This window comes from Halococcus saccharolyticus DSM 5350, assembly GCF_000336915.1.
Lineage (GTDB): Archaea > Halobacteriota > Halobacteria > Halobacteriales > Halococcaceae > Halococcus > Halococcus saccharolyticus.
The window spans coordinates 1-51278 of record NZ_AOMD01000010.1 but is presented as its reverse complement, the minus strand read 5'-3'; the positions used below and the strand labels follow the sequence as shown (position 1 = coordinate 51278).

The window sequence follows — 51278 nt, the reverse complement described above, 5'->3', positions numbered from 1 at the left end:
AGGAATCTGTGAGGCCTGTGGCGCGCTCGCGAACGATCTCGTGAACGCGAACGGACAACTCGTCTGCACGAACTGCCGCGAGGCGTGACGAACCCGCCGACCACCCGAGTATCGACGGCCGAAACAGGGCAAGATTTATCCCTTGTTCAACCAACAGCATCGGTAGTATGGGACACAGACCCAAACGGCGCGAGTTCCTGGCTGCTGTCGGAACGGCTGGTATCGTCGGCGTAGCCGGATGTTCGGGCGGCGGTAACGGCGGCGGTGGCAACGAAACCGGCGGCGAGGGCGGTGGTGACACGACCGAAGCCGGTGGTGGCGGCGGAGCCGAGGAGACCGAAACTGAGGCCAGTGGCGAGACTGAGGGCGGCGAAACCACTGGTGAGGAAACCGAGGGTGGTGAAACCACCGGCGAAGAGACGGAGGGCGGAAACGAAACTGGCGGGAACGAGACTGGCGGCGGTGGCAGCGCCGAGGGCCGAGAGATCATGGTCGGCGTCCTCCAGCCGACAACGGGCGACCTCGCGTCGGTCGGTGAGCCGATCCAGCAGGCCGCGCTGTTGCCGGCGGTCCAGCTCGAAGGTTCGGACATGGCCTTTACGATCAACACCCAGGCCGAGGACACCCAGACCGACCCGCAGGCCGGCATCAGCGCCGCCCAGGCGCTGGTCGACGCGGGCTATCCCGCCATCACGGGGGCGGCGTCGTCCGAAACCACGATCCAGGTGGCCCAAAACGTCACCATCCCGAACGAGATCGTGCTGACCTCACCCGCGAGCACCTCGCCGGCCATCACGGATCTGCAGGACAACGGCTACGTCTACCGGACGCCGCCGAGCGACGCGCTCCAGAGCGAGGTGCTCGCCCAGGTCGCGAGCGAGCGCGTCGGGGCCTCGTCTGTGTCGGTGATGTTCGTCAACAACTCCTACGGCCAGGCGCTCGCCGAAGCGTTTGCCTCGGCGTTCGGTGGCGAGGTGCCCGCACAGGTGTCCTTCGAGAAGGCCCAGTCCTCCTACACCTCGAAGCTCCAGGAGGCGATGGCTTCCAGTCCGGGCGCACTGCTGGTGATCGGCTATCCCGAGAGCGGCAACCAGCTGTTCCGGGACTACTACTCGAACTACAGTCGTGACACCCAGATCCTCGTGACCGACGGACTGCGCGACTCCGCGCTGCCGGGTAACGTCGGCCAGCCGCTGACGAACGTCCTCGGCACGGCCCCGCTCGCGGCGGGTCCGGCTCGGGAGTTCTTCACCCAATCATTCCAGGACGAGTACGGCGGCGAACCCGGCGTGTTCACCTCGCAGGCGTACGACGCCACCGCGATCCAGATCCTCGCTAACGCCGCCGGCGGCGAGAACAGCGGCCCGGCGGTCCAGGAGAACATGGACGCCGTCGCCAACCCCCCCGGAACGGAGGTCGGCCCGGAGAACCTCGCCGAGGCGATCGGGATGGCCGCGAGCGGCGAGGAGATCAACTACCAAGGTGCGTCGAGCAACATCACGTTCGACGACAACGGCGACATCGCCGCTGCGACCTACGAGGTGTTCACGTACACCGAGGACGGCAGCATCGAACAGGCGGACACGGTCCAGTTCGGTGGCAGCGGTGGCGGCGGTGGTACTGGCAACAACAGCAGCGCCAGCGGGAACAACAGCAGCGGATAACAGCCTTCGCTCGACTCGAAAACGATCCGATTCCGTTTTTTCAGCCGCCGAGGAACTCCCGGCGGACCTGCTCGTCGCCGAGCAGCGCGTCACCGGTGTCGGTGTAGCGATTGCCGCCCTGCACGAGGACGTAGCCACGATCGCAGCGTCTGAGTGCTTCCTTCGCGTTCTGTTCGACCACGAGCACCGCGGTGCCGGCCTCGTTGATCGCGTCGACCCGGTCGAACATCTCGTCGACGAGGTCGGGTGCGAGTCCCGCCGACGGCTCGTCGAGCAGCAGGAGATCGGGATCGAGCATCAGCGCCCGTCCCATCGCCAGCATCTGCTGTTGACCGCCGCTAAGGGTGCCCGCGCGCTGGGACTGGCGCTCTTCGAGGATCGGGAACCGCTCGAACACGTCGTCGAGAGCCTCGTCGGGCACCGAATCGAGGATGTACGCACCCATCTCGAGGTTCTCGCGGACCGAGAGCCCCGCGAACACGTTGTCGTTCTGGGGGACGTAGCTCAGCCCGCGCCGGATGATCATCTCGGGTGCGTTACCGCTGATGTCCTCGCCGTCGAAGGCGATCTGGCCGTCCATGTACGTCGCCAGCCCGAAGACCGCCTTCATCACCGTCGACTTCCCCGCACCGTTCGGCCCGACGATGGTGACGTACTCGCCGTCGCCGACGTCGAGGTCGATCCCGTCGAGGATCTGGAGCTCACCGTAGCCCGCGTCGAGGTTCGATACCGCGAGCAGACCGTCGGGATGGCTGTCGGCCGCGTGCGCCTCGGCTGTGGTCGTCCCCGTCGCTTCGTTGTCGGTAGTCGTGTCCTCACTCACGCTCTCGTCGGCTCCCGTTCCGTTCGTCGTGGTGTCGTCGGCTGGCTGTTCGTTGGCCGTCGTCTCGTGGGTCGTGGTGTCGTCGGCTGCGGTCTCGTCGGTGTCGTTACTCATACGTTCGCTCCGAGGTAGGCGTCGATGACCTGTTCGTTCTCCCTGATCGCCGCGGGCGCGTCGTCGGCGAGCACCCGTCCGCGGTGCATCACGATGACGCGCTCGCAGTTCTCCATGATGACGTCCATGTCGTGTTCGACCAGCAGGAAGGTGTACCCCTCCTCGCGGAGGTCGTGGATGCGATCGAGGAGCTTCTCCTCCAAGGTGGGGTTCACCCCCGCGAGTGGCTCGTCGAGCAGGACGACTTCGGGATCGGTCAACAGTGCCCGTGCCATTTCGAGGAGTTTTCGCTGGCCGCCCGAGAGGTTGCCCGCGTACTCCTCGGCGAGGTGGTCGATCTCGAAGAACTCCAGGGTCTCCCACGCTCGCTCGCGAAGTTCGCGCTCCTGGTCGCGAACTCCCCCGCGCGCGCCGGGCAGCACCGACCGCCAGAGCGACTCGCCGCGCTGGGCTCGTGGCGCGAGCATCATGTTCTCGAGGACGGTCATCTCCTCCAGCTCACGGGCGATCTGGAAGGTCCGGACCAGCCCGCGGTCGGCGATCTGGTACGGACGGAGGCCGGTGATCTCCTCGTCGTGGAGGTGAACCGAGCCGCTCGTCGGCTGATGGACGCCCGTGATACAGTTGAAGGTGGTCGATTTCCCCGCGCCGTTCGGTCCGATCAGCCCGGTGAGTGACCCCGCCTCGACGTCGAAGCTCGCGTCGTCGACCGCGGTCAGCCCGCCGAACTCCTTCCGGAGGTTCTTGACCCGGAGTGGGCGGCCGGGTGGCGTCTCGCGCGCTGCGCGCTCGACGTCGGACTCGTCGTCGGGATCGATCTCGTCGACGTTTTCGGGACCACCCTCGCCTTCGATCACGTTTCTCGTGTCGGTCGTGGAATCGGCTGTGTCGCTCATTCGTCGTCACCTCCTTCGTTACCGGAGTCTGCGGTCGCGTCCGAGACACCGCCGTCGGCTCGGGTGGCTCGGGGAGCGTCGTCATCAGCGACGCTCCGCCGGGAGAGATCGACGGCGGCTGCCGGCTCCTTCCGATGACCGAGCAGCCCCTCCGGACGGCGCTGCATCAGGACGACCAGCACGACGCCGAGGAGTACGAACCGGAGCACGCTGATGTTGTCGAGCGCGTACGCGACCAGCGGCGTGATGTCGAGCGATCCGAGCGCCCCGACCGCGGTGGTGAACGTGTTCGGAGCACCACCGAGGTTGAACGAGCTGTCGACGATCCGTCCCACGAACGTCGGGCCGAGAAAGAGTAATCCTGCAAAGAGCGCGCCGCCGATGACGCTCCCCGTGTTCGATCCCGACCCCCCGACCATCAGCGCGATGAACACGTAGAAGGTGACGATCGGGAGGAACAGTGCGGGCGTGATCAGCGCCTGACTGCCCTGCCAGAGGATGCCGGCGAGCCCCATCAGCGCACAGCCGAGCATGAACACCTTGATCTTGAACCATCGGGTGTTCTTCCCGAGCGAACTCGCCACGATTTCGTCCTCGCGGATCGCCTTCAGCACCCGGCCGAACGGGGAGTTGCCGACCCGGGTCAGGAGGAAATAGAAGAGCCCGACGAACACCACGAGCACGAGAGTGTACGTCCAGTCGACCACGGTCGGGCCGTCGAGCCCGAACCCGCCGAAGAAATCGAACATCGACTGGCCGAACGGGGTCGGTGGCGACGCCGAACTCGCCGGGTCGGTGTAGTAGAGATCGCGCACGGGGTTGATCGGACCGGGGATGCCGCTCGCACCGCCGGTCCCCAACTCCCTCCCACCGATCGAGAAGGACTGGAACGTCGTCGAGTTGTAGATCAGCCGGATGATCTCCGAGAGTGCGAGCGTGACGATCGCGAGGTAGTCCGCCCGGAGCCGGAGCGCTGGCAGTGCCGTGATCCCGCCGACCAGCGCGGCGGCGATCATCCCACCGACGATCCCGGCCCACAGCGGGAGGCCGAGTCCCGGAATCCCGCCCACCTGGGGATCGACCGGTGCGGTCAACATCGCCATCGTGTACGCGCCGACCGCCATGAACCCCGCGACGCCGATGTTGAACAGGCCCGCATACCCCCACTGGAGATTCAGCGCGAGCGCGAGCAGTGCGTACACCGCCGCGAGAAAGGTCAGCCGCTGGAGGGTGCTCGCGATCCCCCCGACGTCGAGGCCGAGTATCAGGCCGAAGACGATGAACAGCACGTAGAGCCCGGCCATGACCCCGAGGATCAACCCGGCGTCGGAGCCACCGAGTCGGTCGGCCAGTCGGTCGGCGGTACTCATCGGTCACACTCCCGTCGCGTTCGGTGCGATGGCCGCTCCGTTCGGATACAGGGACGAATCATGCGGTCGTCACCCCGCCGAACAGCCCGGATGGTTTCAATACTAGGATCAGGATCATCACCGCGAAGGCGGCCGCAGTGGTGAACTCCGAGGGGAGCCAGACCAGCGAGACGGTGCTCGCGATCCCGATCGTAAGGCCGCCGAACATCGCGCCGTAGACCGACCCGATCCCGCCGAGGATGACCGCGGCGAAGATCAGCAGGAGGAGGATCCAACCGAAGTCGAACGCGATCGTGCCCGTTTCGAGCGTGACGAGGTAGCCCGCCGCACCGGTCAGTCCGCCGCCGATAACCCACGTCGCGCGCACGACCCGTTCGGTCGGGATTCCGGTGACGCGTGCGAGGTCGCGGTTGTCCGCCATCGCGCGCATCGCGGTTCCGAGTTTGGTGTACTGGAGCAACACATGGACGCCGACCATCAGTGCGACCGCCCCGATCGCGAGCGCGATCTCGTGGGCGTTCAGCCGGATCCCGATGACCGGCACCTCGAATCCGGGGATGTCGCCGCCGGTGACGCCCGGTCGACTGGTCCCGAAGACGAACGCGAGCAGGTATCTGAGCGCGAGCGCGACTCCGATGCTCGCGATGAGCAGCGTGATTCCCTCCTCGTTGCGCATCGGCTTGTAGACGAGCCGATCGATGAGGAGAGCGAGTCCGGCAGTGAACGCGATCGCGACGACGAGGCCGACGAGCACCGCGATTGGCGTCGAGACGATGCTCACACCGACGGTGCCCGCGTTGGCTTCCCCGCTAACACCGACCAAGAAGAGATCAGCGATGGGGAGCGCGCCGAGCCCCCCGATCACGTACGTCGTCGCCCAGCCCGCGAAGGCTCCCGCCGTGATGTAATCGCCGTGGGCGAAGTTTGCAAAGCCAAGCAGGGAGTACGTCATCGAGAGCCCGACACCCGCGAGCGCGATCACGAGGCCCTGTATCAGCCCGTCTTTCAGGAAGAGCGCGAGACTGAGCACCGACAGCGACCCGTTCATCAGCTTGGTCGCGAGATCCACGATCAACAGTACACCGACGACGCCAGCGACGACTCCGAACGGTTGCTCGACGACGAAGCTCCGGCCACGGTCGTAGGTCTCAGAAATGCCCATGATAGTGTTCCACATGAGGTGGGCGGTTGGGGGAGGGTAATAACCTTTGCTCCGAATCGCCACTCCTGCGGCAGGTCGTGGCGACGATCCGGGGAAAGGGGGTCTCTACCGAGCCCCATGTGAGCATCCACCAACCACCACCGGGACAGAAAGGGATTTGCCGGGGCGCAGAAATAGAACGAACGATGATACGAACCCTCGACGACCTCGATGCTGAGGGCGTCGCCGTCGGGGTCCGCATCGATATCAACAGCCCGGTCTCGGGGGGCGAACTCGCCGACGACGCCCGACTCCGCGCGCACGTCGACACGCTCGCGGAGCTGCTCGACCGCGGCGCACGGGTGGCGATCCTCGCCCATCAGGGCCGGCCCGGTGGCGACGATTTCGCGCGGCTCGCCGCCCACGCCGACCGGCTCGACGAGCTGCTCGACCACCCCGTTGACTACTGCGACGCCACCTTTTCGTCGGCGGCACGCGATCGGGTCGCGGCGCTCGATGTCGGGGAAGCCGTCGTCCTCGAAAACACTCGCTTTTACGCCGAGGAGTACATGGAGTTCGACCCCGAACGCGCCGCCAACACCCATCTCGTCGAGGGGCTCGCACCCGCGCTCGACGTCTACCTCAACGACGCGTTCGCTGCCGCTCACCGCTCACAGCCCTCGCTCGTCGGCTTTCCCACACGCCTGCCGAGCTACGCCGGCCGGGTGATGGAGCGCGAACTCGATGTCCTCGGGGCGATCGAGGAGACCCCCACCCCCCGAGTGTACGTTCTCGGTGGCGCGAAAGTCGGCGATTCGATCGGGGTGGCTCGGAGCGTGCTCGAACGCGATCTCGCCGACACCGTCCTCACGGCGGGCGTGGTCGGCAACGTCTGCCTGCTCGCTGGCGGAGCCGAACTCGGGAACGCGACCGCGGAGTTCGTCTACGACGCCGGCTACTGGGACGAGATCGACCGTGCGGGCGATCTGCTCGACGCACACGACGAGATCACGGTCCCCGAAGACGTCGCGGTCGAACGCGACGGCGCTCGCCACGAGGTCTCAGTTGCCGACCTTCCAGCCGAAATCGACGCGCCCGCAAAGGATGTCGGGAGCCGAACGATCGCAGCCTACGGTGAGGTGATCGAGAACGCAGGCACGGTGATTCTGAACGGGCCGGCGGGCGTCTTCGAGGAGGAGGCGTTCGCCGAAGGGACGCGGGGCCTCTACGAGGCCGCGACGCGGGCCGAGCAGAGCATCGTCGGCGGCGGCGACACTGCGGCGGCGGTCCGGCGGTTGGGGATCGAGGGGTTCGATCACATCAGCACCGGTGGCGGCGCGGCGCTCACGCTGTTGACCGGCGACGCGCTCCCTGCCGTCGAGGCACTCCGGTAGTGCGGATCGAATCGCCCGACACCGACGACGCCGACGCGATCGCCGATCAGTGGGTCGCGCTGGCACGCGAGCAGCGTGCGTTCGGCTCGCACCTCCTCGCGGAGGCCAACTGGGCGACCATCCGCGACGCGATCGTCCGTCACATCGTCGCCGACGAACTCCGGATCGCCCGTGCCGACGCGGACGAGGCGAACGCGAATGGAGCGACCACGGACACGACAGACACGGACGAGATCGTCGGGTTCGTGATGTTCGGTCCCGAGGGCGACCGCTATCGACAGGACGTCTCGCGCGGGATCGTCCGGAACGTCGTCGTGGCCCCTGACCGGCGGAACGAAGGAATCGGGGCGGCGTTGCTCGCGGCGGCCGAGTCGGCGCTCCGCGAATCCGGGTTCGAGGCCGTCGGGCTCTCGGTGCTCGCGGACAACGAGGCGGCCCGCCGATTCTATCGCCGCGCCGGATACACGCCCCACCGGATCGACCTCGAAAAGCAACTCGAAAGCGACACCGACAAACCCGAGGGGGGATAAGGGACGAGCGCGCCAGGGGAGCTTGGGCGGTGCAAGCACTCGATTTGTAATCGAGAATTCGTGGGTTCAAATCCCACCCCTGGCTCTCGGCTGATCTCCAAGAACCCACCCCTATAGCAGCCCGTACGGTCCGTTTTGACTTAGTAGTGGTGGCCTGATGGTCCGGCGCTGTAACCGTCGTCTCGAGCGCGTTCCGAACGGCGACGTATGCTCGTCGACGGTCGGCGGCATCTTTCTTGCTTTCGGACCGACATACACACTCGTAGTTCCGCTGGAACTGCAACATGACCATCGGCTACGCGCAAAGAACCCATGAGCAAGTACGACGATCTCTTCGACGACACGGCCCCCGACGACCAGCGTTAGGGCCCTGCTCCGCAGTGAGTGCGACCGCGTTTGCATCGGCCAGAGCGAACTCTCTGTCTGCCTTGACCTCTCCAACGAGGCACGATGGTCCTCGAATCCACAGTCCCTGCCGCTAGAGTGCCCGGCGATCACGATCGCCGTGTCGAAGCGACGCTGCCGTTGGCGTGTCGTCGCCTGTCCCCTCGAAGCTGGCAACGAAATAGAACACCTCACTGGCGTTGGCCTCGCTGAGGCTGCCCGCAGCCTTGCCGTCAAACACACCCTCTCAGGTCGTGGCAACCGACTCATGGCCCGGTTCGGCGTCAAGATAGAGATTCAAACGCGGCGTGGAACTTTCTTTCTCGCGGTATCGCAAAGCGGATTCAGGCAGGGGCCGTGCCGAATCAACGCCTGTGGGGACTGCGCTTCCTGAGTCCTCGGTTGTGGATGCAAAGCGCGTAGTGGAAACAGGAAAGCCACACCCTCAAGCGCGAGCCGTTAGGCGAGCGGTAGGGTGGGGTCGTTCACTTCTCCCCCGGCTCAATGAATTGCACTGAGAGGCGCGGCACCCGACCGAAATGATCGTCTGCCGTGACGAGTGTCGCACCTGCCTCGCGAGCGGTCCCGGCGATCACCGTGTCGGCCACTCCAACCTCGCTGCCTTCGTCAAGCAGCGATGCTTTGATCGCCGCCGCTTCGCGCGCGACGTCGTCGGTGAAACCGAGCGTCTCAGTCCATTCGATCGCCGCCGCGACCGAGGTCGGTGTCTTGGGAGTCCATGCTGAATGCCACGGCCTTCAGGCCGTGGTAGCTTACTCACAGTAGCCTCTCTTGGGACAGTATCTGACCGCTTTGCTAGTCTTCGCTTTCGGTCTCGGTGTCGGTATTACTGTCATCATCGCCGTCCGCATCCGTCCCGTCGTATGTCGTCAGTCGTCACCGGATCCTACCATCGACAGCTAATCACATAGTGGCCGTCCTCGGCCCGGGGGGGCGGGTCAAGTGCAACCTCGGTTTTGAGACCGTTGGCCAGTCCTGCAGCGAGGAACGCCGTCACCGGATGGTCGAACGTGGTCGGTGGGCCATAACAACTCCCCTCGACGGCGATAGTGGCCTGACCCGTTTCCATGGACACGCTGCTGCTCGCCTGTTCGACCAGTTCGAACTCCTCGACCAACACGTCGAGCAACTCCACGACGAGCTCTTCGGCGTCAGTCGCCAGCGTGGTATCGGTTCGATCACGGAACTCCGCGAGGAGCCCGTTGCCGGTCGTCGGTAGTACGATCCCCTCGAACGTATCATCGGCATGAACACCGACCGATGCCACCTCGTCGATGTCTACGGATACAGTATCACCGGCAGGGATAACCAGTCGAACCTCATCATCACCTGTCGGGACGTACACCTGCCGATCCGGGAGGCCGACGGCCTCGACGAACAGCGGACCGACTTCGGCGAGTGGGGCATAGGTACGCCGTGCGAGCGTCGCCGTCACGAACCGTTCAGGAACGAGTAAATAGAGGAGGACGGCACCGAATAGACCGGTCCCTGACAGCGCGAACAGGAGTGTTCGAGCGTCCGCGAATACGATACCAGTCGCCCCCATCACGACCCCGAGACCGGCAAGTACGATGATCCCGAATCGGTACCGACGGCGACCCTCTGCGTCGAGACCACGTTCGCTCATGACGACCCGTTCGATTCGACGATCGTCACCGTGTCGTACCGAACTATTGAGGTCAATTTCGTCGGGTTCGGCGTCGTGGTCGGTCATTTCCGTTCCGTTGGTGGTTCCCGGTCAGCCGCTGGTGACGACACCGTCATCAATGGTTATCCGGCTTTCCCGCACAAGCATATTAAAGATGGTTCACGCTCCCTGGCCGGCAGATTGTCGATCGCGTTTTTCCTCCGTGTCACTCTGTTTCTACCAACCCGAGCTTCGAAAGCCAAGGTCAAACGTCGCTACATTTATGTAGTTATTACTCACAAGAATGGCACGTGAGAGCGCGTTTCCGGCAATGGATTGCCAGGGTTCGGGCTGGATATAACATCGACCTCGTGGTCACTGCTGTGTCGGTCGTCGGAACGATTGTGGTGTTGTCGGTCCCCGGTATTCGAGAGACGCCGCTTCGGGTCCTGTTCGCTTTCGCTATCGTACTGTTTCTCCCTGGATATGCGCTCGTCACCGTGGCGTTTCCCGAACGGTCGGACGCCCGAACCGACTTTCCACGACCGATCACAGGAGGAATCGGGCCGATCGAACGCTTCGTCCTATCGGTTGCAGTGAGCATTGCGATCGTCATTGTCGCGGGATTCGCACTCGTGGTCTCCCCGGTCGGCTTCGGGCTTTGGGCTGTGGTGTTCGTGCTCTCAGGGGTGACCCTTGGGGCGACAGTCCTCGCGGCGAGTCGGCGTGGTCGGCTTCGACCCGAACACCGCTACCCCGGTGCGCTTGCTCCCCTCTTCGGTGAGGTTCGTGGCCTCCAAAGGGAATCAACTATCGATACGGCAGTGTCCATCCTCCTGGTCGTCAGTATCGTCTCGGTCGGTGGGATCGTCGCGGCCAGTACCGTCACACCGACGCAGTCGTCTTCAACGGACCTGTTCTTGCTTGCGCCGAACGGCACGGGTCAATCGTCGGCGACAGACTACCCGACCAATCTCACCCGTGGAGAGTCCCAACCGATCGTAGTGGGAGTCACGAACAACGGCAACGCGCCCGCCAATTACACAATTGTCACCTCTCTTCAGCGAATCGACATTACAAATAGCTCTGTTTCTGTCATGAACCGGATGCAACTCGACGAGTTCGGTCTCCGAGTGAGGGCCAACGATACCGTTCGGGAGCGTCGAGCGATCGTCCCACCAACGGAGGGTTCGAACCTCCGGCTGGCATTCCTGCTCTATCGCGGGCAACCCCCATCACAACCGACCATCAAGAACGCCGACCGGGAGGTCCATCTGCTCGTAAACGTTTCTGCATCGAACGACGGACGACGAACCGTATCCACGGTGTCGAACCAGATCGGGACCGACCTGATGGGCTCGATCACCCACACAGAACCCGATCACCGATGAACTCCGAGACTGAGATACTCCAGCTCGACAAAACCCAGTCGTATCCACCGACGACCGGCGCCGAAACCCGATCGTGGAAAACAGCGGAGAAACTCGACCAACATGGAACCCTGTGGCGAGTGTCACCGTGGGACGGCCACACACAGCTTCCGGAGACAATCCGACTAATCGACCTCAGGTCACCAGTGGTGACGTCCAAAGCGATTCGGAATCATGCGTGGTACGGTGGATTCACCATCCAGACTCGCCACCCCGTACAGCGGCTCATCACGAGATACGTTGTCTCACGGGTATCGAACGCGGATGCCGACTTCGATATCGTGGTTTCGGAAGCCCCCGAGCTGGTCGATGCAGCACGACGGCTCGCGTCGATTCACGACGCACAGTTGGTTCTCAACAAGCACAACTGCTATTACGACTTTCTCGACCAGTACCTCCGAGACAAGCATCTGCCATTGCCGGTCCGCGAGCGGGCCGTCAACAATCTCTACGAACACGAACAACAGGGGATTTCGGATGCGGATGTGATCGTGTTTCAGTCCGAAGACGATCGCGACCGGTTCGACATTCCGTCCGCGACGCCGGTACGAGTAATTCCAAACGGCACTAATTACGAAGAACTCCAGCAGGAGGGCAACCCCGACCAGCTGGCACGCGATCTCGGTATTCCCGATGACCAACAAGTATGTCTGTTCGTCGGATCGTTCGACTACGAGCCGAACCACGCGGCAGCGAGGTTTGTGATCGAGGAACTCTCGCCCGTGTTTCCCGAAATGGCGTTTCTCCTCGTCGGTCGAAACCCTCCACGATCCACCGCTCCGAACGTGTACGCACCGGGGTACGTCACCGATCTCATAGATGCGCTTCGGCTTGCCGATATCGCGTTATGTCCGCTCCCACGCGGCTCAGGAACGAAGCTCAAGATGCTTGATTACTTCGCCGCCGGTCTCCCGGTCGTCACGACTTCGGTCGGGACGCAAGGTCTCCCGATACGTGACGGCGAACACGCCCTGGTACGGGACGAGCCGACGGCGATGAAAGGGGCCATCCGCGAACTTGCCAGAGACGAAGGGTGGCGGAAACGCCTTGCTCAAGGTGGCCATTCCCTCGGCGAGCAGTTCGCGTGGAGTCGGCTCCTTCGGGGGTACGACGAACTTCTAACTGACCTCTCGACGAACAACAACGAATGACGCTTCCGATCTCTATCACTGCTCGAAAATGTTATCTCTCGAGATATGGGGAATCTGAAGTTTCCGGAATGGATGATTTCAGACTAAAACGAGGGGCACGTAAGCGCACGACTTACACGACGAAGCAATCGACGCTTCCTCGCGGAGGATATCGCCAGCCGAGCGGCGGAGACCAACGAAGCGAAAAATGGCGGTCATGAGACGAGCCTTCCGCCGTCGTGGAGGACTCCTCCTTCTCCTCTTGTTCGTTGGAGCGGGACTTTCAGTTGTGGCGGCAGCGGCAGTTCTCGGGTTGTACACCGGAGTGAAGGGTGCCTACATCGCCATCGCCGTCGCGATCGCACTCTGGTTTTACGGTCGGACGCTTCTCAAACCGTCGTCCGACTCTCGGTCAAGCATTTCTCGCTATCGAGAGCTCATCAATCAATATGGACCGCGCCTAGTCGGCTTTGCCGTCGTCTATGCGGTTGGGATCTCGGTTGTTACCGGTGACCGTGGGCTCGGTCTACTCGTTTGCTTGCCGGTCGGTTTCGGGTTGGTAACGCTTCAGGCGATCAGCGGCGTTGGCGCGCACACCCTTGTTGCCGAGGCGGCCGCGCTCTATGGGGCGTCGACGATCAGCAAGTACCTCACGAACGATGTTTATTACGGCGGTGGCGACACGCTGTATCACGTCCGAAACGTCGAGACGCTCGTCCAAACCGGTTCTGTCGCCGGGATTTCGCGATACGAATTCTTTCCTGGCTTCGCCATCCTCAACGGAGCAATCCGTGTGATCGGTGAAATTTCTGCCTACGACACCATCCTCCTCACCGGAATCTTCACCTACGGCGTAGTAGTGCTCTCTGCGTTCGTGCTCGTTCGCGCGGCGACCGGAAACGAACGCCTCGGTGCGTTCGTCGCGGTTGGGCTCGTGATGTCCGAGCCGTTTCTCTACTACGCCACCTACTTCTTCCCGCAGTCGCTGGCAGTTGCCCTCGTGATATTCGGCTTGTACGTCGCCTACCGAGCCAATCAGGACCGCGAGACCCGTTTTCGCTTCAGCCTCATCGGTCTGATACTGGGGGCCGCACTCGTCGTCACCCACCAGTTGACTATCGTCCTTTTCATCCCCATCGTGGGTATTCTGGCAGCAGCTACATCTCTGTTGAATCGGATCGACTCCATGACGACCGGTGGACAGGCACGCCTCAGGCTGCCACGGGGGTACCTCGCTGCCATCGTCGCCTTCCTCTCGATCTCCTACTGGGCGTACCGGTCGACGTTCCTTGCCGAACTCGCCAGCTCGGTCCGAACGATCCTCGGGTTCGGTCTGTTCACGGCCGATTCTGGAGCCCCAACGCCGACATACGCACTCGGAACGACCCTGCCATCTTTGTCGATCGAAACCGCCCTCCGTAGCTTGTACAGCACCGACGGAGTCTACCAAATCGCGTTGTTGATCGTGTTCTTACTGGGCGTGGCTACCGTCATCGACCGGACGCGAACCTACTGGCCAGTTCTGCCGTTGTTCTCGGTCGGTATAGTGGGTTCAGTCATGATGTTCCGAACACCGCTTACCGTGCCCGGCTTGAATCGGCTCCAGCTCCCGCTTACGGTTTTCTTCGCCGTCGTCATTGGCGTCGGGTTGTACCGATTGTCCCGCTCGGGAGATCGAAACCACACCACGCTCCTCGCCATCGTCGTTCTCGTCGCTGCTGTCGGTACCACAGCACCCCTAAACTACGGTGCCGGCGACGACCTTTACGCGATCAACTCCGGGCCGAACCTCTATGAGCTCTACCCCACACCGGAGCCACAGAAAGCGTACTCGAACGCTGAATACCGCGATCTCGAATCGACTGCCGGGTTTCTCAGGCGACATGACGTCACTCTCTACTCCTTTGCGGTGGATAGTCAGGCAATGGACGGGTTCGGCGTCGAAAGCGAGAGCGCGGGTGTGAACGAGTCCGGGATCGTAACGGGTGAGGGAGTTTTACTCTACCGACAACAGTTTGTCGACCACCGATTGTCGTACGTGGTTAGTAGCGGCGATGGAATTGCTATCGGGTCCGTCCTTATCGATCCTCACTGGTTCGATCAGACTCTCGCTACACAGCACAAGGTGTACGCAAGCGATCAGACTGGACTGCTCTGGAATCCCAATGGCTCGGTCATCGCTCCTGCGCAACAATCGACTGAACGAGAGGAGAACAACGACCGCATTCGTAGTCGTCGGTTGGGGAGTGAGAAACCGACACCGTGGAGAGCACGGCCGTGAAAATCTGCTTCGTCACGGGGGTGTTTCCACCTCATGCTGCAGGCGGTGCGCAACAGTACGTGATCGAGGTCGCAAATCGACTCGAAGCCGAAGGGCATCGTGCGTTCGTTGTCACGACCGAACCCTACGATGGGGTAGCCAGTTTGCGTCCTCACAAGGTCACCTACGAGGGAATCGATGTTTGGCGATTCTTCCCGTTTAACGTCGCCCACAAGAGTACATACCAGCAGTACTCGCTCGCACGACAGGCGGTCTGGCGGGGCGTCGATATGGTTAATCCCCATGCTATGGCGATGGTAAAGCGTGTCCTCGATCGAACGGTGCCCGATGTCGTCCACGTCAATGGACTCGAAGGAATCTCGACCCTCGCCTCTATTGCGGTAGCGAACAGCGACGCGGCGTACGTCCATACACTCCACGATTACGACCTACTGAGTCCGGGGAGTACCATCCGGGTCGACACCCCAGTTGGTACTCTGGATCGAACACTCGCCAATCATCCAACGACGAGCGGCTTGTTCACACGCCTCCAGCGAACACTCCTCGGAACGCCCGATGTCGTCATCGGCCCGAGTCAGTTCATCCTCGACGCACATCGTCAACGGGGCCTCTTCGAGGACGTTCCGTGTCGGCGGATCCCGCATGGCGTCGCACGCATCGCAGAGGCTCCTTCATCGCCGCCCGACGGTCCCTCCGTACTCTTCGTCGGTCGTCTCGCCCCCGAGAAGGGTGTTGAAACGCTCCTCGCGGCTGCAGGCTCGCTCCCCGAAGTGGAATTCCATCTGTGTGGGACGGGCCCATTGGCGAGTCTTGTGGAGCGTCGTGCTGATGAAACACCAAACATCACTTACCACGGATTCGTCTCGTCCGACGAACTCTGGTCGCTCCGTCGCAGTGTATCTCTCGGGGTGGTGCCGTCGGAGTGGGCCGAGCCGTTCGGCCTCGTTATCAGCGAGTCCTATGGTGCGGGACTTCCTGTCGTCGGGAGTGCCGTCGGCGGGATTCCGGAACTGATCAAACCCAACGAGATGGGAGCGCTTTTCGACCCTGCCAGCCCTGATGCGCTCGTGAGCGCGATTCAGCGGGTGCTCAACGGCGACCAGATAGCCATGCGGATGAACGCACTTGATTGGGCTCGGGAACACACACTCGGCGCTCACGTCCAGTCATTGCTTGACACCTACACCGGAGAGGTTGCGACAGAGTAGGAACTACTAGCGATCGGAGGTCGATTTCTCCCACCGAACCGAGTACTTTCCACTGAAGAAATCCCACCACGCAAGCAGGATCGCATACTCGATGACCGCAACGTAGCGCACAACGGCGAGAATCCCTCCCAAATCCATGCCTTCGTCGGTCAATGATGTGTCTGGGCCCAATTCGTTACCCATGCCGTTCGAACGGATCTCGGTCTTGTCGCCGTCTTCGGCCGTCTCAGTGGTGGGCAGACGGTCACGAACCGCTAACAGCGCAGCGAACGTGGCCGATCCGAGTGATCCCGTCACAAGCGTTGCGCCGAGCGCGGCCAACGGCGCCACCACGAGCGTGATGAGAAAGCAGACGGCGGCTCCGATACACAGAAACGGCGACAACATGAGAAGTCCCTTCCGCGATGGGAAGATGATTGTCCTGTATCGATCACCTGGTATTAACAGATAGTCGCGATGTCGCAACAGCACCTGGATTGTACCGATGACGCGGCGTTTTTTCGAGGTGATCTGTTCAACGACCGTATCGGGTTCTGATTCGTAGGCGAGTGCTTCGGATTCATACATGATCCGATAGCCTTGTTTGCGGATACGTACTGAGAGGTCGAGATCCTCGGCGAGGCTGGTCTCGTCGGCTTGGACGAGGTCCGCACGCCAGGCACTGATCTCACCGACGAACTGACAGACGGAATCGAGTGGCGATTCACCAACTGCTTTCATGTGTTCGATGTCACGATATAAATGGTTCGAAGCGGTCAGCGACGAATCGGCATCCGACACTGCCAACCGCCCGGCGACCGCTCCAACCGTCGGATCCGCGAAGTGCGGGGCGATCCGTTCGATCGTCTCCGGTACGAAAACCGTATTTGCATCGGTTACGAGCACAACGTCTCCGCGACCGTGCTCGATTCCATGGTTGATCGCCGAGGCCTTTCCGCTGCGCTCGGTTTGTTTGAGCAATTTCATTGACGGATCATCCGGTTCGAGCCCGTCGAGCGCGTTCTGAATAACGTTCGGCGTACCGTCGGTCGACCCGGAGTCCACAAACAGGACTTCGAATCGGTTGTTCGGATACGTCTGTTCGCGGAGATTCGCCACCCGTCGTGCGATCACACCTGCTTCGGTAAACGATGGAACGATGACCGTAATGAACGGTTCGTCCGTCGACTGTTGTTGATCGGTATTCGTAATCCGCGCGACCAACCCCATCACCAGTGGATAACCAACGAACTGCCAGCCAAGCAGTCCGGCGAAGGTGCTGAACCCACCGAGCCCAATCCTCTTCCAGTTCCTCATTGTGATACGGATAGGAGAACAATCACCATATATCTATTCTATATTTAATAACAATAATTTTTATTTATACCTTTTTCAATCAGTTCCCTATCCGTTGAGTAGCTGGAGAACAGGCTCCCTGAATATTCGCCACTCCCGACTGAGGCCGCGAAACGTCGGTCGATCCGCCAGCAGTCCGACAACGTGTATCGAAGAGCCACCACGAGCCGTTCGTGCGGGAGACTTTTCTTCGGTCGAAATCGAATGTGGTCGTGTGCGACGTCGACTACGGTTCGTCGTTGCGGTGCTTGGGTGGTTGGTGTTGCTCATCCTCGGGATGGCGATCTTTGGTCATCCCAGGACCGACTTCGTGATCGTTGGTGGAACGCTTGGGTTGCTCGCTCTCAGTGAGCTCGCCGCGCCGGTGAGCATCCAGCCCCAATGGCAACGTCGACTTCGTGTCGTTCGAATCACCGCCGTGCTTCTCACAGTGGCCGTGATCGCGCCTCGCGTGTATGATCTGATCGTCTTCTGAACCGCCGCCACCGTAGCCCGATTGAACAGGAGATGTGCAGCCAGTGCGCAGAGTGAGTTGTTCTCGAATTTATTTTTCACCTATCACTAGTTTACAGCTATATGAACTCGATAATTTCTGATATTATTTTAACATTATTGGTAATGCTTTTGTAGCAGTACTCGGCAATGGGGTCTAAGGACCTCGGCAATTAGACCACAATGACGGACAACAACGAGAAAAAGAGCGGAATTGACAGACGTACAGTTCTCAAAACGATCGGTGCGACGAGTGCATTCGGTACGGTCGGCGGGTTAACGGCGTCCCCCGTTTCTGCCGCCACGACTCCTGTCGGTGAACTCGGAACGACCAGCGCCGGCCAGTGGGATTCGAACGGCGGGAACTGGTTTACCCTGGACTTCGAACATTCGTACGACGATCCCGTGGTGGTGATGGGACCACTCAGTACTAACGGCGAGGAACCTGCGCACGCCCGTCTCCGTGCCGTGTGGTCGGGTTCAGCGGAGTGGCAAATCGAAGAGTGGCGCTATATGGACCTGACCCACACCAAAGAAGACATCAGCTACCTCGTAGTGGAGTCCGGAGATAACGAGGTAGACGGCGCGTCAGTCCATGCTGGAACCGTCGAAGTTGACCACGAATGGCAGTCCGTCACCTTCGGATCCACGTTCGACCAGTTGCCGGTCGTTTTCACCGAATCACAGACCGTCAACGGTGGTGATCCAATAGTAACACGCACCAAAGACGTCACGGAAAGTGGATTCTCCGTCCGCGTCCAAGGAGAGGAGGCACGAGGGAGCCACGTATCTGAGGAAGTGGGCTATATCGCCATTGACGGCAATGTCGATGGTGTATTCGAGATAGGAACGATCACATCGGACGAAGCATGGACACCCGTTACGGCGACCACTTCATACAGCGAGCCAGCGTTCGTCTCATCAATGCAGACGACTCATGGCGGCAACACCGCTGGGCTTCGCCGCCGGAAGCTTGATGCGTCATCGGCTGAAGTGCGTGTCGAAGAGGAAGAGAGCGCAGACGACGAAACGAATCATGTCGACGAGACTGTCGGATACCTGCTTGGGCGACGTGGACGATTTGACGGTGCGGATGGTGGCTCGAGTGATGACGGCGATGACGGTGGAGGCAACGGCGATGACGGTGATGATAACGATGGAACGATGAATCCGACGTTTGGCGCTGACTTTGCCCAACATATCGGTGAAGACCCGAGTCAGTACTACGAGGACTGGCTGGGCCGATCAGTGTTGGTTGCGGACGAGTTCATGAAGAAGGAGGCTCATTACCACAACGTCCCCGACTGGAAGATCCAGCCCTGGACCAACTGGGTCGCCGAGAACGACGAACGACAGATGGCGTGGGACCTGATGGTTCACAACTTCACCACCCTCGAAGATGCTGCGAACGGCGGCATCAACGATGCCGTGGCCTCATTCGGGAATTCACTGGTGAACAACGATCAGGAAAACTCCTATATCCGTATTGTGGGGGAGTTCGACCTCGGGCACACGATCAACCCACAGACCGACCAGGAAAAACAGTGGTTCGTCGAGATGTGGCGTGAGATGACCGATACCTTACGTTCGGTCAGTGGGCAGGATTTCACCATCGTCTGGAATCCCAACTACGATATTCGGTACAAAGGCAGCTACGCGGAGGACACATGGCCTGGCGACGGATACGTTGACATGGTTGGTATCGATATCTACGACCGGAACTGGGACCAGTACGCGGGTGCTGGCGAACCAACCCGTGACGATCACATAGCTGCATGGGACCGCTCGAAAGCGCATCTCGATTGGTTCCGTAACTGGGCCGACGACCACGAAAAGGAGCTGTGCATTCCCGAGTGGGGCGTTTGGGAGCATACGAATTCGTCGCATGGCGGCGGTGACAACCCGTATTTCGTCCAAGAAATGTATGACTGGATGAACGAGAATGACGTGGCGTGGCATGTCTACTTCGAGCAGTTGGACAAACACGCCCTCTACGGACCGGAAACGCAGTTCCCCGAGGCTTCATCCAAATTCAAGGAGTTGTTCGGATAAGGAGGGCGTGGCAATTCCTGTGGTTGGTTTCAGTCATCACCGGGCAACCAAAGAACCCGCCTGCGATAGGTCGTGGTGGGTGATTTCGGGTTCTCCACTCGTGCTCTCATCGGTCATGTACATTGAGAAAAGGAGCACTGCGCTACCGTTTAGTTGAATATGTACAAGAAACATTGTAGGTCTACGGAGTTCAAGATCCTATATGCGAGGTCCGGATGAGGGGCGGAACAGATCGTTCGACCACCGTCGAACGAGCCGGCGTCAGTTTCTCTTAGCGGCTGGGCTCGGTGGCGCCGTTGTTGCGTCCGGATGCTCGAAACCGTTTCTGTCAGAGTCGGGTCGTGAACGGAGCGACGGTAACCCTGAAGCTCCAGAGGCTGCCCCCGGGAACGGTTCTGGTGAGCGAGGATCGCCACCTGAAGTGAGTACGTCCACCGAGCGGAACACAGCCCAAACTATCGAACCACCGACGACGCGATCAGGGGCATATCTCTCAGGTGTGTACAACGGTGGTCATCCCAGCGACCTCAGTGGGATCGACGAGTGGCTCGGTCACAACCCGGCGGTCGCGGTGTTCTTCGTCGACGCCCTTACGGGGACATCGTGGATCGAGACCGTTGTCGATACCCATCTGACGAGGCTCTGGAACCAGGGACATGTCCCGATGTTGATATGGCAACCATACGTCTCACCACGGGAACAGACACCCGAGGACATCGAATCCCAGATCATTGACGGCGCGTTCGACGATACTATCGAGACGTGGGCGACAAACCTGGCATCGTGGGTCAAAGGAGGGTCGAACCGGGAACTTCGACGACGGTTGTATTTCGTTCCCGCTCACGAAATGAACGGCGACTGGAACCCGTGGAGTTCGGCCTCATCCGCCAACAGGGGGATGCAGACGAGCCGATCCGAGAATCCGGCGGACTACGTAGTAATGTGGCGGCGTATCCACAGAATCTTCGACACCACCCCGCTGGACGAACGCACCATCCAGTGGGTTTGGACGCCCAATGCCGACGAAACCAGCGGCGTTCAGACTGAACGGTTCTACCCGGGCGACGAATACGTCGATTGGATCGGTCTCAACGGTTACAACTACGGCGAAATCAATAACGATTCGCGATGGCGGACACCTGAAGATCGGTTCGGCACGATGGTCCAACGAATGAAACGACTGAGCGACAAACCTCTCGCGCTGCCCGAAGTGAGTTCTACATCGTATGTGAATGGTACTTTCCGACCCAGTCGGAAAGCGGAATGGATAGAACGGTTGTTCTCCTTCGCGGATGACGAGGACATCAAGATGGTGAGTTGGTATAACTTCGATAACACCGGCGAGTGGGAATCCGATTGGGCGATCTTTGGGGGAAAACACGGTACTTCGAGTACCCAAGTGGCTGGCGAGTCATACCGAGTCTACGATGAATACAAACGACAAGTCGAACGGCAATCGACGCTTAATTCACGCACCGACTATTCGCAGCTTCTAACAGACGACGAGTTCGCCGGGCGGTTCTGATTCATCACACCTCCCTGATGACGGTCTTAATCAACTCTCCGTCCTTGTCTCATGCCATCGTTCAAATCCGGAGACCGTCAAGATGAGTGAATCCGACACCGAGCGCGTGACCGACGTTTTTGAACAGTTCGCTCACGATCTCGGATTCTACACCGTTGCACGGTTCGCCCCCGCAGTGACAAGCGTTGTCGCGCTGGTAGTCTTTACTCATGCATTTCCGCCTGAAGCATATGGCCGGTACGCGCTGACGCTCTCGATCGCGGGTGTTCTCGGAACGGCCTGCTATGGATGGATAAATCAAGCAATAATCCGGTTCGAGCCACACGTCGAGCCGGCAGCACTCTACGGAAACGTCGCGTGGCTCGTTACCCTCATCGGTACGGTGTTCGTTGTTCTCGGGTGCGTCGGATTCGTTTTCTTTGGATCGTCGCTCGGTGCATTCGCTCCCTTTGTGCTCGCCGGTACGGCGTTCGCCGTCACTGACGGGATGTATCACACCTTCAAAGCACTCTTGCAAGCACGTCTCGAATCGAGATCCGCCGCCGTTTACGACGTGGTTCAGTCAGTAGGGGGGTTGGTGCTCGCAATCGTCGTCGCGTTCGTATTGCTCGACGGTATCATTGGGTGGCTTTGGGGTGCCGCAATTGCTTCAGGGGTCGCCGCGGGCGCGCTCGCGATTCAGCTCGGATTCAACATCGATTCGATGCACGTTGATGCCCCGTTTGCGCGTCGAATGGCACGATACGGGTTTCCACTCATTGGGTGGCTTGTCGGGCTGTCACTGCTCAACTTCGGCGATCAAGTACTCATCGAACTTCTCCAGGGAAGCGAAGCCACCGGTATCTATGCATCGAACTACTCAGTTGCCCACTATGGGCTCGGACTCGTATTCGAACCGTTCGTCGGCGCGGTCGGACCTGTGGTGATGAATCTCTGGGACGGAGACAACGGGGAGGAACTCGCCGAGGCTGTCTCCGACATGACTCGATACCTCCTCCTGATCGGGGTCCCTGCGGTGATCGGTCTTTCCGCACTGAGTCGAGTCGTGAGTGGTCTCCTTCTCGATCAATCCTATGTGGAGGGGGCGGTCGTGATTCCGATCGTCGCGGCGGGACTTCTGGTCTGGAACGTGGCTCTGATGGGGCAACAAGCGATCGAAGTCAAGGAGAAAACGACCGTGCTGTTCGGTGGCATCGCCTTGGTCGTGGTGGTTAACATCGCGATAAACATCCCCCTCATCCTCGTGTTCGGATACACTGGTGCGGCCGTTGCAACCCTCCTGAGCTTCGTTCTCTACGCGGTGTTCATCTTCGTCGCTAGTCGGCAATTCATTCCCTGGCGGTTGCCGCGACAGAGTATTCGAAACGTGGGGATTGCCTCAATCGGTCTCCTCGGCCCGTATGCTGCGGTATTCTCGCTTGGAGGGGGTAGCATCGGTGAACTTATCGTCGCCAGCGTAGCTGGCACTATCGCCTATCTGGTCACAGTCTACTTCCTTGATGAATTGAGTTCAGACGAACTCTTGAAGCTCAAACGGTTACTCACGTCCTCGTAGACGATCTAACCGGTGGAGCACTCCGTCACGAAGGCTCTGGCCGAGTTTGTGGCCCGACCGCCCGAAAAGAGAGGCAGCGAGTTCTGCCAAGTGTTGAGGGCGATTTGACGGGGTGTAGTAGGCTGTACGAGCGAACGCTATAATCGCCTGAGGGGACCAGGGGCAACTATAGAGATTCAAGAGCCCCTCCAATCGGTGCGCATCGGCAAGTGCGAAGCGACGAACATTCGGGTCAACCTCGTCGTAGAGTGCCTCGTACCGCTCGAAAAGTTTCCAGCGTGCCTCAAGTGCCGCTCGTGAAAACCCGAGATGGTCGGCATTCTCACCGGCCTCCATCTGTTGTTCCCGCTTGGCGACGAGTACTAAGGGTTCTTCGATAGCAACGAAATCCGTGATCCTAGCCAGCTCAATCCGCATCCATATGTCTCCAGCTCCCTCAAATGACTCGTCGAGTGGACCGATCCTGTCGAGCAAGGACCGTTCTACGAGGACCGTCGAGTATCGAAACGGACCGTTCCAAAATTCGAGTGCTCGTTCAATTTCTGGTCTAGAGGGGTTCGTTGTCGGTAAATGGAACCCTCCATGGGTAAATTCAATTCCACAAACAGTGACGCCCGCGTTCGGGTGTTCGCGTAACGCCGCAACCTGCTTCGAGACTGCTGATGGGCGTAGTTGGTCGTCGTCGTCCAGAAACCAGACGTACTCGCCATTCGCAATGTCTAGTCCGGCGTTTCGGGCAGCCTGTGCGCCGCGATTATCGGGTAATCGGACGTAAACCACTTCATCGAAATCGCCGACCACATCGCTGGCGTAACCCTCCCCTGAGTCATCGACGACGATGACTTCGATTGGTTCGTACGCCTGGGCCTGTAGACTCTGGAGCATTTGATGGAGCCCCTCGTTCCGATAATATGTTGGGACAATTATACTAACTAACTCACTATCCATGTTCGTTGATCCAGTAATACTACGGTTCGCATGTTAGTATATCTATCGATATATAAAAAATGAAAAACAGGTCCGGCAGACTGCCGCGGTGGCAGAGCACGGTTCGGTATGACAAAACGACCGACGAGTTCTACGCACACATCACGACACGGCGGTACGACAACGCCGACGAAAGAGGTTCGACAGATACCGAGCACCGCTCGGTCCTCGGTATCGACCTCGGCGTGAACAGTCTCGCTGTCGCTTCGACGGGCACGTTCTGGCAGGGCGACGACTACGACCACTGGGTGCGCGAGTTCGAGAAGCGTCGCACGAAGATGCAACAGCAAGCGACGCAAGCGGGTCACCACGTTATGAAGCGTCTCGGTCGCCGCGAGCGAGCGTGGCGGAAGCAATACCTCCACACGCTCGCCAACGAGATCGTAACCGAAGCCGTCGAGAACGACTGTGCGGCCATCGTCTTCGAGAATCTCGACGGTATCCGCGAACGGCTTCCACAGGCCGATTGGCACCACATTTGGGCGTTCCGCCGTCTCTACGAATACGTCGCGTACAAAGCACCCGAGCGTGGTATCGCGGTCGAAACCGTCGAACCGAACCACACCAGCCAACGGTGTTCTCGGTGTGGATTTACCCACGAGAACAACCGCGACGGCGGTTCGTTCGCGTGCCTCTCGTGCGGGTACGAACTCCATGCCGACTACAACGCGGCCAAAAACATCGGGTTGCGATACGCCCGACAGGAATACCACAGACTCCGCTCGTCGCAAATGTCTTCGGACGGAGACGCACCAGTAGACGTGCGCTTGAATCGTGGGACGATGACCGACGACGGTCCACGGCCCGTTGCCGGGGACTAATTGCCGGGAGTCCACATGAAAGCCCCTTCCTCCGGGAGCGAGCCGTCAGGTGAGCGAGCAGGGAGGGGTAGTTTACGCAAGGATAGTTGACGACTCCACCTTATTGATTTCGCGCAGATCGCTTTCCTCGCGGAAGGCATCGGTCGTATGCTGGAGTCCCGTCTTCAAATCGATGCTTGGCGACCAGCCCAGCATGGTTTCCGCTCTCGTGAGATCCGGTCGTCTGCGGGATGGGTCATCTTGTGGGAGTGGTTGGTAGCTGATCCTGGATTGACTGTCCAGAACGTCAACGATCGTTTCGGCGAGCTCTCGAATCGTCACTTCGTTTCTGTTGCCCAAGTTGACTACAGTACCTGCTGCGATCGTTTCGTCTAGTTCCGCAAGCGACCGTATCCCTGCAACGAGATCGGAGACGTAGCAGAAACTCCGCGTTTGAGTTCCATCTCCATATATCGTCAGAGGCTCATTGCGGAGTGCCTGGTCCACGAAATTCGGTATGACCCGACCATCGTTTCGCCGCATGCGAGGCCCATACGTATTAAATATGCGAACGGTTCTTGTGTCGACGCCGTATTGACGATGATAAGCTGCAGCTAGTGATTCACTCAGACGCTTGCTTTCATCATACGGGGCTCGGACACCTCGTGGATTCACGTTTCCGTGATAGTCTTCTCGCTGGGGATGGATTTCTGGCTCACCGTATACTTCACTGGTTGATGCGAGGACGAACGTTGCATCGTGTAGCTGTGCAGTCTGTAGTCCGTGGTGTGTACCCAAACTGTTTGTGAGCGCGATTTCGACCGCGTGTGATTCGAAGTCAGCCGGACTTGCGTGAGAGGCGAAGTGATAGATCTGGTCTACGCGGTCGAAATCGGGGAACGGTTCCGTGACATCATGCTGTAAGCTTTCGAACCGTGACGACTCGATATGTGCGAGGTTTTCATGACGGCCGGTCGCCATGTTATCGAGCGAGGTAACACGATACCCATCGTTAAGAAGCGCATCGATGAGATGGCTTCCAACAAATCCTGCCCCACCGGTAACGATGACGTGCGGTTGGTCGTTGGTCTCGTTCTTAGATAGCGGAAGAGAGACCTGCCGGTCCTGATTCGACTCGTTTGACTTGGCCCAACTCTCTTGCCTTTCCTTTGAATTGATTTCGTGATCGTTGATGGATTTCATGCGACGTACCCTTCGTTTTCGAGCAATTCGTCCTCGGTGCGAGGCTCCTTTTGGACGATCGATCCTGAACCGGAGGTTCGTGATTGATTGGATAACTCTATGAAGAGCGAATTGAAAACTGTAAACAAGCCGATGACTATCGCAGTGACTGCGAATACATCGAAGGCGATGAGCTGACGCTGTACAGCGCCGTTCACGACCCACTCAGTGACAGCATACGCGACATACATCCCACCCATGGCGATCAACAAGCCACCAGTTGCGAGAGCGGATTCGAGGTGAAAGTCGCGTTTGATCCAGCTCGTCACAAGTCCTTTTGAGGGCCTGACTGGTTGGGAAACGATTGAGCTGAACGCTGCGAGGCTTCCAATCTGGAACCCAGCAATCGTCAAGAGGCTGCCAACGAGTAACGTGGCTGTCCCAAACCTGCTCACTCCGACTACAGGCCCGAGAACCGATGCCACCATAGCAAAGATCCCGGCGAGCATCAGCCCGAATGCAGGCACGGAAAACAGCTTTCCGGGTGCGTTCGTCATAATGAACTTGACGTGTCTCCAGCCGTCCGGAAAGCTACTAAGGGTCGCCTCGCCCAACCGTTTGTGGTAGGTAATTGGTACTTCTGCAATCCGAAGGTCGTTTGCTCCCGCAGCCATTACCATTTCGCTGGCAAACTCCATTCCGTCCGTTTTGAGTGAAAGCGTATCGAGCACTTCCCTGCGAAACACCCGAAACCCGCTGTGCGCATCGTTCACACCCACTCCGTAAAACAGATTCAGGAGCATCGTCAGCAGTGGATTCCCGATATATCTGTGCAATGCAGGCATGGAACCGGGCAGTATCGTACCCTGCAATCGGCTGCCCATTACCATATCAGCTTCACCGCGGGTTACTAGTTCGAGGAGTTTCGGCAGCTCTTCAAAATCGTATGTCATGTCTGCATCCCCCATGACGACGTACTCGCCCCGAGCGTATTCGAAGGCATATCGATAGGCGTATCCATAGCCTACTTGATCCGGCGTAACGACAAACGCCCCCATTTCTGCGGCAACAACCGGGGTCTGGTCAGTTGAGCTGTCACTAACGATGATCTCGCCGGTGATGTCGAGTTCATTCAGTGTAGCAATAATTCGCTGAATGCACTCTCCGATGCCTTCCTCTTCATTAAGAGTCGGGAGAATTACACTTACGACGGGCTCTTGCTCAGCGGTACGTGGTACTAATACTGCTGAAGTTGACAGAGAACGGAGGTGACCCTCATTAGTGTTCTTTACTTGAATAGACGCAGCTTCGTCACCTCCGATTTGTTTCCTGATATCCATGCACAAACTATGCTTCGAAATATATGTATAGTCATTCACCACTCATTTTCCCACATAATGGTTGATAGTCGCTATCTGAAACAATTTTCACTGAGTGAACGAAATTTCAGCCTATGGTTGGCGAAGTTAGTCATCGCATCGTCAATATCGTTAACAACGTTGGTTCCGACTACCTCGCACCGCAGACGAATTTTGGGTTATTGAAATATCGCTCATGTGTAGCACATTGTTGGTGGAGCAGCTGTAGCTGAGAAAGCGTAGCGGGCCAGGGTGACGCTTCCGTGTCACCCGGTAGGATGTTTCCATTCGCCGCACTGAGTTCGGAGATGAGCGCCGCGGACCTGCTCCAGCAGGTCCGCTGGCGCAATGGCCTCCAGTGCCCGCGCTGCCGTTCGTCGTCGGTAATCAAATACGGCAGCTACAGAGCCTTTCAGCGGTATCTCTGTAAGGATTGTGACAGCATGTTCAACGACAAGACCCGCACGATCTTCGCGCTCAACGAGTGGTTCTTCGCGTTCTATACGTTCGTCCGGTTCAACACCAGTATCGGCCAACTTATCGCTGAACTCGACCTCTCGTCCAAGACGCTCCACCGGCGTGTCGAGCGCTTCACCAATGCGCTCGACGCGCCTTCGATCAAGCTGTCTGGTCCCGTCGAGATCGACGAACTGTACGTTTCTGCCGGACTGAAGGGCCGCGAGCGCGACGAGCCGTCGCGCTCGCGAGGTCTCTCCTCGCGCGGGCGTGGAACATACGAAGGTGACAAGCCGCCGGTGTTCACCCTCGTTGATCGCGGGAGTGGGAAGCGGTACGTCGTTCCGGCGAAATCGGCGGACGAATCGACGGTTCGGCTCCTTCTCGCGGGCTGCGAGAAGGAACCACTGACGGTCTACACGGATGGATTCCGAGCATACGCCTCGCTGGATGACGACGAGCGGTTTCACCGCGAGTCGGTCATCTATGCGGACAACAAGTACGTCGACGGTGAAGCTCACGTGAATACCTGCGAGAGCCACGGGTCGCTGGTGCGACCGTGGCTCTCGCCTCATCGAGGCGTTTCGAAGGACAAGCTCACGCACTATCTGAGAGCGTTTCAGCTACGAAGGCAAATCTACCGTAAACCTGGCCGAGAAGCGTTGAGACACGTCCTTCGAGAGGTGCTTTGATCCACCTACAATGTGCTTCACAAGAGCGAGGAAGAAAGGAACGCAGAGATCTCTTACTTGACCGGTCGTTCGGGTTTGAGAGGAGCGGACTGATCGCGGTAGGATGTATAGGTCGATTCGGCCCACCTGAGCACCTCCTTGTTTCTCGTCTCGATCATCGCACGTGGCATTTTTTCAGCATCGGAAACCATGATGAGGACCCTATCTTCCAGAACTGCCATGTTGAATGGGAACTCCCCCTCGTAACGATAGATCTCCGCTCGATCCGCCTCGAAGATCTCCTGAGAATGGCCTCCTAGTGTGGTATCAGTACCAAGGGCATCGAGGAAGCTCGGCGTGACGACCCCCTCGAACGACTGACTTCCTTCGATTACACCATCGCGGATGGCGGCCAGCGTCTGCGGCACGACCACAGAAGCGAGCATTCGAACATGATCCGCCCCACCTATCCGGCCCGCCATCGCGAGAACCGGCAGGAACGGGTTTCCGGCGGTCGCTGCGATGACGGAGGCGTTCTGCAACCCACTAAGATCGAGATCCATCTCCTCGGTTGGCAGCCAGGTAATCGCTTCGTGGAGGTGTTCGACCGTCTCCATGGAATCAAGGAGGCGAGTAAATTCTCGCCCGACGAGGTCGCCCATCGGCGTTACTTCATAGGCGTGTCCGTTGCGGACTATCCAGTCCCGTTCGATGAAATCCCTAATGATACGTCCGAGTGTTGAGGAAGAGGCTCCCGTCTCCTCGCGGAGTTCGGCGCGGTCGTGAGGCTGATCGAGGAGGGACCGCAACACAGCAACACGAAGGGCCGACCGAGATAGGAACTCGATATGCCCGAGAGCTGGATTCATAGATACAATAGTTCATCCACCAAGATAAGAGTATTATCTAGGCATATAAATTGTCATTCATACACATAATTTTCTGTCACTATGATAGTACCTCGACTCTAGTGTGTTGTGAAAGAATCCACAATAATACCGTGAAACTGCAAAACTCATTCACAAGTCCAGAATATCATACAGATTAATCAATCACAAATCTCGACAAGAATAAAAATACACAAAACTGACTACTGTGAACAAAACGCTGACACATGTTCACTCCACAAACGGGGGATGATTTATTATGGATTGCGCTACGATTGAACTTATACAAATATCAAAGACTATCGGCAAGCAGATCGCTGATTTTGTCGGTCATCCAAATTTGAGGACGTGGCTATCGGTTTCGATGAGAAAGGCAGTACAGTTATAAGATATCCAAGGGAGAAACGGAGGCGAGGCTGATGGGATGGGACATGAATAAGAAGTCGAATAGCGGGATCGTGGTTGGATTTCGGTACGAATTGAACGAGAAAACATTTCACATGTTCGTGTCATAAAATCCGAAAGAGACCAGCAGAAAATATCTTGACACTTCTGCCCGACCATATTTGCGCGGTGCGTTCAATCCGTCCCTCGCTCGCGTTATCGAGGAAGACCCGATGACAATCGGCGATCGCATCTCGGTCCCGGTCGAAGACGAGTCGGGAAGTATTGAGATCACGGGTACACCAACGCATGCTGGTATCGAGTGCAATACCGCCGTCTGGCGACGCAACGACAACGCTCGTCTGCGAAACTACCTTGCCCCGAAACGGGGACTCGTTTTCTATGCTGCTGCCTATCCTCCAGAGAAGATGGATCCCGGTTTCAAGGTCGAATTGGACAGTCACTCTGCAGTCAGTAGCAAATCGAAAAAGCACTCCCGCATGACTTATTGAGTCTCACGGAGAGACTCGCTTATGAATCTCGGTGCGCTGGCGAGAACATCCAGCGCACTGGCCGAGGACAGTATATCCTCGAAGTGCCGCGTGGGTGGATGGCCAGTCACGGAATCCACGTAGGNTAAGCGGCTGCGTCGCTCTATTCGAGAGATCGGGGTCCGTGGCGGTGTGAGAAGCGTCTACTATTCGCTTCGGCATACAGGCCGGCCGATCGCGTTCGTCTTCGACAAACGGACGAGCGTCTCGATCGCTCGCGATGCGACGATCGACATCCCGGCGTTGTTCCTGCTCGGACCGTCGGCGCCTCACGTGGTCCATCGGACGCTTGGTGGTTCCCGACTATTCGTCACTGCCGAGGGCACGGTTCGGACGACGACCGAGAGCGCCGCGCGCATCGGTCCCGGGTCCTTATTGAATATCCAAGGAGAGTTCTCGATCGGCCAGTCTCACCTGAGCGGCCAAGCACGACTCTACTGCCGGGACGCGATCACGATCGGCGACGGCTGTGGTATCGGCTGGGCAGTCGAGATCCTCGACAACAACGGCATGCAAGACGTCTGGATCGACGGCGAGAAGCGACCGAAGACCGGTCCGGTCGAGATCGGCGACGACGTGTGGATCGGCCACCATACGACGGTCTCACGGGGCGTGACTATCGGCGACGGCGCGGTGGTCGCAAGCAATAGTGCGGTACTCGACGACGTGCCACCGAAAACGCTCGTCGCCGGCAACCCTGCGGAAGTCGTCCGAGAAGACGTCCACTGGGAGCGTTGAGACGTCGTCGATCCTGGATCTGAAACCTCGTTGGTTGGTACTACCCACCGTTCGTGTCGCTCGACGGGGCCAGCCTCACGAGTTCGCGGCGTGCTTTCACCACAGTACTCTGGGCGTGGCGGGTCTGCGTCAAGAGGACGGTGTTCGCCACATTATCGGCCCGCGCGGGCGTAGGTTAGCGACCACCGACCGCTATCTGCGCCATCCCCTCTCGACCGCTCCGATCGGGGGCAAGATCGTACATCTTTCCTCCATTTCTCATCCCTGGCCTGGCACCTGAGATTCGGAGTTTTGATGATTCACCCCGTGCGAATGTGCGTGGAAACAGCGCGAGCCACGCGGAAGCCGAAATGTTGAACGACAGTTATTTTGGTGGCAGTTCGGGCTCCGAGCGGGTCGACTGCTCCGGTTCGTTCGGCATCGAATCGAGGGCGTCGGTGAGGAGTTTCGACTCGGCCTTGCGGAGGTGTTCGAGGAGCGTGGCGCGACTGATATCGAGTTCGGCGGCGAGTTCGTCGCTCGTGACGTCGCGTGGCCACTCGAAGTAGCCCGCGGCGAGCGCGTGCTCGATGACCTCGTGCTGTCGAGCGGTGAGCTGGACGCCGCCGTCCTCGAACGGCGCGACCTTCCCGAGGGTCACGGTACCGATCTCTCGAAACGCCTCGATCATGGCGCGTAGATCCTCGCGGCGGAAGAAGAGGACGGTGTACACTCGGGAGTTGGCGTCGACGACGTTGGGTCGGCGGAGGATGCCGTGGTTCCGCTCGATGGCCGAGTACGCGCCACAGGAGGTCTTGGTGACGAGGAAGTTGCCGTCGCCGAGCCCCTCGACGTGGTGCACCTGAGCGGAGTCGGTCAGCCGATCCAGCACGCCCGTCAGCCGCTCGTCGAGTTCGATGACGAACGTCACCAACTCGTCGTGGAGTTCCTCGATCGCGATCTCGATCGCCGTGTCGAACTCCCTCGCGAGCTGGGAGACGACGCACGGTTTGTGTTGTTGGAGATGGAGTTCTGCCTCGAACATACTTCCCCTGATCCGTGGTCCCGTATTACAGGAACGACGGATAAGGTTTCGTGCGAAATGGGATTCCGGCCACGCTACGAACCGAACTCCTCTTTGGCGAGTGCGAGCGCCGCGTCGAGATCGAGCGGGCCCGCCGCAGCCAGGGCGTCGAGGTAGGCAGCGACGGTCTTGCTGTCGGGGTCGATACCCGCTCGTTCGAGGAGCCGGCGTGCGCCACCCTCGCCGGTCGGCTTCCCGAACACGAGGCGTCGCTCCCCACCGAAGCGCCCGGGGTCGAACGGTTCGAGCGTCGCGGGGTTCGAGAGCATCGCCGCGGTGTGGATACCCGACTCGTGTTCGGCGATCGCCGTGCCGAGGACCGCCTTGCGATCGCCGTAGGGCTCCCCGAGCGTGTCGAGGACGCTGCGACAGGTCGGGACGAGCGCGTCGGCCGCGAGGCCGAGGTCGTCGTCGTGGTCGACGGCACAGGCGACCGCGAGCTCTTCGAGCGCGGTGTTGCCCGCGCGCTCGCCGAGCCCCCCGACGCTGACGTCCGCCTTCCCGACGCCCGCGCGGTAGGCCGCGAGCGCGTTGGCCGTTGCACACCCCATGTCGTCGTGGAAGTGGACGCCAAGCCGATCGACCGCGACGTGGCTGGCGAGCCCGTCGAGACACTCCTCGACGGTTTCGGGGGTGCGCGCGCCAACGGTGTCGGCCAGTGAGACGAACGCCACGTCCGGCACCGTCTCGACGATCTCGACGAGGTGGTCGCGGTCGGTCCGGAACGCGTCGGCGAGCGTGACGTGGGCGGTGACGCCGTGATCGTGGACGTAGTCGACGGCCTCGCCGAGCATCGACAGCATCTCCCCCCTCGATACCCCGAGCAGGTGTTCGAGGTGGCGATCGGAAGCCGAGACAAACGTCTCGATCACGTCGGCGTCGCTCTCTAGGGCGGCGTCGATGTCGCCTTCGAGGGCGCGCGCGAGTGCGACGACATCGGCGTCGGTCGTCCCCGCGAGTTCGCCGATGACTTCTCGATCCTTCTCGCCGGTCGCGGGGAAGCCGGGCTGGACGAACGGCACCCCGAGATCGTCGAGCGCTCGGGCACACTCGATCTTTGCTTCGGCGGTGAACTCCCGCCCGGGTATCTGGTCGCCCTCGCGGAGCGTGACGTCGGTCAGGTGCATTCAGATGATTCCCTCGTCCTGGAGTTCGGCCAGCTCCGCCTCCGAGAGTCCGAGCTCACCGTAGTAGACCTCGCGGTTGTGCTCGCCGTGGCGCGGGCCGAGGAACTCGACCTCGCCGGGCGTGCGCGAGAACTTCGGGACGAGGCCGAACGTCTTGATCGCGCCGACGTCGGGATCGTCGACCTCGATGATGTCGTCGCGTGCGTCGAACTGCTCGTCTTCGAAGATATCGTGCATATCGTAGACCGGCCCGACGATGGCGTCGTTGGCTTCGAGGGTTTCGATGGCCTCGTCGGTGGTTCGCTCTCTCGTCCACTCCTCGATTTCGGCGTTGAGCGGTTCGCTGTTCGCGACGCGGGTGGCGTTGTCCGCGAAGCGCTCGTCGTCGATCAGCCACTCCTTGTCGATCGTCTCGGCGACCCGCTCGAAGATCTTCTGGTTCGAGGCCGACATCGTCAGGTAGCCGTCTGCTGTCTCGTAGATGTTCCGTGGGGCGGTGTTGGGGTGCTGGTTCCCGGTGCGTTCGCGGACGTGGCCCATCCGATCGTAGGCCTCGACCTCCCCGAAGAAGATCCGCCACAGCGGCTCGGTCAGCGAGACGTCGATGACCTGGCCCTCACCGCTGCCGCCGCGCCCGAGGTCGCGCTCGAAGATCGCCATCAGCGTCGCCTGGAGCGCGAACTGGGCGGCCTGGATGTCCGCGAGGCTGACCGGCGGGAGCAGCGGCTCGCGGTCGGGGAACCCGTTGGCGTGCGCCCAGCCCGAGACCCCCTCGGCGATGGTGCCGAAGCCCGGCTTCTGGGATTTCGGGCCGGTCTGACCGTAGCCCGAGAGCCGGACCATGATCGCTTCCTCGTTGACCTCGTGGACGTCGTCGGGGCCGAGCCCCCACCGCTCCATCGTCCCGGGACGGAAGTTCTCGTAGACGGCGTCGGCGTCCGCGATGAGGGCGAGGGCGATGTCGCGGCCGCGCTCGGAGCCGAGATCGAGCGTGACACACCGCTTGTTCCGGCCGAGGGACTTCCAGGACAGCGAAACCCCGTCCTCGGTCTTCTGTGGCCACTCGCGGATCGGATCGCCGGTCTCGGGATGCTCGATCATCACCACGTCGGCACCGAAATCCCCCAGCATCGTCGTCGCGAAGGCACCGCTGATCATCCCCGACATGTCGATGACCCGCAGCCCGTCGAGCGGTCCCTGGCGTTCGCGTGCGGTCATGGTGTGCTCCTCTGGTTTTCCTCGATCGACTCCAGAACCCTCTCGGTCGTGACGACATCCCCGTACTTCGCGTCGATGTCGAAGAGGTTGGCTTCGTGCGGGCCCTCGGCGCGGTCCCCGACGGCGTCGGCGGGGACGATGGTGCGGTAGCCGTGCTGGAGGCTGTCGACGGCGGTCGCGCGAACACACCCACTGGTCGTCACGCCCGCGAGCACCAGCGTGTCGACGCGGTGGGTGGTGAGTTCGGTTTCGAGATCGGTCCCGAAGAACGCGCTCGCGTACTTCTTGAGGATCACCCGTTCGTCGCCGACCGGGGCGATCCGGTCGTCGACCGCGACCGCGTCGGTCCCGCGTTCGAGCTCGCGGAGCGCGGGCACTTTCTCGATGAACTGCCCGGCGTCGCCGTACGACTCCTCGTAGGCGACGGTGGTGAAGTACCGGGGCAGGTCGTGCTCGCGGAACGCGTCCAGCAACCCTTCGGTCCGGGCGAGCACCGACTCGACGTCCGATCCGAGGTCGGTGTCGGGATCGGTGAAGGCGTTGATGAGGTCGATGACGAGCAGCGCGGGTCGCTCGCCGATGCCGACCGTGCCGCCGAAATCGCGGTCTGCGTACAACTGTTCGGTATCTTCGATCCAGTCTGTATCTGTCATATTTGGTGTATCAGGGCGACTGCGCCGACTCAGCCGTCGCGCTGGTCGAACTCTCGGCGTTCCTCGGCGATCCGTGCTTCGAGCTCGTCGTCGTCCGGCAGCGGCCCGTAGTCGAACGCTGCGAGCTCGTCGCGGTTCTCGCGGATGTTCTCGCGCCGGCCTTCGGTGGCCGTCGGATCGACGCTGCCGTCCTCGTCGAGAACCACGCCGTACTCCTCGCGGGCAGCCTCCTCGGTGACGAGGCCGCGTCGAACCTCCTGTGCGACGAGCTCGGGGTCGCGTTCTAACGGATCGCCGAGGCCGCCACCGCCGGCGGTGCTGAAGACGAGCTTGTCGCCAGGCTCGACGGGCACGTTCTCGGCCTTCGAGGGGAGCTCCAGCTCGGTGCCGTCGGTGCGGACGAGCCTCTTCTCGCTCGTCCCGCCGTAGGTCCCGCCGTCGACGCCCCACGGGTAGGTGTGGGCGCGGTCGTCCTGGAACGTGATCGCGCCGTCCTCCTCGAAGGTGTAGACCTTCGAGATGCCGTGACCGCCGCGGTGGCGACCCGCCCCGCCGGTGTCCGCGCGGGTGCTGTACTCGTCGACGGTCAGCGGGTAGTACGCCTCCTGGTACTCGGCGGGCACCGTTCGGAACAGCGGCCACCACGAGTGGCCGTCGAGCCCGTCGCCGCCCGGTCTCGCGGGAATCCCGCCGTAGAGAATTTCGAGCATCTGGAACTGGTTGCCCTCGGCGTCGACGCCGGCGTAGACGAAGTTGGGAGAGGTGCCGTAGCTGCCGGCGACCGAGAAGCCGTCGATGAGCTTCGAGAAGGTGGCCTGGAGCACGTCGAACTGCCGCGCCATCAGCGGCAGCCGGTTGCCGAGCGCCGCCGGGAACTCCGGCTGGACGACCGTTCCTTCGGGAAGGGTGACCTCGAAGAGGTCGTAGTACCCGTCGTTGAACGTCAGGAGCGGGTCAAACGCCATGATGAGGAACACTCCGGTGAACATCTTGAACATCTTCTCGTTCAGGAGGAAGTTCACTGTCCCCGGAACCTGGTCGTCGGTGCCCTCCCAGTCGAGGTACACGGTATCGCCCTCGCGGTAGATTTCGAGGTGGAGCTTGATCGGGCCGTTGCCCATCCCGTCGTCGTCGACGCGGTCCTCGAAGGTGTAGCGCTCGCCCTCGGGCACGAACTCCCGGATGAGATCGATCATCCCGTCACGGGTTCGATCGAGCACCGCGTCACAGCCCTCCAGATAGGTCTCGGGTCCGAAGCGCTCGCAGAGCTCCTGGACGCGCTCCTCCGCGGCCGCGGTCCCCGCCGCGAGCGCCTTGATGTCGGCCTCGGCGTGATCCGGGAGACGGGTGTTGTGGGCGAAGGTTTCGAGGAGGTCCTCGTCGAGTTCGCCCCCCTTGTAGAGTTTGACCGGCGGGAGGCGCATTCCCTCCTCGAAGATGGTGGTCGCCTCGACGGGCATGCTGCCGGGGGTCTTGCCGCCGACGTCCATCAGATTGCCCCACTGACTGGCGAAGCCGACGCGCTCGCCCTCGTAGAAGATGGGGCGCAGGAGGAGCATGTCGGGGGTGTGTGACATCGCGCCGGCGCACATGTAGGGGTCGTTGGTGGCGACGACGTCGCCGTCCTCTAGGTCCTCCCAGCCGAAGCTGGCGTTGTCGATGATGGTCTCGATGGCGGAGCCGAACTGGCCCATCACCATCCGGCCCTCCGGGTCGGCGATGAGCGGGAACTGGTCGGACTGCTCGCGGATGACCGGGCTGATCGCCGTCGTCTCCAGCACGCGGTCCATCTCGTGGCGCGTGTTTTCGAGGGTGCTCTCGACGATGTCGAGCGTCGTCGCGTCGATGTCGTGCTCGCCGACGAAGTCGGGCGTTTGGGTGCTCATGCGCCGTCACCCCGGTTGATCTCGACGTTGGCGTAGCGGTCGACGGTTGCGACGTGATCGGGCTGCACCACGATGGTCGCGTCGTCCGCGACCACGATCGCCGGGCCGTCGAGCTCGTTACCCGGCAACAGCTCCGCCCGGTCGTAGATCCCGGTCTCGTGGTGCTCGCCGTCGAAGTAGACCTCGTCGGTGTCGATCTTTGCCGCGCTCGGGACCTCCTCGGTCAGATCGTGTTCCTCGATGGTGACGCCCTCGACGGTGCCCTTTCCGATGACGCGGAGGTTGGCGATTTCGAGCGGTGCGTCGAGCGAGAAGCCGAACCGTCTGTCGTGGCGTGCCTCGAAATCGGCCTTGATCTCGGCGAGGCCCGTCTCGCTCCGGAGGTTGTCGAGATCGATGGGGCTCGACATCTGGATGTCCTGGCGGAAGTACCGGCAGTCGGCGTAGTACTCGAAGGCGTGGTCGGCCTGGTCGACGCCCTCCGAGTCGAGCCAGTCGGTCGCCTCCTCGCGCAGCGCCAGCAGTTCGGCGTGGACGTCGTCGCCGTCGACGTCGCGGTCGGTTTCGAGGTAGGTCTCGGAGAACTCGTTCTGGACGTCGCTCGTGAGGAAGCCGAAGGCGCTCATCACGCCCGGTCCCGGCGGGACGATCAGTGGATAGGCACCCATCACGTCGGCGAGCGCGTTGGCGTGCATCGGGCCGGCACCGCCGAAGGCGACGAGACCGAACTCGCGGGGGTCGTAGCCGCGCTCGACCGAGACGACCCGGAGCGCGCTGTGCATGTTCTCGTTCACGATGTCGAGGATGGCCTGTGCGGCCTCCTCGACCGAACTCCCGCGTTCGTCCGCGATCTCCTCGATGACCTCGTGGGCGGCCTCGCGGTCGAGGTCCATCGTCCCGCCGAGCTGCACCATCGGCGGGATGCGCCCGAGGACGACGTTGGCGTCGGTCACCGTCGGCTCCGCGCCGCCCTGGCCGTAGCAGGCCGGGCCGGGGTCCGCACCGGAGCTCTCCGGGCCGACCTGGAGCGAGCCGCTGAGCTGGATGCGGGCGATCGACCCGCCGCCGGCTCCGACGGTGTTCACGTCGACGGCCCGGGACTTGAACTCGCGGTAGCCGACCTTCGTCTGACGGGTCGTCTCGGCCGTGTAGTCCTCGACGAGTGAGACGTCCGTCGAGGTGCCGCCCATGTCGAGCGTCAGCACGTCGGGAACCCCCTTCTTCTCCGCGATGGTCGCCGCACCGACCACGCCGCCGCTCGGGCCCGAGAGCGCGAGCTCGACGGGATGGTTCTTCGCCGCCGCGGAGCTCATCAGTCCACCGTCCGAGCGGACGACGTTCATCGTCGCCGTCGAGCCAGCACTTTCGAGCGAGGCGTCGAGTTCGTCGAGGTAGTCGATGACGTGCGGGCGGGCGTAGTCGTTGATGACCGTCGTCAGCGTCCGCTCGTACTCGCCGTACTCGGGAACGATCTCCGCCGAGATCGATACCGGCAGCCCCGGGGCTTCCTCCGCCACGATCTCCCGAACGCGTTCCTCGTGTGCCGGGTTGAGATACGAGTTGAGCAGCGCGACGGTCAGCGATTCGATTCCCGAGTCGGCGAGGTCGCGCACCGTCTCGCGGACGGCGGCCTCGTCGAGCGGCTCGGTCACCTCCCCCTCGGGCGAGCTGATCGTCCCCGCGATACCGCGCGTGTCCACGAGGTCGGCGAGCGGATCGGGTTTCTCCATGTCCATCCAGCCGTACAGCGGACCAGGCGTCCACGCTCGTGCGAGATGGAGTATGTCCTCGTGGCCTGCCGAGGTGATGAGGCCGACGCGCGAGCCGGTCTCTTCGAGCAGCATGTTCGTTACGACCGTCGTTCCGTGAAAGAGCAGCTCCAGATCGGCCACCGACGCGCCGGCCTTCCCGGTCGCCTCCTCCACGCCGGCGAGCACGCCCTCCGAGGGATTCGCCGGCGTCGACAGCACCTTGTCGATCGTGAGCTCGTGGGTGTCTTCGTCGAACACGATGACGTCGGTGAAGGTGCCACCGACGTCGACGCCGAGGTTGGATGCCATGTGAAATCGTATCACAGACAGTCGTCGTCGCTGCCTAAGCGTTCTCCCAACTCGTGTTGGGAGTATTTACGTCGACGCTGCCGTCCGTTCGGTGACGGGCGACACGAACGACTGTCCGTCACCACCCACGTCCGCAGCCGTCAGTACAAGGCCGTCCGCCACGACGATCCGTCCATGAACGTCCGTCAGGTCGTCCCGAAGGACGCGATCCCCAGCATCGACGATCCAGCGTTCGGTGCCGACTACTTCGGCGACCCCGACGATCTGGTGATCGTAGTCGAACCCGACGCCGCATCCGTCCGGCCGCGGGCGTACCCGATCCGGGTGTTGCACTACCACGAGATCGTGAACGACGCGACCGGCGATCGGCCGATCGCGGTCACGTGGTGTCCGCTCTGTGCCAGCGCGATCGTCTACGATGCCGTCGTCGACGGGCGAGCGCTGACGTTCGGCGTCTCGGGCAAGCTCGCCGACGACGACCTCGTGATGTACGACCGCGAGACCGACGCCGAGTGGAAGCAGTCGACCGGCGAGTGTCTCGCGGGTGCGTTCGAGGGCCGATCGCTCGCGGTGCTCCTGGCCGGAACCCACTCCTACGAACGGTTCGCCGCCGAGTATCCCGACGGCGTGGTGCTCCAGCCGCCCGGTGGGGAGAGTGAGACAGCGAGCGCCGACGACACGCCGGCCACGATCCGGTACGACGTCGAGCCGTACGACGCGTACTTCGCGGGCGAGGGGTTCGGTCTCGACGCCCACCGCGACGACGGAGCGGCGACGCGGACGTGGGATCGCACGGATCTCGCGCCGAAAGCGGTGGTGCTGGGCGTCGAGCGCGATGGCGAGGTGCTCGGGTTCCCGCTGGAGCGCGTCCGCGAGGCGGACGGCGTGGTCGAGACGACAGTCGGCGAGACCGACGTCGTAGTGTTCGCAACCCCCGACAGCATCCACGCCTTCGAACATCCGGGCTACGCGTTCGAACCAACTGACGACCCCCATACTGTTCGGGCCGACAGCACCGAATGGGACGTGGAAACGGGTCGTGGGGCCGACGGCGGACGGCTCGAACGCCTGCCGACCCGCCGCCTGTTCGCGTTCGCCTGGCAGGACGACCACGGCCCCGAGACCTTCTTCGACGGCTGATCTCGTGTGGTCGTCCTGGTCCAAACAGGACACTCAGCGTTGTGTCGAGTGTCTCGACGTCCACGACAGCGAGATGTTACCTACGGGGTGATTGGACGCTCTGCTGGCTCGCTCGCCGCGAACGGTGTCAGTGCCGTTGAGCACCCCACGTGGGATCGAACCATGGCCAATGGTGACGACCCGGATATGCTCTCCGGAAACACAGCCGCGACAGGATGACCCGTCGGCGGATCGTTGGTAGCATCGTGAGCCTCGACGGATCACAAGCGTCCGATTTCACGCTCGATAGCACCGCCGGTGAGGAAGTCACCCTCTCCGAAACGCTCGACGACGGACCGACGGTCGTGCTCGTCAACCGCGGCCACTGGTGTAGCTTCTGTGCCGAACAGCTCCAGACGTTCAGCGAGGTCGCCTACGACCTCTGGTTCCACGACAACGTCGATATCCTGCCGGTCGTCACCGATCCGGTCGGCAAACTGACCGAGATGCGCGATCGGTACGACCTCGACATCCAGCTGCTCGCCGATCCCGACGGGTCGGTCGCGGACCAGTACAGCGGCACCGAGCAGACCAGTCACGGTCTCACGGGCATCGCCGCGACGTACGTGATCGACACCGATGGCACCGTGCGCTACGAACAGGTCGCCGACCATCCCGCGGACCGGACGCAGGGGAACTTCGTACGCTACTTCATCCGCAACGACTTCGCAAACCCGTTCGGCGATGGGTAATCGCCCGGCTGCGTAGCGACCAGACTGCGGAGGCGGCCGGGACGGCGATGGATCACCTAAAACACAGCGTGGATGCCCCTTCCTCAACGAGTGAGGTCAGTTATGACCGAGCGAAGTAGGGAGGGGTCATTTACCGCAGCGGTCTCGGTGCGCTTACGGCAGCCATCGCCGGATCGAGCGGAGTAGCTGTGAGGGCAGGTCGACGTTTCGTTTCGCCACGAGCACCGTGTCCTCGGCCTTGCGCGCGACTTCCTCGGGGATCGCCCCGAACACGAACTCCTGGAGCGCACCCTGGCGGGTCGAACCGACCAGAGTCAAGTCGTGTTCGCTCGACCGCTCGACGATCCGCTCGATGACGTCGCCGTCGACGACCGTGGTTTCGACGTCGACACCGGCCTCGCGGAGGCGATCCGCGGTCGCCGTGACCCGCTCCTCTGCCTCGGATTCGTCCACGCCGCTCCCCTCCGTGACGCTCAGCACTTCGGCTCGCGCACCCGTCGCCCGGCAGACCGCACGACCGATCTCCGCGGCGAGTTCGGTGTGCGGGCCGCCGGCCGTCGGCAGCAACACCGAGTCGACGGTGCCGGTCGCGTCGGGACCGAGCCGTTCGACCAGCACGTCACAGTCGGCCTCGGTCGCGATCGTGTCGACGACGCTGCCGAAGACGATCTCGCGGCGGCGCGATCCTCGCGCTCCCCACCCCATGAGCACGGCGTCCGCGTCGTACTGCTCGACCGTGTTGAGGATGGCCGTGTCGACGCGGTGGCTGATGCGGATCGTCGCGCTGATCGGCACCTCGGTGTCGTGAACGTCGAGCGTATCGTGAACGTTCTGGGTGTCGGGCCCCACGTTGTCCTCGGTGTCGACTGCCACCTCCGGATCGTTCGACGTGCCGCCGTCGGCTCTGGCCGAGACGACGCGGCGGAGGATCTCGCGCTCGTCGTCGATGTACTCCTCGCCGCGCGAGAGCGGTGTCTGGCTCGGGACCGTGACCACGCTCATCGCCAGCACCTCCGCGCCCCGATCGGCGGCGATGTCGGCGGCCGTCCGGAGGAGCTGGTCGACGTTTTCGGGGTTCGCGATCGGTACGACGATCCGCTTGTCGTGATCGGTCGGGGTCTGCTGGGAGATCACCGTCGGGGTCTCGCGTTCGATTGCCTCGGTCGAGGGAGCACGGCCCTTCCACGCAAACCAGAAGGCGATCCCGATCGCCTCCGCGATGAGTCCGAGGACGATGGTCTGGGGACCCAAGCTCAGGATGAGCAGGACGTTCAAGATCGCCGCGAGCGCCGGAATGTAGGGCACGAAAGGAACTTGGAATCCTCGATCGAGGTCGGGAGATTTCCGGCGCGACGCGATGAGGGCGACGTTGACGACAGCGAACCCACCCAACAGCAGCACGTTGGCGACACCGGTGACGCTCTCCAGCCCGAGGTGGACACCGAAGAGTGGCAGCCCGAGCAGGCTGTGGACGAAACTCTCTCCCGCGCCGCCGGGAATCTCGCCGAACAGCACGGTGAAGATCACGATGAACGTGAGGATGAACCCGCCGGTGAGCAGGACGGAGTTGTACGGCGTCCCGTGTTCGGGGTGGAGCTCTTCGAACTGTTCCGGGAGGTGGTTACGACGTGCCAGCGCGAGCTTGACTCGCGACCCCGCAAGCACTGTCGCGTTCGCTGCGCTGAGCATCGAGAACAGCGCGCCGACGATGATGACGTAGAACCCGATGTTCCCGAGGTAGTACTGGGCGGCGTACGCCATCGAGACCTCACCGTTTGCGGCGACGTACTGCGTCGGGGAGAGATCACCGAGGTTCACGTTCCCCGTGAGGAAGGTGAGGAACTGCTGGTCGTTGACCCCGATCACGATCACCAACACCACGAGCGCGTAGAGGAACGTCACGAACCCCATCGAGATGTAGATGGCCTTGGGGATCGTGTTGCCGGGGTCTTTGATCTCGTCGGCGTTCGTGGCGATCGCCGAGAACCCGATGAAGGTGATGAACACCAACGCACCCGTCGAGGCGATCTCGACGAAGCTCCCGATGTTCTCGTAGAAGGAGTTCACCACCACGTCCGCGCTGAACGCCTGCAACCCGCCGTAGAGAAACAGGATCAGGAGCGCGATCTTCGCCGCGGTGACGGCGATCTGGAACTGGCTCGACTCCTCGCTGCCCTGGCTGTTGATGTAGACCAGCAGGCCGAGCACTGCGATCCCCGGTATCCAGAAGGGCACCGACTGTGGGATCCCCATCAGCGGGTAGATGAACCGGTAGAACCAATCGGAGAAGCTCGCGAGATAGAAGGCTGCACTCGCGGGATAGCCCACGATCATCGTCCAGCCCATGATGTACGTCCAGTCGGCGTCGAACGTCTCACTGACGTACATGTATCCGCCGCCGCTCTCGAAGTAGACCGAGGAGAACTCGGCGTACGCTGCCGCGGTGAGCGCGGCGATCAGCGCCGCGATGACGAACGAGACGATCGCTACCGTACCGACGTTCGAGACCGCGAGCCCCGAGAGCACGAAGATACCGGCGGCGATCATCGTCCCGATCCCGATCGCGAGCGCGCCGAGGAGACCGATGTCGCGATCGAGTTCGGTCGAGACGTCACTGGAATCGTCGGCAGCCGCGTCGGTCATTGTGAGTACCGACGTATCGCTGCCCTGTTCAGCGACTGCCCTGCAAAAGCAAGTCGTCGTTCTCGGCCGTCCCCTGAGACGACGGTCGAAGAGTAGTCGTAGCCGTCGGCCACTCCCGCCGATCCGCGTCGGTCGCCGCTATCCGGACCTGTATCCGTTGTGACGCGACTTCGCGACTCGGTCCGTGCGCTCGTACTCACACAGCGGGCACGTGTCGGTGATCGACTGATCGAACAACAATCCATGCACCCGACACCGCTGAATCTCGTCCGGATCGATCCCCGCCACGGAACGGCCGTCCTCGCTCATGTCACGCACTCTCATATCATTCGTGGCAAAACAGCATAAACGTTTTGTACAAATATTTCGGTGCCAGATGGACGATCGCCTGTGGTCGTCGTCCGTCGGGGCGCTCCGCCCCACGTCCACAGCGGGTCAGGCCGACTCCGGGAGCGGGAGATCGCTCGCCTTGTCGCGAGCGCGCTCGATCACGGCGGGGCGGGCCTCGAACGCGACAGTAGCCTGATCGCCGTAGGAGACGTCCTCGACCCGGGCGTGGTCGTGAATCCACGAGACGAGGCTCATCGTCTCGTCGGTCATCGGGAGCACGAGACGCTCGCGCTCGTAATCCGGGAGATCGCGCTCGATCCGTTCGAGGAGGTCGTCGATCCCGTCGGCCTCGGCGGCGCTCACAGTGATGGGGTTCGGCGCGAGCGACGACAGCGCCTCGCGCTTTTCGGCGAGTTCTTCGGGGCTCACGAGATCCGTCTTGTTCAACACCGTGACGATCGGGGCTTCGTTGCGCTCGTAGAGCGTGTCGTGGGCGGTGACGAGCTTTTCGCGCATCGACTCGACCGACTCGCTTGCGTCCACCACGAGGAGCACGAGATCCGCACGATACACCGAATCCAGCGTGGACTTGAACGACTCGACCAGCCAGTGGGGCAGGTCCGCGATGAACCCCACCGTGTCGGTCACCAGAACGGGTCTGTCCATTGCCGCCCGGCGTGTCGTGGTTCCGAGCGTCGTGAACAGGCGGTCCTCCGATTCGGCGGTGGGTTCGAGATCCGGATGGAGGTCCTCGTTCTCGTCGACTTCGACGTCGGCGGCGACCTGTCGGAGTAGCGTCGACTTTCCGGCGTTGGTGTAGCCCGCGAGCGCCACGAGATCGAACCCCGACTCCCGACGCTGCTCTCGCCGGTGCTGTTCGGTCTCCTCGATCCCGTCGAGCTCCTCGCGGATCGCGCTGATCTGGGCCTTGATGTCTTGTTCGCGCGACTCGTCGTATTCGCCGAGCCCCATGAACCCCGGGCGCTCGTCGCGTTTGGCGAGACTGGTCTTCGCCTCTGCGCGCGGAAGTTCGTATCGAAGCTCCGCGAGCTCGACCTGGAGCTGGGCCTTTCGGGTGCGCGCCCGCTGGCCGAAGATCTCGAGGATGAGTCGGAATCGATCGATCACCGTGGTGTCGTCGGGGAGTCGCCCACCCAGATTGTAGGTTTGGTACGGCCCGAGCCGGTTGTCGAAGATCACGGTCTCCGCGCCGGTCTCGGCGACGAGCGCCGCGAGCTCGTCGACTTTCCCTTCGCCGAAGTGGAGCCCGGCGTCCTCGGTCCTCGTCTGGGTGATCGTCCCGACGACCTCGTAGTCGGCCGCTCGCGCGAGGTCGGTGATCTCCCCCGTATCAGCGGTGCCCGCATCGACCCGTTTTGCGATGATGGCCTTCATGTGGTGGCTCGACGCGCTATCGCGTCGATCGGCCACTACTACGCGGTCGATCGTCTTCAATCCCGGCCTCCGTTTCGAGGCGCTCTGTTCCGCGTTCAGCAAGCGGCGGATCCGCTTCTACGGACGGCCGTCGACAGTTATATGTCGGATCTCGATCAACTACGGAACACGAATGTCACCGTCATCTGTCCACACCCGCACGATCCCACCGGCATGGCGGTTCGCGCTGATCGGCGCACTCGCTTCGCTGCCCCTCGCTGTCGTCGTGAACTGGCTTCCGAACTCCGAGACGGATTTCGCGGGCGGTATCATGATCTTCGGTGCGTTCATCGCGGGGCTCATTGCCGCAACACGATCGGCAGAGCCGGATGCCGCCGGACTCCGTGCCGGTCTTCTCGCTGGAGTCGTCGGAATATTCACGCCGGTAGCAGCTGCTGGTACCGCCATTGGGACTGGTGTCGTGGCATGGCCAACACCGTCAGAACTGGTGTTTTTCGTCGGGGCTAGTGCTGTAGTACTGTGTCTTGCCCCCGTTTTCGGATCGCTGTGTGGTCGAGTCGGTGGCTGGGCGGCGAACAGGGTTGCCACGCGATGGACAGCAGACGCGTCGTAGCAACGTTACGGCGGACTGTCCAACACACGCTCTGTACCTGCACATCGACACTTCGAAAACCGCGAGCTGATATCGACGACACGCTCGCAACGAAAGCAGTTCGTCGGGTTATCGCGTCCGGATGTCCTCTTCGTCTCTGACTTTCTTCGTCTCGCCCTCGCCGCCGGATTGTTCGCTGACGAGTTCGTAGAAGTCGTTCTGGAGGCCCGCCGGGAACTCTACGACACCGATCCACGAGCCATCGTTCTGCCACTCCTCGCGAACGAGATCACCGAACTGTCGGATTTGGGCCTGGGCGCTACCGGCGTGTTCGGCGGGGATCTGGGCGGCCATCGTGACCTCCTCGAACCGGATCGGGATCACCGGCCGAAGCGCATCGAGTGCCTCGTCGATCTGACTTTCGACGGGTTCCATCGGATCGATCCGGAAGTCGGTCTCCTCCAGTGCGGACTCGATCCGATCCGGCGGATGAGGTGCGCCGTCCATCTGGGGGTTGATGGCGTTGCGCGCGATGGTGTTGATGAGCTGTCTGCGCTTCTGTTCTTGCATCTCGCGGCGCTGTTCGGCGGTGATCTGGATCTCGCCTTCCTGGATCACCTCGGGAATGATCTCCAGGGGTTCGGTCGTCCCGAACACCTCCTCGACGTCGGATTCAGCGGGTCGATCCCCGCGCGAGGCGTTCTCGAAGACGTCTTCGGCGGCGATCACGTCCTCCAGATCGCCCTCGAACTCGCCGCGTTTGATCGTGAGCGCGGCGTCGGGATCGACCAGGACTTCGAAGCGCGCACCATGGGACTCGAGGCGCGCCGTCACCGCCTCGTCAAGCGATATCATGCCCGCCCGTGGGAGCCGAAGCTACAAGTCGTTTCTCCCCGACGGTGAGCGTCGGTCAGTCACCCGCCGTCGGGTCGGCGGTTCGGTCGCGGAGCTCGGTCCGGCGGATCTTTCCGGTAACGGTCTTCGGGAGATCGTCGACAAACTCCACTTCCCGCGGGTATTCGTGAGCCGAAAGTTCCTCGCGGACGTGGGTCTTGATCTCCTCAGCGAGTTCGTCGCTGGCGTCGTGGCCGTCGGTAAGTACGACGTACGCCTTGACGATGTTGCCACGCTCCTGATGTGGTTTCGGGACGACCGCAGCCTCCGCCACGGCGGGATGTTCGCCGAGCGAGGATTCGACCTCGAAGGGACCGATCCGATAGCCGGAGGAGAGAATCACGTCGTCGGCCCGTCCCTCGAACCAGAAGTAGCCGTCCTCGTCCATGTGCGCGAGGTCGCCCGAGAGATACCACTCGCCGTCCGACCCGTTGACGAAACACGCGTCGGTCTTTTCGGGGTTCTCCCAGTAGCCCGCGAAGAAGCACGGAAATTCGCCGCGGTGGGCGATCTCGCCGGTTTCACCAGGTGAAAGCACCTCGCCGGTCTCGGGATCGACGATGGCCGACTCGACGCCCGGCAGGGGTTTGCCCATGCTTCCCGGCCGGAGCTCCATCGTCGGGTAGTTGTTGATGACCATGTTGCCGGTCTCGGTCTGGCCGTAGGTGTCGAGGATCGTGACGTCGAGGGCGTCCTCGGCCCACTCGACCACGCCAGCCGAGAGGGGTTCGCCGATCGAGAGCGCGTGGCGCAGGTCGAGATCCACGCCGTCGAGCACGGTCTCGTTCGTCCGGAGCATCCGGTAGGCCGTCGGAACCGAGAAGAGAACGGAGATCGGGAACTCGTCGAGGAGAGTGGCCCACGCCTCGGGGTCGAACTCACCCTCGTAGGTGAACTGACTCGTCCCCCAGAACCACGCCCCGAGGACGTTGATCGGTCCGGTCAGCCAGCCGAGATCGGCGGTCGACCAGTACAGGTCGTCCTCAGTGAGATCGACCGCGAATCGCTGGGTGGCCGCGACCCCTGCGACCCACCGGTGTTTGTGGCGGACGCCCTTCGCGGGACCCGTTGTGCCGCTGGTGTAGTAGAGCAGCGCGTCGTCCTCGCCGTTCGTCCGGGCGGCCTCGTACTCGGCGCTCGCGTCGGCCATTGCGTCGGCGTACCGCACGTCGCCGTCCGCGAGCGCCTCGGTCCCGCCAGCACCGCCGTCCCGCTCGACCGTGATGACCGTCGCCACGGATGGCGCGTCCTCCAGCGCGCGTTCGACGGTTTCGCGGTTGGCCGCGGTCGTCAACACGGCGGTCGCGTCGCAGTCGTCGAGTCGGTATGCGATGCCATCGGGACCGAAGCGCTCGTTGACGCCGCCGAACACCGCCCCGTGTTTCAGGGTGCCGATCAGCGCGACGTAGTGAGCGGGGATTCGGGGCATGTAGGTAAACACCCGATCGCCCCGCTCGATCCCGTGCTCTTCGAGCATGTTCGCGAACCGATTCGAGCGCTCCGTGAGTTCGTCGAACGTCACTGTCTCACGCTCGCCGTCGGTACCGGCGTACTGGAGTGCAGTTCGACCAGTATCGTCGGCGTGTCGATCACAGACTTCGTGGCCGACGTTCAGCTCGTCGGGCGCGTCCCAGTCGGCCTCGGCGTAGATGTCGTCCCACGAGAAGCCCTCACGCGTGGTTCCGTAATCGGACAGGTTGTGTGCTGCCATGTCGCAACCACTGTCCACGTCCCTAATCAATCATGGTGCTGGTTTCGTACCACGGTTCGCGTTCCCGCTTCGACCATCCGACCCTACGCGAGCGGTTCGACGAGGTCCGCGAGCGCCGCTCGTGGGTCGTCGGCTTTCGCCACGCCGCTCGCGAGCAAGACCCCGGACGCGCCGAGATCGCCAGCAGCCGCGAGGTCCTCGCCCGAGGAGATGCCTGCGCCACAGAGCACGTCCACGGAATCGTCGACTGCCGTTGCGGCCTCGACCGCTCCCTCCACGATTTCGGGATCGGCTTGGCTCACCGAGACGTCGCCGCCGATGAGTGCGGGTGGTTCGACTGCGACCCCATCCGGACCGAGCGCCGCCGCCGCGCCGATCTGGTCGGGGTTGTTCGCGCAGACGATGGTTTCGAGCCCGGCGCGATCGGCCGCATCGAGCGCGCCATCGATATCGGCGAGGCGCAGTCGGCGCTCGGAGTGGTTCACGAGCGTGCCGACTGCGCCCGCGTCCGCGACCGCCTCGGCGAGCGTGCTCCCGGTGTGACTGCCGTGTTCCACCGAGGAGATGTGCTGGGCCCACGTCTCGACGCCCGTCTCGGCCACCCGTTCGAGGTGGGCGGCCTGGGGTGCGACCGCGATTCGAACGCCCGACTCGTCGGCGATCTCGTGTGCCGCGGTGGCGATGGCGACCGGATCGGACGGGTAGGCCTTCAGGTTGACGAGAACGAACATACCCGGTCGGCGCTCGCCGCGGACAAATAGGTTGCGAGACTACCGGGACGCCACTACCCGACGAGGCGAGCGACGTACGGCGGCAGCCATTTTCTGACCAGCGCGTACGCCGCGCCGATGCCGACGACGAGAAGACCGAACCACCGGACCGGACCGTCGAGGAGGACGACAGTCGGTGCGGCGAGAACGACGGTGAGCAAGAGGTCTTCGGGTGCGCCGTCGTAGCGGACGCGGTAGCGCGCCCGGAGCCACCGCTGACGGAGGTGACAGTAGACGGCGTTCGGGTTCGTCCGCTCCCACGGACGGACCTCCTCGCCGGCACCGAGCACGTCCGCCGCAGAGTGAACCGCAAACGAGAGCGCACAGAGCGCGACGCCGACGGTGACGGCTGAGGGTGTGACGACTGCGGCCAGCGCTACCGGGACGGCTACCACCCATCCGAGTGTGGGGAAGTGAAGCGTCCGGCGGTGCTCGCCGACGAGGAGGTCGAGGTCAGGGACGAGACTTCCCACGGTGCTGCCGGCGACGGCGGCTGCGGCGTACTCGGGGGCGACCGTCGCCACCGGAACGGCTATCGCCAACCCCGTCGCGACGTGGGTCGGTGCCATCATCGTTCGGGAGAGTTTCCGGAGATCCGGATATTCACACGCCACGTTGTCGTGCGGCCCCCTTCAGGGTTCGTCCGCCCGAAGCCGGCCGGAGACGACGAGGTAGTCCCGGACGAACACCGCGAGCGATGGGGCGAGGGCGAGCGTGGCCGCGGCGTGGACCATCGATGCGGGGAGTACGGGGAGTAGCGCCAGCGTGATGAACGCCATCTGGCCCGCCGCGAGCGGGCGGCGAACCCGACTCTCGGGGAGGTCGTACACCGGTCGTCCCCGGTATCGCCGCCCGGCCCGTGCCGCCTTGAACGCGTACCGAGCGAACGAGAGCGCGAGATACCACACCGGCAGCCGTCCCCAGACGACGCCCACGAGCGGGGCGACGAGGAACCCGAGCGTGTCGAACGCCAGATCGAGCGTCGCCCCGAGCCGCGTCTCCCGTCCGATCGTCGTGGCGATTCGGCCGTCGATCCAATCGAGCGCCGCGCCCGCGCCGTAACAGACGCCGGGCAGCCACGCGACCGCCGGCGTCGGCGGGACGAGCACGAACCCCGCGACTGCTGCGTACAGCCCGCCCCGCACGAGCGTCACGGCGTTCGCAGGACCGAGCGTCTCGCAAAGCCGTCCCTCTGCGGTGCGGTTGCGGTCGAGGTGACGCGTCAGAAACCACAGTTCGAACCCGAGCACCGCCGTCGTCGGCAGCACCCACCGACGGGCGATCGCCATGTCGAGCTCACGGAGCGCGTCCCAGCCGAGCGCGACCCCGACCGCTGCACACGCTGCGACGAGAAGCCACTGCCGCCGGAGTCGAACGGTTGGTGCGAGCGTGCCACCGCCTTCGCTCACCGTTCGTCCCCGTCCCGCTCGTCCCCGCTTCCGTCTCCGGCCAGCGCGTCGAGACGGTCGTACTCCGCTGGCGAGAGCCGGACGGCGGCGGCCGCGGCGTTCTCCACGATGTGAGCCGGTTCCGTGCTGGACGGGATGGGAACGACGCCGTTCCCGACGTTCCACGCGAGCACGACCTGGGCCGGCGACAGCCCGCGCTCGTCAGCGATCTCCTCGACGACCGGCTCGGCGAGTACCGACGCCGGAAGCGGGGAGTGGGCGACGACCCTGATGCCGCGGCGGTGGCAGAACGCCACGAGGTCCTCGCGTGGCGTGTGTGGATGGCGTTCGATCTGGACGATCGCGGGTGGAACACGGGCGAACGAACATACTGATTCGAGCTGTTCCAGCGAGACGTTACAGATCCCGATCGTCCGCGTGAGACCGCGATCCACGAGGCGTTCGAGACTCCGCCACGTCTCTTCGAGCGTGACAGCCGCGGTCTCGATCTCGCCGTCGGTGTCGCGGGGGAACGTCGCTTCCTCTTGGGCCTCGACCGGACGATCGGCGAGGTTCCGGAGGGGCCCCTGGTACGCCCACGCCTCGGGCCAGTGGAGCAGGTACGAATCGAGCGCGTCGAGGCCGAGCGCGTCGAGCGTCGTTTCGCAGGCCTCCGCGACGTGGCCGTGAT

General features: G+C 62.0%; 44 protein-coding genes, 1 tRNA gene and 2 pseudogenes. 20 read left to right on the top strand and 27 right to left on the bottom strand.

The genetic code is table 11. The annotated features are described in order from the left end of the window. Positions 1-167: 167 nt before the first annotated feature. Positions 168-1664, top strand: coding sequence for an ABC transporter substrate-binding protein (locus C449_RS02665; protein WP_006076365.1), 1497 nt, complete (start codon positions 168-170; stop codon positions 1662-1664). Between the two features lie 40 nt (positions 1665-1704). Here C449_RS02665 and C449_RS02660 read toward each other — a convergent pair whose 3' ends face one another. Genes C449_RS02660 through C449_RS02645 form a run of 4 tightly spaced genes read right to left on the bottom strand, consistent with a single transcriptional unit; the run spans position 1705 to position 6029 of the window. Further along, positions 1705-2601: an ABC transporter ATP-binding protein gene (locus tag C449_RS02660; RefSeq protein ID WP_006076364.1), complete on the bottom strand. Its 897-nt coding sequence runs from the start codon at positions 2599-2601 to the stop codon at positions 1705-1707. Then, positions 2598-3497, bottom strand: coding sequence for an ABC transporter ATP-binding protein (locus C449_RS02655; RefSeq protein ID WP_006076363.1), 900 nt, complete (start codon positions 3495-3497; stop codon positions 2598-2600). The genes C449_RS02660 and C449_RS02655 overlap by 4 nt, the downstream gene beginning before the upstream one ends. Next, positions 3494-4867: a branched-chain amino acid ABC transporter permease gene (locus C449_RS02650; protein ID WP_006076362.1), complete on the bottom strand. Its 1374-nt coding sequence runs from the start codon at positions 4865-4867 to the stop codon at positions 3494-3496. Before C449_RS02650 ends, C449_RS02655 begins: the two co-directional genes overlap by 4 nt. 58 nt (positions 4868-4925) lie before the next feature. Beyond that, positions 4926-6029, bottom strand: coding sequence for a branched-chain amino acid ABC transporter permease (locus C449_RS02645; protein WP_049913843.1), 1104 nt, complete (start codon positions 6027-6029; stop codon positions 4926-4928). Positions 6030-6214: 185 nt separating this feature from the next. On the opposite strand from C449_RS02645, the gene C449_RS02640 reads away from it, so the two are divergent. The 3 genes from C449_RS02640 to C449_RS02630 all read left to right on the top strand — a co-directional run bounded on the left by C449_RS02640 (position 6215) and on the right by C449_RS02630 (position 8017). After that, positions 6215-7402, top strand: coding sequence for a phosphoglycerate kinase (locus tag C449_RS02640; protein ID WP_006076360.1), 1188 nt, complete (start codon positions 6215-6217; stop codon positions 7400-7402). Next, complete coding sequence (locus C449_RS02635; RefSeq protein ID WP_006076359.1) at positions 7402-7932, top strand: GNAT family N-acetyltransferase; 531 nt, start codon at positions 7402-7404, stop codon at positions 7930-7932. Before C449_RS02640 ends, C449_RS02635 begins: the two co-directional genes overlap by 1 nt. Positions 7933-7943: 11 nt before the next feature. Beyond that, positions 7944-8017, top strand: a tRNA-Thr gene (locus tag C449_RS02630). A gap of 393 nt (positions 8018-8410) precedes the next feature. Here the strand turns inward: C449_RS02630 and C449_RS18045 are convergent. Further along, complete coding sequence (locus C449_RS18045; RefSeq protein WP_006076358.1) at positions 8411-8557, bottom strand: hypothetical protein; 147 nt, start codon at positions 8555-8557, stop codon at positions 8411-8413. 47 nt (positions 8558-8604) lie between these two features. Between C449_RS18045 and C449_RS18950 the strand changes: the two are divergent. Beyond that, a pseudogene (locus tag C449_RS18950) lies at positions 8605-8790 on the top strand (RNA-guided endonuclease TnpB family protein); the annotation flags it as partial. Positions 8791-8801: 11 nt separating this feature from the next. Here the strand turns inward: C449_RS18950 and C449_RS17345 are convergent. Both C449_RS17345 and C449_RS02625 read right to left on the bottom strand, forming a co-directional pair. Further along, a complete protein-coding gene (locus tag C449_RS17345) occupies positions 8802-9020 on the bottom strand; it encodes a PIN domain-containing protein (RefSeq protein WP_080504879.1) in 219 nt (72 codons plus the stop codon). 203 nt (positions 9021-9223) lie between these two features. Continuing rightward, positions 9224-10051 (bottom strand): hypothetical protein, encoded by an 828-nt coding sequence (locus C449_RS02625; protein WP_006076356.1) that lies wholly within the window; start codon positions 10049-10051, stop codon positions 9224-9226. A gap of 296 nt (positions 10052-10347) precedes the next feature. On the opposite strand from C449_RS02625, the gene C449_RS02620 reads away from it, so the two are divergent. The 4 genes from C449_RS02620 to C449_RS02605 all read left to right on the top strand — a co-directional run bounded on the left by C449_RS02620 (position 10348) and on the right by C449_RS02605 (position 16013). Continuing rightward, positions 10348-11355: a DUF1616 domain-containing protein gene (locus C449_RS02620; RefSeq protein ID WP_006076355.1), complete on the top strand. Its 1008-nt coding sequence runs from the start codon at positions 10348-10350 to the stop codon at positions 11353-11355. Between the two features lie 320 nt (positions 11356-11675). Then, positions 11676-12545 carry a glycosyltransferase family 4 protein gene (locus tag C449_RS02615; protein ID WP_161606432.1) on the top strand — a complete coding sequence of 290 codons (870 nt, stop codon included), beginning with the start codon at positions 11676-11678 and terminating at the stop codon, positions 12543-12545. 517 nt (positions 12546-13062) lie between these two features. Then, complete coding sequence (locus C449_RS02610; RefSeq protein WP_152415634.1) at positions 13063-14805, top strand: hypothetical protein; 1743 nt, start codon at positions 13063-13065, stop codon at positions 14803-14805. Beyond that, on the top strand, positions 14787-16013 hold the full coding sequence (locus C449_RS02605) for a glycosyltransferase (RefSeq protein WP_006076352.1): 1227 nt from the start codon (positions 14787-14789) through the stop codon (positions 16011-16013). The genes C449_RS02610 and C449_RS02605 overlap by 19 nt, the downstream gene beginning before the upstream one ends. Positions 16014-16019: 6 nt before the next feature. Here C449_RS02605 and C449_RS02600 read toward each other — a convergent pair whose 3' ends face one another. Then, positions 16020-17222 (bottom strand): glycosyltransferase, encoded by a 1203-nt coding sequence (locus C449_RS02600; RefSeq protein ID WP_006076351.1) that lies wholly within the window; start codon positions 17220-17222, stop codon positions 16020-16022. 340 nt (positions 17223-17562) lie between these two features. Here C449_RS02600 and C449_RS02595 point away from each other — a divergent pair, with 340 nt between their 5' ends. From C449_RS02595 to C449_RS02580, 4 genes are all read left to right on the top strand, one after another. Next, entirely contained in the window at positions 17563-17823 is a 261-nt protein-coding gene (locus C449_RS02595; protein WP_006076350.1) for a hypothetical protein, read from the top strand. A 200-nt stretch (positions 17824-18023) separates the two neighbouring features. Continuing rightward, positions 18024-19892, top strand: a complete 1869-nt coding sequence (locus tag C449_RS02590; RefSeq protein ID WP_006076349.1) for a glycosyl hydrolase — start codon at positions 18024-18026, stop codon at positions 19890-19892. 571 nt (positions 19893-20463) lie between these two features. Continuing rightward, the gene (locus C449_RS02585; RefSeq protein WP_241430057.1) at positions 20464-21417 is read left to right on the top strand and encodes a glycoside hydrolase family 26 protein; all 954 of its coding nucleotides are present in this window, start codon (positions 20464-20466) and stop codon (positions 21415-21417) included. Between the two features lie 82 nt (positions 21418-21499). Beyond that, a complete protein-coding gene (locus C449_RS02580) occupies positions 21500-22972 on the top strand; it encodes a lipopolysaccharide biosynthesis protein (RefSeq protein WP_006076347.1) in 1473 nt (490 codons plus the stop codon). Here the strand turns inward: C449_RS02580 and C449_RS02575 are convergent. After that, the gene (locus C449_RS02575) at positions 22955-23920 is read right to left on the bottom strand and encodes a glycosyltransferase family 2 protein (RefSeq protein WP_049913839.1); all 966 of its coding nucleotides are present in this window, start codon (positions 23918-23920) and stop codon (positions 22955-22957) included. The two genes, C449_RS02580 and C449_RS02575, sit on opposite strands and share 18 nt — an antisense overlap. Before the next feature lie 95 nt (positions 23921-24015). On the opposite strand from C449_RS02575, the pseudogene C449_RS02570 reads away from it, so the two are divergent. Continuing rightward, positions 24016-24780, top strand: a pseudogene (locus C449_RS02570) (RNA-guided endonuclease InsQ/TnpB family protein); the annotation flags it as partial. A 72-nt stretch (positions 24781-24852) separates the two neighbouring features. Here C449_RS02570 and C449_RS02565 read toward each other — a convergent pair. Together C449_RS02565 and C449_RS02560 are read right to left on the bottom strand one after the other, a co-directional pair. After that, positions 24853-25962, bottom strand: a complete 1110-nt coding sequence (locus C449_RS02565) for an NAD-dependent epimerase/dehydratase family protein (protein WP_080504877.1) — start codon at positions 25960-25962, stop codon at positions 24853-24855. Then, positions 25959-27281 (bottom strand): glycosyltransferase family 2 protein, encoded by a 1323-nt coding sequence (locus C449_RS02560; protein ID WP_006076343.1) that lies wholly within the window; start codon positions 27279-27281, stop codon positions 25959-25961. Before C449_RS02560 ends, C449_RS02565 begins: the two co-directional genes overlap by 4 nt. A gap of 296 nt (positions 27282-27577) precedes the next feature. Between C449_RS02560 and C449_RS02555 the strand changes: the two genes are divergently transcribed. Next, positions 27578-28447 (top strand): IS1595 family transposase, encoded by an 870-nt coding sequence (locus tag C449_RS02555; RefSeq protein ID WP_049913838.1) that lies wholly within the window; start codon positions 27578-27580, stop codon positions 28445-28447. A gap of 53 nt (positions 28448-28500) precedes the next feature. Here C449_RS02555 and C449_RS02550 read toward each other — a convergent pair whose 3' ends face one another. Next, on the bottom strand, positions 28501-29295 hold the full coding sequence (locus C449_RS02550) for a helix-turn-helix transcriptional regulator (RefSeq protein ID WP_049913837.1): 795 nt from the start codon (positions 29293-29295) through the stop codon (positions 28501-28503). A 635-nt stretch (positions 29296-29930) separates the two neighbouring features. Here C449_RS02550 and C449_RS17680 point away from each other — a divergent pair. Then, complete coding sequence (locus C449_RS17680; RefSeq protein WP_152415633.1) at positions 29931-30209, top strand: hypothetical protein; 279 nt, start codon at positions 29931-29933, stop codon at positions 30207-30209. A gap of 171 nt (positions 30210-30380) precedes the next feature. Beyond that, entirely contained in the window at positions 30381-30986 is a 606-nt protein-coding gene (locus tag C449_RS02545; RefSeq protein WP_006076340.1) for an acyltransferase, read from the top strand. Between the two features lie 364 nt (positions 30987-31350). Here the strand turns inward: C449_RS02545 and C449_RS02540 are convergent, their stop codons facing one another. The 6 genes from C449_RS02540 to C449_RS02515 all read right to left on the bottom strand — a co-directional run bounded on the left by C449_RS02540 (position 31351) and on the right by C449_RS02515 (position 38993). Beyond that, complete coding sequence (locus C449_RS02540; RefSeq protein ID WP_006076339.1) at positions 31351-32010, bottom strand: helix-turn-helix domain-containing protein; 660 nt, start codon at positions 32008-32010, stop codon at positions 31351-31353. 74 nt (positions 32011-32084) lie between these two features. Then, a complete protein-coding gene (locus C449_RS02535) occupies positions 32085-33176 on the bottom strand; it encodes a LeuA family protein (protein WP_006076338.1) in 1092 nt (363 codons plus the stop codon). Beyond that, the gene (locus tag C449_RS02530; RefSeq protein WP_006076336.1) at positions 33177-34394 is read right to left on the bottom strand and encodes a CaiB/BaiF CoA transferase family protein; all 1218 of its coding nucleotides are present in this window, start codon (positions 34392-34394) and stop codon (positions 33177-33179) included. Beyond that, the gene (locus C449_RS02525) at positions 34391-35047 is read right to left on the bottom strand and encodes an isochorismatase family protein (RefSeq protein ID WP_006076333.1); all 657 of its coding nucleotides are present in this window, start codon (positions 35045-35047) and stop codon (positions 34391-34393) included. The genes C449_RS02530 and C449_RS02525 overlap by 4 nt, the downstream gene beginning before the upstream one ends. Before the next feature lie 29 nt (positions 35048-35076). Further along, positions 35077-36933 carry a hydantoinase B/oxoprolinase family protein gene (locus C449_RS02520; protein ID WP_006076332.1) on the bottom strand — a complete coding sequence of 619 codons (1857 nt, stop codon included), beginning with the start codon at positions 36931-36933 and terminating at the stop codon, positions 35077-35079. Then, positions 36930-38993, bottom strand: coding sequence for a hydantoinase/oxoprolinase family protein (locus tag C449_RS02515; RefSeq protein WP_006076330.1), 2064 nt, complete (start codon positions 38991-38993; stop codon positions 36930-36932). Before C449_RS02515 ends, C449_RS02520 begins: the two co-directional genes overlap by 4 nt. Positions 38994-39167: 174 nt before the next feature. Here C449_RS02515 and C449_RS02510 point away from each other — a divergent pair, with 174 nt between their 5' ends. Beyond that, positions 39168-40133 (top strand): DUF3179 domain-containing protein, encoded by a 966-nt coding sequence (locus C449_RS02510; RefSeq protein ID WP_006076329.1) that lies wholly within the window; start codon positions 39168-39170, stop codon positions 40131-40133. Between the two features lie 245 nt (positions 40134-40378). Beyond that, complete coding sequence (locus tag C449_RS02505) at positions 40379-40864, top strand: peroxiredoxin family protein (RefSeq protein WP_193790572.1); 486 nt, start codon at positions 40379-40381, stop codon at positions 40862-40864. Positions 40865-41017: 153 nt separating this feature from the next. Here the strand turns inward: C449_RS02505 and C449_RS02500 are convergent, their stop codons facing one another. The 3 genes from C449_RS02500 to hflX form a co-directional block, all read right to left on the bottom strand. Further along, entirely contained in the window at positions 41018-43507 is a 2490-nt protein-coding gene (locus tag C449_RS02500) for an amino acid permease (RefSeq protein ID WP_006076326.1), read from the bottom strand. A gap of 138 nt (positions 43508-43645) precedes the next feature. Beyond that, complete coding sequence (locus C449_RS17670; protein ID WP_161606430.1) at positions 43646-43816, bottom strand: hypothetical protein; 171 nt, start codon at positions 43814-43816, stop codon at positions 43646-43648. A gap of 126 nt (positions 43817-43942) precedes the next feature. After that, on the bottom strand, positions 43943-45232 hold the full coding sequence (gene hflX, locus C449_RS02495; RefSeq protein ID WP_049913836.1) for a GTPase HflX: 1290 nt from the start codon (positions 45230-45232) through the stop codon (positions 43943-43945). Positions 45233-45404: 172 nt separating this feature from the next. Between hflX and C449_RS17340 the strand changes: the two genes are divergently transcribed. Continuing rightward, entirely contained in the window at positions 45405-45845 is a 441-nt protein-coding gene (locus C449_RS17340) for a DUF5518 domain-containing protein (protein ID WP_080504880.1), read from the top strand. A 108-nt stretch (positions 45846-45953) separates the two neighbouring features. On the opposite strand, the gene C449_RS02490 is transcribed toward C449_RS17340, so the two are convergent. The 6 genes from C449_RS02490 to C449_RS02465 form a co-directional block, all read right to left on the bottom strand. Further along, positions 45954-46679 carry a ribosome assembly factor SBDS gene (locus tag C449_RS02490; protein WP_006076322.1) on the bottom strand — a complete coding sequence of 242 codons (726 nt, stop codon included), beginning with the start codon at positions 46677-46679 and terminating at the stop codon, positions 45954-45956. A gap of 55 nt (positions 46680-46734) precedes the next feature. After that, a complete protein-coding gene (locus C449_RS02485; RefSeq protein WP_006076320.1) occupies positions 46735-48429 on the bottom strand; it encodes an acyl-CoA synthetase in 1695 nt (564 codons plus the stop codon). Positions 48430-48512: 83 nt separating this feature from the next. After that, positions 48513-49160 (bottom strand): triose-phosphate isomerase, encoded by a 648-nt coding sequence (gene tpiA, locus C449_RS02480; protein WP_006076319.1) that lies wholly within the window; start codon positions 49158-49160, stop codon positions 48513-48515. A gap of 53 nt (positions 49161-49213) precedes the next feature. Further along, on the bottom strand, positions 49214-49771 hold the full coding sequence (locus C449_RS02475) for a hypothetical protein (protein WP_049913841.1): 558 nt from the start codon (positions 49769-49771) through the stop codon (positions 49214-49216). Positions 49772-49831: 60 nt separating this feature from the next. Then, a complete protein-coding gene (locus C449_RS02470) occupies positions 49832-50608 on the bottom strand; it encodes a CDP-alcohol phosphatidyltransferase family protein (protein ID WP_006076316.1) in 777 nt (258 codons plus the stop codon). Then, positions 50605-51278 (bottom strand): aldo/keto reductase family protein (locus C449_RS02465; RefSeq protein WP_006076315.1); only part of this gene is annotated, 674 nt, incomplete at its 5' end. The genes C449_RS02465 and C449_RS02470, both read right to left, overlap by 4 nt.

Bases quoted from the DNA above. Each gene is read 5' to 3' on its own strand.
- C449_RS02665 (WP_006076365.1), top strand. From the start codon at position 168: ATGGGACACAGACCCAAACGGCGCGAGTTCCTGGCTGCTGTCGGAACG.
- C449_RS02660 (WP_006076364.1), bottom strand. From the start codon at position 2,601: ATGAGTAACGACACCGACGAGACCGCAGCCGACGACACCACGACCCAC.
- C449_RS02655 (WP_006076363.1), bottom strand. From the start codon at position 3,497: ATGAGCGACACAGCCGATTCCACGACCGACACGAGAAACGTGATCGAA.
- C449_RS02650 (WP_006076362.1), bottom strand. From the start codon at position 4,867: ATGAGTACCGCCGACCGACTGGCCGACCGACTCGGTGGCTCCGACGCC.
- C449_RS02645 (WP_049913843.1), bottom strand. From the start codon at position 6,029: ATGGGCATTTCTGAGACCTACGACCGTGGCCGGAGCTTCGTCGTCGAG.
- C449_RS02640 (WP_006076360.1), top strand. From the start codon at position 6,215: ATGATACGAACCCTCGACGACCTCGATGCTGAGGGCGTCGCCGTCGGG.
- C449_RS02625 (WP_006076356.1), bottom strand. From the start codon at position 10,051: ATGACCGACCACGACGCCGAACCCGACGAAATTGACCTCAATAGTTCG.
- C449_RS02600 (WP_006076351.1), bottom strand. From the start codon at position 17,222: ATGGGGTTGGTCGCGCGGATTACGAATACCGATCAACAACAGTCGACG.
- C449_RS02590 (WP_006076349.1), top strand. From the start codon at position 18,024: ATGACGGACAACAACGAGAAAAAGAGCGGAATTGACAGACGTACAGTT.
- C449_RS02580 (WP_006076347.1), top strand. From the start codon at position 21,500: ATGAGTGAATCCGACACCGAGCGCGTGACCGACGTTTTTGAACAGTTC.
- C449_RS02575 (WP_049913839.1), bottom strand. From the start codon at position 23,920: ATGGATAGTGAGTTAGTTAGTATAATTGTCCCAACATATTATCGGAAC.
- C449_RS02565 (WP_080504877.1), bottom strand. From the start codon at position 25,962: ATGAAATCCATCAACGATCACGAAATCAATTCAAAGGAAAGGCAAGAG.
- C449_RS02560 (WP_006076343.1), bottom strand. From the start codon at position 27,281: ATGGATATCAGGAAACAAATCGGAGGTGACGAAGCTGCGTCTATTCAA.
- C449_RS02555 (WP_049913838.1), top strand. From the start codon at position 27,578: ATGTTTCCATTCGCCGCACTGAGTTCGGAGATGAGCGCCGCGGACCTG.
- C449_RS02550 (WP_049913837.1), bottom strand. From the start codon at position 29,295: ATGAATCCAGCTCTCGGGCATATCGAGTTCCTATCTCGGTCGGCCCTT.
- C449_RS17680 (WP_152415633.1), top strand. From the start codon at position 29,931: ATGACAATCGGCGATCGCATCTCGGTCCCGGTCGAAGACGAGTCGGGA.
- C449_RS02540 (WP_006076339.1), bottom strand. From the start codon at position 32,010: ATGTTCGAGGCAGAACTCCATCTCCAACAACACAAACCGTGCGTCGTC.
- C449_RS02535 (WP_006076338.1), bottom strand. From the start codon at position 33,176: ATGCACCTGACCGACGTCACGCTCCGCGAGGGCGACCAGATACCCGGG.
- C449_RS02530 (WP_006076336.1), bottom strand. From the start codon at position 34,394: ATGACCGCACGCGAACGCCAGGGACCGCTCGACGGGCTGCGGGTCATC.
- C449_RS02525 (WP_006076333.1), bottom strand. From the start codon at position 35,047: ATGACAGATACAGACTGGATCGAAGATACCGAACAGTTGTACGCAGAC.
- C449_RS02520 (WP_006076332.1), bottom strand. From the start codon at position 36,933: ATGAGCACCCAAACGCCCGACTTCGTCGGCGAGCACGACATCGACGCG.
- C449_RS02515 (WP_006076330.1), bottom strand. From the start codon at position 38,993: ATGGCATCCAACCTCGGCGTCGACGTCGGTGGCACCTTCACCGACGTC.
- C449_RS02510 (WP_006076329.1), top strand. From the start codon at position 39,168: ATGAACGTCCGTCAGGTCGTCCCGAAGGACGCGATCCCCAGCATCGAC.
- C449_RS02500 (WP_006076326.1), bottom strand. From the start codon at position 43,507: ATGACCGACGCGGCTGCCGACGATTCCAGTGACGTCTCGACCGAACTC.
- C449_RS17670 (WP_161606430.1), bottom strand. From the start codon at position 43,816: ATGAGCGAGGACGGCCGTTCCGTGGCGGGGATCGATCCGGACGAGATT.
- hflX (WP_049913836.1), bottom strand. From the start codon at position 45,232: ATGAAGGCCATCATCGCAAAACGGGTCGATGCGGGCACCGCTGATACG.
- C449_RS17340 (WP_080504880.1), top strand. From the start codon at position 45,405: ATGTCACCGTCATCTGTCCACACCCGCACGATCCCACCGGCATGGCGG.
- C449_RS02490 (WP_006076322.1), bottom strand. From the start codon at position 46,679: ATGATATCGCTTGACGAGGCGGTGACGGCGCGCCTCGAGTCCCATGGT.
- C449_RS02485 (WP_006076320.1), bottom strand. From the start codon at position 48,429: ATGGCAGCACACAACCTGTCCGATTACGGAACCACGCGTGAGGGCTTC.
- tpiA (WP_006076319.1), bottom strand. From the start codon at position 49,160: ATGTTCGTTCTCGTCAACCTGAAGGCCTACCCGTCCGATCCGGTCGCC.
- C449_RS02475 (WP_049913841.1), bottom strand. From the start codon at position 49,771: ATGATGGCACCGACCCACGTCGCGACGGGGTTGGCGATAGCCGTTCCG.